The following is a 49,116-nucleotide window of genomic DNA, read 5'->3' as shown; positions in this document are numbered from 1 at the left end:
GCTAAGTGCGGAAGAGATAAGTGCTGAAAGCATCTAAGCACGAAACTTGCCAAGAGATGAGTTCTCCCAATCTTATAGATTGTAAGGGTTGTTTAAGACTAAGACGTAGATAGGCAGGGTGTGTAAGCGGTGTGAGCCGTTGAGCTAACCTGTACTAATTGCCCGAGAGGCTTAACTATACAACGCTCAAGTGTTTTTGGAAAAGAGTGTAAGAGAAGACTAGACAAACAAATCAAATAAGAAGACTCAATAGAACGAAAATCGAGTTCAGCTTGTGGCCAATGAAGAACATAGATAGAATTTAAAATAAACGTTATCAAAGAATTATCCTGGCGGCGATAGTGCGGTGGAACCACCTGACACCATACCGAACTCAGAAGTGAAACGCTGTAATGCCGATGGTAGTGTGGGGCATCCCCATGTGAGAGTAGGGCACCGCCAGGTTACTAAATATAAATTGAAAGAGAAGAACCCCGTGTCGAAAGATATGGGGTTTTTGTTTTTGGGATTTACTCATTATTTAATCAAATAAGAGTCTAATTTTAGTTTTAATATAACTACTATCTTCATATACGATTTTTTATAAGTTTGTTAAACTAATAAAAATTTATATTTTTCTAATTTAATGAATTATCAAGATCGCATTTCTAATATTTTCTCTGTTAATGGCGAATTAAGTCAAAGTATCAAAGGGTTTAGACCTCGAACTGAGCAGATTGAAATGGCTCATGCTGTTGGCGAGTCAATCCAAAATAAATCTTCCCTTGTTATTGAAGCTGGAACGGGTACAGGAAAGACCTTCGCATATCTAGCTCCAGCTTTAGTTTTTGGTAAAAAAACCATTATTTCTACAGGATCTAAAAATCTTCAAGATCAGCTTTTTAATCGAGATCTTCCTGCTATTAAAAAAGCCCTTAATTTCACGGGAAAAATTGCGTTGCTAAAAGGTCGAGCAAACTATCTTTGTTTAGAGCGTTTAGATCAAGTGATTGCTCAAGGTGTGCTTGGAGATAAGTCTGTTTTAGCTGAATTAAGCAAAGTACGTAAATGGAATAATAGTACTAAAACAGGCGATTTTACAGAATGTATTGAGCTTGCAGAAGATAGCCCTATTATTCCTCAACTGACGAGTATGGCGGAAAGTTGTTTAGGTACCGATTGCCCTAATTATTCAGAATGTTATGTAGCAAGTGCGCGTAAAAAAGCATTAAATGCTGATTTGGTTGTAGTTAATCACCACTTATTTTTTGCAGATATGGCTGTAAAAGAAAGTGGTTTTGGAGAACTCATTCCGAATGCTGAAGTGATTATTTTTGACGAAGCTCATCAGTTACCAGATATTGCGAGTCAATATTTTGGCCAATCTTTGACATCACGACAGCTTTTTGATTTGTGTAAGGATATTAATATTGTCTATCGCACAGAACTCAAGGATATGCAGCAGCTTGGCACAACATCTGATACCTTACTGAAGGTTGTACAAGATTTTCGTTTATTACTGGGTAATGGGAGTAATGTTCGAGGAAATTGGCGTGAGCTTTACACGCAAAGTGCGGTGAAAAAATCCTTTGAATTATTACAGGAGAAAATAGATTTTTTAGCTGAGGTAATTAAATTAGCACTTGGTCGTTCCCAAACTTTGGATAGTATTTTTGAGCGTGTTGAATCCATTAAGATTCAGCTCAAGCGTTTATCTGAAACAAATATTGTAGGTTATTGTTATTGGTATGAAGGAAATGGTCGCCAGTTTGGTTTACATATTACGCCATTGACAGTAGCCGATAAATTTGGTGCTCAGCTCGAAGCTAAAGAAGCCGCTTGGATATTCACATCTGCGACATTAGAAGTGGGGGGAACTTTTAATCATTTCTGCCAACGTTTAGGTATTGAAAATGCGACACAAAAAATTTTACCGAGTCCCTTTAATTATTCTGAACAGTCTTTGCTTTGTGTGCCTCGATATTTGCCGAATACCAATCAAGCGAATACGTTAAGCGCTTTAGGAGAAATGCTATTACCTGTGATCGAAGCAAATAAGGGGCGTTGCTTTGTTCTGTGTACCTCTTATTCAATGATGCGCGGCTTAGCAGAATACTTCCGTGAAAAAAGTAACCTTTCTATTCTATTACAAGGCGAAACCTCAAAAGGAAAATTACTCGAGCAATTTATAAAAGAAACGCATAGCGTTTTGGTGGCAACCTCTAGCTTTTGGGAAGGTGTAGATGTGCGCGGCGATGCACTTTCTTTAGTCATTATTGATAAACTTCCTTTTACTGCGCCAGATGAGCCTTTGTTAAAAGCACGTATTGAGGATTGCCGTTTACAAGGTGGAGATCCATTCAATGACATTCAAATTCCTGAAGCCGTGATTACCTTGAAACAAGGCGTTGGACGTTTAATTCGCGATGTTACAGATCGTGGTGTTGTGATTATTTGTGATAATCGATTAGTAATGCGCAATTATGGCGAAACATTTTTGAAAAGTTTACCTAACTCAAGTCGTACCCGTGATCTCAACAAAGTGATACAATTCTTACAAAATAAATAAACGAGAATAATAATGCAAAATTTAACTTTATTGGCGTTGGACACCTCTACTGAAGCCTGTTCAGTCGCCTTATTTCATCGTGGAGAGAAAACACATATTAATGAACTTGCTCAACGCACTCACACCAAACGAATTTTACCCATGATTGATGAAATTTTGGCAAATTCTGGTTTACGTTTAAACGAAGTTGATGCCCTTGCCTTTGGGCGTGGTCCGGGTAGTTTTACTGGCGTTCGTGTTGGTGCTGGGATTGCACAAGGTTTAGCGTTTGGTGCGGATTTGCCTGTCATTCCTATTTCAAATTTAACCGCAATGGCACAGGCGGCATTTGAATTACATCAAGCAGAAAATGTCGTTGCAGCGATTGATGCGAGAATGAACGAAGTTTATTTTTCTCAATTAGTGAGAGAAAAAGTGCGGTCTGATTTTGGAGAGTTTTTTCTATGGCGAGAAATCATTACTGAACAAGTTTGTTCCCCAGAACAAGCAATTAAACAGCTCCAAAATGATAATGCATTTAGAGTCGGGACCGGCTGGGCAGCATATTCTCAATTTACTGAAAAAAATCTAACGAGCTCAGATATAGCATTACCTAATGCATTATATATGCTGGAGCTCGCACGAGTAGAATACTTGCAAAAACGCATAATTTCAGCTTTAGAGATTGAACCGATTTATTTGCGAAACGAGGTTACTTGGAAAAAATTACTAGGACGTGAATAAGTTTAAATAACAGGAGGATAGAAAATGAAAGGCAAAATCACCTTATTTTTTACCGCACTTTGCTTGGGATTGACAGGCTGTATGGCACCACCGAAAGGGTTAGAAGAAGAGCGATTCTCTATTAATTCCTATCGCGAGATTTCCCCTCAGGATTTAACCTGTCATTGTAAAACGGTTCGACTTGGCGGGAAAATTGTTCAGGCGACTGTTTTACCAAGTAAAACAAAAATTGAAGTGTTAAGTTTACCGGTATCATCAATTTCAGGTAAACCATTCGTTGAATTTCAATCAGATGGCCGTTTTATTGTGTATTTCAACGGCTTTGTGGACCCTGAAAATTTAAAAGAACGTTATATTACTGTGGGCGGGCTATTAGCTGGAACAGAGAAAGGCAAGATCGAACAAGCTGATTATACTTATCCTGTTATTCAACCTGATAAATACCGTATTTGGACGCTCAGTACCACCTATGATTATCCGACAGATGATTGGGATGAAGACGATGATTGGGGATTTTTTAGATGGAGATATCGCCCTTGGTATGTTCAGCCTGAAATTCGCTATTATTTGAATTAAATGATAAAATCTTAAAGATTTTCCAACAAATTAGGATAAAAAATGGAAAAAATTTGGTTTCAAAATTATCCAGAAGGTTCTGAAAAATTTCTGGATACCTCAAAATATGAATCTATTTTGGATATGTTCGACAAAGCTGTGCGCGAACATCCAGATCGCCCCGCTTACATTAATATGGGGCAAGTACTTACTTTTCGTAAATTAGAAGAGCGCAGTCGTGCATTTGCCGCGTATTTGCAAAATGAATTTAAACTTCAACGTGGTGATCGTGTGGCATTAATGATGCCAAATTTATTGCAATATCCTATCGCACTTTTTGGTATTTTGCGTGCGGGCTTAATTGCAGTAAATGTGAATCCTCTTTATACACCGAGAGAATTAGAGCACCAGTTGCAAGATAGTGGTGCGGTAGCGATTGTCGTGGTATCAAATTTTGCTTCTACCTTGGAAAAAGTCGTTTTTAATACCAATGTCAAACACGTTATTCTTACCCGAATGGGCGATCAACTTTCATTTGGTAAACGTACTTTAGTCAATTTTGTCGTGAAATATGTGAAAAAACTCGTGCCGAAATATAAATTACCGCACGCAGTGACTTTTCGAGAAGTATTGAGTATTGGTAAATATCGACAATATGTTCGCCCTGAAATGGAACGCGAGGATTTAGCCTTTTTACAATATACCGGTGGCACAACAGGTGTAGCGAAAGGTGCAATGCTGACGCACGGAAATATTATAACCAATGTCTTCCAAGCAAAATGGATTGCAGAACCATTTATTGGTGATCATTCTCGCACTCGTTCTGCCATTTTAGCCTTGCCTCTTTACCACGTATTTGCCTTAACCGTAAACTGCTTATTATTTTTAGAGTTAGGTGTAACGGCGATCTTAATCACCAATCCGAGAGATATTGAGGGATTTGTGAAAGAGTTAAAAAAATACCGTTTTGAGGCGATTACTGGTGTAAATACCTTATTTAATGCCTTGTTAAATAATGAAAATTTCAAAGAAGTTGATTTTTCAGCTTTAAAACTTTCTGTAGGAGGCGGTATGGCTATTCAACAGTCTGTAGCAACACGTTGGCACGAATTGACGGGCTGTAACATCATTGAAGGTTATGGAATGACGGAATGTTCGCCATTGATCGCAGCTTGTCCAATTAATGTTGTGAAACATAATGGAACTATTGGTGTGCCGGTGCCAAATACTGATATAAAAATCATTAAAGATGATGGTTCAGATGCAAAAATTGGCGAACCTGGTGAATTATGGGTGAAAGGCGACCAAGTCATGCGAGGTTATTGGCAACGACCAGAAGCAACTAGCGAAGTTTTAAAAGATGGTTGGATGGCAACTGGCGATATTGTCATTATGGATGAATCATATAGCTTAAGCATTGTGGATCGTAAAAAAGATATGATTTTGGTTTCTGGCTTTAATGTCTATCCAAATGAAATTGAAGATGTTGTTATGCTGAATTACAAAGTGGAAGAGGCTGTGGCAATTGGTGTTCCTCATGAAGTTTCTGGTGAAACGATTAAAGTATTTGTGGTGAAAAAAGACGATAGTTTAACTCGCGATGAACTTCGCAACCATTGTCGCCAATATCTCACAGGCTATAAAGTACCAAAAGAAATTGAGTTCCGAGACGAACTGCCAAAAACCAATGTAGGTAAGATTTTACGTCGGGTTTTACGCGATGAAGAGATCGCAAAACGTTCAAAACATTAATGTCAAAATGGGATAGCAATATCCCATTTTTGTTCTTTTTAAATAAAAAATCACTATGATAAAAGAATGTCAAAATCCACCGCACTTTACGGTTATTACGGATAATACTGCGCTGTTGGAAATTTGCAATTTGGCTCAGATGAAAAGTGCAGTTGTCTTAGATACAGAATTTATGCGTGTTTCCACTTATTTTCCTAAGTTGGGATTAATCCAGCTTTATGATGGCGAGCGCGTCTCTTTAATTGATCCTTTAGCGATTACGGATTTTTCGCCTTTTGTTGCATTGTTATCCAATCCTAAAGTATTAAAAGTCTTACATTCTTGTAGTGAGGATTTATTGGTTTTCTTACAAGAATTTGATCAGCTTCCACGTCCAATGATTGATACACAAATTATGGCGCGATTTCTTGGGCTTGGCACATCAGCAGGCTTGGCAAAATTAGCACAACAATACTTAAATGTAGAAATCGATAAAGGTGCAACACGGACGAATTGGATAAAACGCCCCCTTTCTGATATTCAACTTCAGTATGCTGCAGGTGATGTTTGGTATTTGTTGCCGCTTTATCATATTCTTGAAAAAGAGTTAGCGAAAACACCTTGGGAACAAGCAGTAAGAAATGATTGCGAACTTGCTCTTTCTAAAACGCATAAATTAGAAGAACGAGATTCAGAAAAAGCTTATTTAGATATTCCAAATGCTTGGAAATTAAATCCATTAGAATTGTCTCGTTTAAGAATTTTGGCGCAGTGGCGACAAAACGTCGCAATAGAGCGTGATTTAGCACCTTCTTATATTGTGAAATCAGATAATCTTTGGAAAGTGGCAAAGAATAATCCACGTAATACATCTGAAATGTTAGAAATGGGATTAACTGAAAATGAAGTGCGTGTACGTGGTAAGAAGATTTTGCAATTACTTGCTCAAGCAAGACGTGTTTCTTCTAATGACTATCCAAAACCTATTGAACGTATTTCTGAAGATCCTCGTTATAAAAAAACAATTCGATTATTACAAGAAAAAGTGAATAGTTTAACGCCAGCAGGTTTAACCTCTGAAATTATTGCGAGCAAACGCACTTTGGAAGAATTGATTAAATGGGTTTGGAAATATGATTGTTCTCAAGACAAATTACCAGAGTTGCTGATTGGATGGCGCAAATCTATTGGTGAAAAGTTAGTTGATGTTATCAAGTTAACATAACAAATAACCGCACTTAAAAAGTGCGGTTATTTTTTTGTATGTTTTTATACGTTGAATCGGAAGTGCATTACATCGCCATCTTGTACGATATAATCTTTGCCTTCTAAACGCCATTTACCCGCTTCTTTTGCACCATTTTCACCGTTGAATTGGATAAAGTCTTCATAAGCAATAACTTCTGCTCGGATAAAGCCTTTTTCAAAGTCGGTGTGGATTACTGCTGCTGCTTTTGGTGCGGTTGCTCCGACTGAAACTGTCCAAGCTCGAACTTCTTTTATGCCCGCGGTAAAGTAAGTTTGAAGATTTAAAAGTGCGTAACCAGCACGAATTACGCGGTTCAATCCAGGTTCTTCAATGCCTAAATCTTGTAAAAACTCGACTTTCTCTTCATCATCAAGTTCCGCAATTTCAGATTCAATCGCCGCACATACTGGAACAACCACTGCACCTTCTTTTGCGGCAATTTCACGAACGCGATCTAAATATGGATTATTTTCAAAGCCATCTTCATTTACGTTTGCGATATACATTGTTGGTTTTAACGTTAAGAAGTTGTAACTCTTGATTGCTTGCAATTCTTCTTTGTCTAATCCAACAGAACGAATCATTCCAGCATTTTCAAGTACAGGGAGGATTTTTTCCATAACGGAAAGTTCAAATTTAGCCTCTTTGTCGCCGCCTTTGGCTCGTTTTTGTAAACGTTGGATCGCGCGTTCACAGCTGTCTAAGTCTGCTAAGGCTAATTCGGTATTGATGGTATCAATGTCATCTTGTGGGTCAATTTTTCCCGCAACGTGCACTATATCGTCATTTTCAAAGCAACGAACAACGTGTCCGATCGCATCGGTTTCACGAATATTAGCGAGGAATTTGTTACCTAAGCCTTCACCTTTACTTGCTCCCGCAACTAAGCCTGCGATGTCCACGAATTCCATCGTGGTAGGTAATACACGTTCAGGTTTAACGATTTCTGCCAATGCATCTAAACGCGGATCTGGCATTGGTACGACACCCGTATTTGGTTCGATAGTACAGAATGGATAGTTTGCGGCTTCAATACCTGCTTTAGTGAGCGCGTTAAAAAGAGTAGATTTGCCGACATTTGGCAATCCCACAATACCACATTTGAATCCCATAATTTTTCCTTATTTTGAGTAAAACGGTTGTAAAACTAACCGCACTTTTAAATTTTGAAACTGTTTAAACGGTTGGTCGCTTTGACCATTCCATCTTTGAAAATCATTTCTACACAATCAGTTGCTTCATCTAGCACTTTTTCAAGTGCATTACGATCTGCCGGTGATGGTTTATTTAAGACATAACCCGCCACTAAATCACGATGGCCAGGATGCCCAATGCCAATGCGTAAACGGTAGAAATTATTGTTATTGCCTAATTGAGCCACAATATCTTTTAAACCGTTATGTCCGCCGTGCCCGCCGCCTTGTTTGAGTTTTGCTGTGCCTGGTGGTAAATCTAATTCATCATGAATCACTAAAATTTCTTCAGGTTTAATACGGTAAAAACTTGCCAATGCCCCAACCGCTTTACCGCTTAAATTCATAAAAGTTGTCGGTACTAAAAGGCGAACTTCTTTTCCATTCACTAAAGTGCGGGCAGTTTTTCCGAAGAATTTACTTTCTGGATTTAGTAAAACGTTAAAACGACGTGCCAAGCGTTCAATAAGCCATTCGCCCGCATTGTGGCGTGTATCGGTATATTTATCGCCAGGATTGCCTAAACCAACAATGAGTTTTATTTCTGACATTTTTTATTTGATGATGTAAAAAGAGGATATAAAAAATAGTGGCGTATTGTAGCGAAAAAGCCTTAAATTCTCAATCTATAACGCTAAAACAAGCGGCTATAATTGAGTGACGTTATTGCTCGTGATTTATCATTAAAAGTCACCGCACTTTTCCGTTATAATGGTTAAAATTTTTTAACAAAGAAGTAAAAATGAATCAGATTAACATTGAAATCGCTTATGCTTTGCCAGAACGTTATTATTTGAAATCTTTTCAAGTTGATGAAGGAATTACCGTGCAAACTGCGATTACGCAATCAGGGATTTTAAGCCAATTTCCAGAGATTGATTTGAGCAAAAATAAAATTGGGATTTTCAGTCGTCCAATAAAATTGACTGATGTATTAAAAGAGGGCGATCGTATTGAAATTTATCGTCCATTACTTGCTGATCCGAAAGAAATTCGCCGTAAACGTGCAGCAGAGCAAGCTGCAGCCAAAGACAAAGAAAAAGGAGCTTAAAAATGACCGCACTTTCATCTGTTGATTTTTGTTTACCTGAACATATCACGCCAGAAATTTTTCTACGTGATTATTGGCAGAAAAAGCCACTTATGATTCGGAACGGTTTGCCTGAAATTGTTGGGCAGTTTGAGCCACAAGATATTATTGAGCTTGCACAAAATGAAGATGTCACCGCTCGTTTAGTGAAGACATTTTCTGATGATGATTGGAAAGTTTTTTTTAGTCCTTTAAGCGAAAAGGATTTCCAAAAATTGCCAGAAAAATGGTCGGTGTTGGTTCAAAATTTGGAGCAATGGTCGCCTGAATTAGGACAACTTTGGAACAAATTTGGCTTTATTCCTCAATGGCAACGTGACGATATTATGGTGTCTTACGCGCCGAAAGGAGGCTCAGTTGGTAAGCATTATGATGAGTATGATGTATTCTTGGTGCAAGGATATGGTCATCGCCGTTGGCAATTAGGTAAATGGTGTGATCCAAGTACCGAATTTAAACCCAATCAGCCAATCCGAATTTTTGATGATATGGGCGAATTGGTGATTGATGAAGTGATGAATCCGGGGGATATTCTCTATATTCCAGCCCGTATGGCGCATTATGGTGTGGCTGAAGATGATTGTTTAACCTTTTCGTTTGGCTTGCGTTATCCAAATTTAGGCAATTTGATTGATGGGATAAGCAAAGGTTTTTGTCATCAAGATCCTGATTTGAATTTAAGCGAGTTTGATTTACCGCTACGTTTAATCCAGTCTGAACAACGTACAGGTAAACTTGCGGATGAAAATATTCAAGCGATGAAACAGCTTTTATTAGATAAATTGGCTCATTCAGAAGCTTTTGATGCGTTGTTTAAGCAAGCCGTAGCAAGTGCGGTGAGTTCTCGTCGTTACGAGTTATTAGTCTCTGATGAAATATGTGATCCTGATGAAGTGCGGTCAATTTTAGAAGAGGATGGGGCATTCCTTTCTCAAGACAACAATTGTAAATTGCTTTATACCGAAAATCCGCTGCGGATTTATGCGAACGGTGAATGGTTAGATGAACTTAATGTAATTGAAACCGAAGTATTGAAACGTTTATCTGATGGTGAAAGTTTGGATTGGGCATTTCTATCTAATTTAGTGAATGAAACCGAAGATCCGGAAACTTCAATGGATTTATTGTTGGATTCCATTTGTAACTGGGTCGATGATGGTTGGGCGTTAATTGAATAATATGTCAGACAATATTTATTCCGTCTCTCAACTGAATTCTGCCGCGCGTCAGATGCTTGAGGGCAATTTTTCCCAAATTTGGCTAACGGGGGAAATTTCCAATTTTACGCAACCCGTGTCTGGGCATTGGTATTTAACGCTGAAAGATGAAAATGCACAGGTGCGTTGTGCGATGTTTCGCATGAAGAATTTGCGTGTTGCTTTTCGTCCGCAAAATGGGATGCAAGTGCTTGTGCGTGCCAATGTGAGTTTATATGAGCCTCGTGGTGATTATCAGCTTATTATTGATTCTATGCACCCAGCTGGCGAGGGCTTGTTGCAACAGCAATTTGAAGCGTTAAAAATGAAATTGGCTGCGGAAGGATTATTTGCTCAAAATCTTAAGAAAAATCTACCGCACTTTAGTAAAGCAGTTGGGATTATTACTTCTTCTACAGGTGCGGCATTGCAAGATATTTTGCATATTTTGGCACGCCGTGATCCAAGTTTAAAAGTCGTCATTTATCCCACTGCAGTACAAGGCAAAGAGGCGACCGCAGAAATTGTGCAAATGATTGAACTTGCTAATGCGCGACAAGAAGTAGATGTATTAATTGTGGGGCGTGGTGGAGGTTCATTAGAAGATCTTTGGTGCTTTAATGAAGAAGAAGTGGCGCGAGCGATTTTTCGTTCAGCCTTACCTATTATCAGTGCGGTGGGACACGAAACAGATGTGACGATTGCCGATTTTGTTGCAGATCTTCGTGCGCCGACACCTTCTGCTGCGGCTGAGTTAGTTAGTCGTAATCAAGATGAATTATTGCAACAACTTCGCCATCAACAGCAACGTTTAGATATGGCATTTGATCGTTTATTTACGCGAAAAAGCCAGCGTTTGAAACAGATAATCTTACGATTGCAAAATCAACATCCACAGAATCAGTTACGAGCTCAACAAGCGAAAAATGAACAGCTTACGCATCGCTTACAACTTGCTATGTTGCGTCAGTTTGAAAATACACAACAAAAATTCACCGCACTTTCTTCTCGTTTGAAACAAAATCCATTGCCATATCGAGTGCAATGTCACCAACAACGCTTAGAGCAGTTACAAGTGCGGTTAAATTTTTGCGTAAATCGCCAAGTGACGGAACGTCAAAATAAACTGGCAACGTTATGCGGAAAACTGGATGGCTTAAGCCCGTTGAAAGTCTTGGCAAGAGGTTATTCCATTGCGGAAAACCCGCAAGGTAAAGCCATTGTTAGCGTGAAAGATGTCAATCAAGGGGACTTCATTACAACTCAAGTGGCTGATGGAAAAATTGTGAGTAAGGTTTTGTAAGATGCTTATTTTGTAAAAATGGAGTAAAACATTATCTTACATACTTCTGAAAAAGAATACCGTGATTATTGATAAATTATCACGGTATTTTATTTTGTGACTCACTTCAAACTTTCAACAAAAAGTGGAAACCTTCTATTTTTTTTGTAGACTTTTAAGCGTATGATTTTGCGTGCAGTTTTGGAGAAAATAGATGTCAGAAATTCAACACTTTAGCCAACAAGATATAGAAATATTGGGTGAGCAAACTTTGTATGAAGGTTTTTTCACACTCAAACGAATTCAATTTAAACATAAGCTTTTTGCAGGTGGTGAAAGCGGTGTGGTAACGCGTGAATTACTTATTAAAGGTGCTGCCTCTGCCGTTATCGCTTATGATCCAAAAGAAGATTCTGTGATTTTAGTTGAGCAAGTTCGTATTGGCGCGGCTTATCATCCTGAATCTAATCGTTCGCCTTGGTTACTCGAATTAATTGCAGGCATGGTGGAAAAAGGTGAAAAGCCGGAAGAGGTTGCTTTGCGTGAGAGTGAAGAAGAAGCGGGAATTCAAGTAAAAAATTTAACGCATTGCTTAAGTGTATGGGATAGCCCAGGTGGAACAGTGGAGCGAATTCATTTATTTGTTGGTGAGGTTGATAGTTCACAAGCAAAAGGTATTCACGGTTTGGCTGAAGAAAATGAAGACATTCGAGTACACGTAGTAAAACGTGAACAGGCGTATCAATGGATGTGCGAGGGGAAAATTGATAATGGCATTGCGGTGATCGGGCTGCAGTGGCTTCAATTAAATTATGCTCAGTTACAACAAAGTTGGAAATGTAGTTAGGGGGCATTAATGAAAAATACGTTTGTTTATCAGACGGAAAAGCCTGTTATTAAATTATTACAAATTACGGATCCCCATTTATTTAAAGATGAAAGCGCTGAATTATTGGGGGTAAATACACAAGCAAGTTTTGCTCAAGTATTAAAGGAAATTCAGCAAGAAAATAACGAATTTGATGTGATTCTTGCTACAGGCGATCTTGTGCAGGATAGTAGTGATGAAGGTTACACTCGTTTTGTAGAAATGATGAAACCTTTCAATAAACCTGTGTTTTGGATTCCGGGAAATCACGATTTTCAGCCTAAAATGGCGGAATTTTTAAATCAGCCACCAATGAACGTGGCAAAACATCTTCTATTGGGCGAGAATTGGCAAGCCTTATTGTTGGATAGCCAAGTTTACGGTGTACCACATGGGCAACTAAGCCAGCATCAACTCGATTTATTAAAAGAAACCTTAGAAAAAAATCCTGAACGCTATACGTTGGTTGTGTTACACCATCATTTATTACCAACTAATTCCGCATGGCTTGATCAACATAACCTTCGTAATTCTCACGAATTGGCAGAAGTGCTTGCGCCTTTTAGTAATGTGAAAGCTATTTTATATGGGCATATTCATCAAGAAGTAAATAGTGAATGGAATGGTTATCAAGTGATGGCAACGCCAGCAACTTGTATTCAATTTAAACCTGATTGCCAGTATTTTTCTCTTGATACGTTACAGCCTGGTTGGCGTGAAATTGAGTTACATTCAGATGGTTCAATTCGTACCCAAGTGAAACGTATTCAGCAAGCAGAATTTTTGCCGAATATGCAAGAAGAAGGGTATTAATCAAACTAAAGTGCGGTGAAAATTCACCGCACTTTTTTCCAGTTAGAAATGGTACGCATCAGTAAATGTGTACCATTTTTTTATGATTTTATTACGCAATCACAACTTGTTCTGCATCGTCTTCAGTATGTTCAATGCGCCCGATTAACCATGCATTCTCACCCGCTTGTTTTAAGATTGCCAATGCGGTCTCGACTTGCTCCTGAGGAAGTGCAATTACCATGCCCACACCACAATTGAAGGTTCGGTACATTTCATATGTATCAATATTGCCTTTTTCTTGTAACCAATTAAACACGGAAGGCCATTCCCAGCTTTTTTCATCAATTACTGCTTTAGTGTTTTTAGGCAATACGCGCGGAATGTTTTCCCAGAACCCGCCACCTGTTAAATGCGCAATTGCATGTACATCGGCTTGCTTAATAAGTGCTAACACGGATTTGACATAGATTTTTGTTGGTGCAAGTACATGTTCGCTTAATGGTTTATTATCAAGCAGTTCTGTTGCAGGATTAACGCCCGAGACATCAATCACTTTACGAACTAAAGAATAACCGTTTGAATGTGGGCCACTGGAACCTAAGGCAATTAACGCATCGCCATTTTTTACACGGCTACCATCAATAATTTCAGATTTCTCTACAACACCTACACAGAATCCGGCTAAATCATAATCGCCTGCATGGTACATGCCTGGCATTTCTGCTGTTTCGCCCCCCACTAATGCACAACCCGATTGCACACAACCATCAGCAATTCCTTTTACAACGTCAGCAGCCACATCAACATCTAGTTTTCCTGTTGCATAATAATCTAAGAAAAACAGTGGTTCAGCACCTTGAACGACTAAATCATTGACACACATGGCGACTAAATCAATGCCAATGGTGTCATGTTTTTTTAAATCAATGGCTAAGCGTAATTTCGTGCCAACTCCATCGGTACCTGATACTAAAATAGGTTCTTTGTATTTGCTGGGTATCGCACATAAGGCGCCAAATCCACCTAATCCCCCGATAACTTCCGCGCGAGTGGTACGTTTCACTTCAGGTTTAATCCGTTCAACCAAGGCATTGCCGGCATTAATGTCAACTCCAGCATCTTTATAGCTTAATGATTGTTTGCTCACAGTGTTTTTCCTATATAGATAAGTATTGAAAAATAAATTGGCGTTCATTTTAACAGCTTAAGCAAACGTTTGCGATTTAAATTTTGAGATAAAAAAAGACCGCACTTTAGAAAAAGTGCGGTCAAATTTTTAATTGTTTTTAACGATTCGCCAGTTCAAAAATCATCGCTTCTGCTTGGCAACTAAAAGTGAAAGAGGCATTTAACTGAACACCGTTTTCAACCGCCACGATTTCGCTTTTAATTTCGCAAGGATCGCTTTCTGTATCGCGAGCTTTTTTCGTTAATCGTTCAAGCGCTGCATTTGCATCAGCTTCAGTGCTATAAAATTGATGTATTTCTACGGTACAGTCAGAGCCATCAATAATCGTGCCTACATCAACACAGCTGCAAGTTAAGGATTCTTCTGCTTTGCATTTTACTGTCATTTTCTTTTCCTTATATGAATATTTTTGCGCATTTTATCATTTTTCTGTTTGTCCATAAATGACAAAAATTGAACAAAATAGCCCATTAAATGCAAAAAGTTCCCGCTAACTGGTCGGAACTCTAATAAAAACAAGGAAATGAATTTGCACTCAATAGCATCGGGTTTTAAAATCGGCAAGATTTTTATTTATAACAAAGGTTTCCAAATGAAAAAATTTAATCAATCTGTTTTAGCAACTGCAATGTTATTGGCTGCAGGTGGCGCAAATGCGGCGGCTTTCCAATTGGCGGAAGTTTCTACTTCTGGGCTTGGTCGCGCGTATGCGGGTGAAGCGGCGATTGCAGATAATGCATCAGTAGTAGCAACTAACCCGGCTTTGATGAGTTTATTTAAAACTGCACAGTTTTCCACAGGTGGCGTTTATGTTGATTCTAGAATTAATATGAGTGGTGATGTAGCTACTTCTGTGAAACTTCTTCATGGAGCAAATAAGAAAGGTTCAGCTTCAGAGCGTAATGTTGTTCCCGGTGCTTTTGTGCCAAATCTTTATTTCGTTGCTCCAGTGAATGATAAATTAGCGGTGGGCGCAGGAATGAATGTAAATTTCGGTCTAAAAAGTGAATATGGCGATAGTTATGATGCTGGTGTATTTGGTGGAAAAACTGACTTGACTGCTATCAACTTAAATTTAAGTGGTGCTTATCGAGTAACAGAAGGCTTGAGCGTAGGTTTAGGGGTAAATGCGGTTTATGCTAAAGCCCAAATTGAACGGAATGCTGGTATTATTGCGGAGAGTGTTCAGACTGGAAAAAACGCACTCAAAGCAGTAAACCCACAAACAGTAATTCCTGACTATTTGACCTCTAGAGACAAATCTGTTGTGTCATTACAAGATAAAGCAGCTTGGGGGTTTGGCTGGAATGCAGGTGTAATGTATCAATTTAATGAAGGTAACCGAATTGGTTTAGCCTATCATTCTAAAGTGGACATTGATTTTACTGACCGCACTGCCACTAGTTTAGAAGCAGGGGTTATCGGGGCGGGGAAAAAAGGTAATTTAACCCTTAAATTGCCAGATTACTTAGAACTTTCTGGTTTCCATCAATTAACTGACAAATTTGCAGTGCATTATAGTTATAAATATACCCATTGGAGTCGTTTAACAAGATTATACGCTAGCTATGAAAATGGTAAAAAAGCTTTTGATAAAGAATTGCAATACAGTAATAACTCTCGTATTGCATTAGGGGCAAGTTATAATCTTGATGAAAAATTGACCTTACGTGCGGGTATTGCTTACGATCAAGCTGCATCTCGTCATCACCGTAGTGCTGCAATTCCAGATACCAATCGCACTTGGTATAGTTTAGGTGCAACCTATAAATTCACCCCGAATTTATCTGTTGATCTTGGCTATGCTTACTTAAAAGGTAAAAAAGTTCACTTTAAAGAAGTACAACAAGCTGCAGGTGGCTTGATAACAGAAACCGCAAATTATACTTCTCAAGCACACGCAAATCTTTACGGCTTAAACTTAAATTATAGTTTCTAATCCGTTAAAAAATTTAGCATAATAAAGCACACTTCCACACGAGGTGTGCTTTTCTTTTTATAAAACAAGGCGAAAAATGACCGCACTTTATTACACTTATTATCCTTCACCAGTCGGACGGCTTTTGATTTTATCTGATGGTGAAAGTATTACACATATTGATTTTGAAAAAGAGCAATATGCGCCTAATCCAAAATGGCACAAGCAAGATGAATTGCCTATTTTTCAAAAAGTGCGGTTGGCTTTTGAACGATATTTTAATGGGGAAGTTGAGCTCTTTGCAGATATTCCTTTAAAGCCAGAAGGCACAGCGTTTCAACAAGCCATTTGGCAAGCCTTGCGAGAAATTGATTATGGAGAACTTTCAACTTATGGAGAACTGGCGTTACGGATTAATAATCCTAAAGCTGTTCGTGCCGTGGGAGGCGCGGTAGGCAGTAATCCGATTAGTATTATTATTCCTTGTCACCGCATTTTAGGCAAAGATCGTACTTTAACTGGTTTTGGTGGTGGCTTAGAGGCAAAACGTTTTTTATTGCAGTTAGAGAAAATTCCCTATATTGATAAAGGCACTGAAAATACTAAGCCTCGCTTTTTTAAGAAATATCACGAATGATTCCACAAACCCTTGAACAATTGCTTTCCCAAGCGCAATCAATTGCAGGCTTAACTTTTGGAGAGTTAGCTAATGAACTGCATATTCCTGTCCCGATTGATTTAAAACGTGATAAAGGCTGGGTAGGCATGTTATTAGAGCGTGCTTTAGGCGCAACGGCAGGGAGTAAAGCTGAACAGGATTTTTCTCATTTAGGTGTTGAACTTAAAACGTTACCGATTAATGCCGAGGGGTATCCTCTTGAAACCACCTTTGTGAGCCTTGCCCCGTTGGTACAAAATTCAGGGGTTAAATGGGAAAATTCCCATGTTCGTCATAAACTTTCTTGTGTACTTTGGATGCCGATTGAAGGCAGCCGTCATATTCCATTACGTGAACGCCATATCGGCGCGCCAATTTTATGGAAGCCAACCGCTGAGCAAGAACGTCAATTAAAACAAGATTGGGAAGAATTGATGGATTTAATTGTACTTGGCAAATTGGATCAAATTACCGCTCGAATTGGGGAAGTGATGCAACTTCGCCCGAAGGGTGCAAATAGTCGTGCTGTGACAAAAGGGATAGGAAAAAATGGCGAAATTATAGATACCTTGCCTTTGGGTTTTTATCTAAGAAAAGAATTCACCGCTCAAATTTTGAAAGCGTTTTTAGATGTAAAGCCGCTTTAACTTGATTTTAAAACACGGAAAAAACCTACCGCACTTTTTAGCTCATTGCCATAAAAAATTAAAGGAATCCGATTTCGTTCCCAAGGTGGTACGCTTAATTCTTGCCAGATTTTTTTTATATCTTCTCTTGGTCGTTTCGGATGATGTTTAACTTTGCCCGAATAGCCAAAGCGGATAGAAATAGGCAAGTCCGTTTTGTCTAGTGTAATAGAGTAATCCTGCCAGTAGAAAATCAGATTATGTTCATTTTCTTGAACAGTGAGATTGCCTAAATCATCAGGTAAACTTAACGTGTTTTGTTCTAATTTTAGGCAGTATTTGGTTAGATCAGAAAACGGCTTAGTTAAATATAGACAATCCTGATAACGTCGAATGACTTTATTTACAAACTGAAATTGAGGATTTGCATCTTCCCTTGCTAAAACAACATCATTAATAAGTTGTGTAAGTTGACGTTTACTTGGCATTTCAAGTTGGTTTTCGGCAAGCCACATACGCAAAAGTGCGGTTTGTTTTGCAGGTGAATATTGGCGGAACTGACACAGTTTAAATTGGTTTTTAATTTGACAATGTTGTGCAAAAATTTCACTCAGTAAATCATTAATTAATTGTTGCTGTTCAAAACAATGTTGTGCGGAACGTTGCACGACTAAATCAAAATGAGCCCAGCGCTCACGTAATTTTGGCAAAATTTCATTGCGCAAGAAATTACGATCGTATCGGTTATCCTCATTACTTTCATCTGTAATCCAGTTGAGATTTTCTTTTTGCGCATAATCTTCTAACTGTGAGCGAGTAAAACCTAACAAAGGACGTAAAATTGGCATGCCGAATAATACACTTTGTTGTTGCATGGCGCCTAAGCCTTGTAGTCCACTACCACGTTTTAGGGCTAAGAAAAAGGTTTCAGTTTGATCGTTTAGATGATGCGCTGTAACCAGCATTTCTTGTGTTTGAAGATGTTTTTTTATGGCTTGATAGCGTGCTTCACGCGCCCCAGCCTCAATGCCATTGGTTTTATCTACTTGTACTCGCTCGATAATCAACGGAATTTGAAATTGATCGCATAAATCTTGGCAATGTTGAACCCAACTCTCTGCATTGGGGCTTAATCCATGATGAATGTGGATTGCTCGAGCTGATAAAGTCTGTAAGTGCGGTTGTTTTTGACAGAGTTTTGCAAATAAAGAAAGAAGTACAGTGGAATCTAAACCACCACTCAAGGCAATAAGAAATCCTTGAGCAGAGGTTTTTTTGAGTTGTTTTTCAATGTCTGAAAGTAAATCCATTAGGCAACTTTTTCAGCTTTATAGTTGCTGCTTGGATTGAGAATTTCAAAACGTGCGGCAATGGTTTGTAATTCGTAAGAACCCAGTTCAAAGGTGGTTTTCATTACGCCTGCTACTTCATTATTCATAGCTTCAAAGGCTTCTACATCAGATTTTCCATTGAGTAAATTTGCTAAGAATGTACCCGCGATTAAATCGCCCACGCCCACTGGTTCAAAGTTGAATTGATAAAGCGGACGGCTTAAATGCCAAACACCCTCTGGGGTTGCCATAATAATTTCAAATGTATCAGGATCGTTAATTTTACCTGCACTGCCTAAATGTTTAACAAGGACTTTCTTCACACCTTTTTCAATCAGCGCATTCACCGCTTTTAATACATCATCAAAGGTATTAATTGGGAATTCGGTTAGCTGACGCAATTCGTGTAAGTTTGGTGTCATAATATCTGCCACTTGAATGGCTTTTTCAATAAGCGCTTCGCGAACACCATTGGCAACCACGCAGATTTTTTTCGGATGTGGCATCACTGGGTCACATAAATAAAGTGCATTTGGATTACGCAGTTTGATTTGTTCTAAGGCAAAAAGAATTTGATCAACTTGTTCCGCAGAACCTAAATAACCAGATAACAAGGCATCACATTCTTGTAGTTTTTCAATGTTATTGAGTCCGGTCACAATTTCTCGGATTTGTTCTTGTGGGATTACCATGCCTGTCCATTTTCCATATTGGGTGTGATTAGAAAATTGAACGGTATTTAATGCCCATACATCGACGCCTAATAACTGCATTGGAAAAGTCGCAGATTTGTTACCCGCAAAACCATAGACCACGTGGGATTGGATTGAAAGTACGTTTTTCATTGTGTTTTCTCCTTTGTTGTATATTTAGATCAAAAAAGAGCGGCAAAAATCACCGCTCTTTTAGAATGTTAGTTAGCAATAACCGTAAGACATTAAACGTTCATAGCGTCTATTTAATAATTCTTCTTTGCTTAGCCCGTCAAGTTCTGATAAATCTTCTTTTAAGCGAAGTTTTAAGTTTTCAGCCATTTCTAGATAATTACGATGTGCGCCACCTAAAGGTTCTTGCACAATGCTATCGATAAGATTTAATTCTTTTAAACGGCTTGCGGTTAATCCCATTACTTCTGCTGCTGTTGATGCTTTTTCTGCACTTTTCCAAAGAATAGAAGCACAGCCTTCTGGAGAAATAACAGAATAAGTTGAATACTGTAACATATTCACTTTATCGCCCACACCAATAGCTAATGCACCGCCCGAACCGCCTTCACCGATAACGGTACAAATAACAGGAACGGTAAGTTGAGCCATTTCGCGTAAGTTGCGAGCGATAGCTTCCGCTTGACCGCGTTCTTCTGCGCCGATACCAGGATAAGCTCCTGGGGTATCAATAAATGTGATAATTGGCAATTTAAAGCGTTCAGCCATTTCCATTAAACGTAACGCTTTACGATAGCCTTCAGGTGCGGGCATACCAAAATTGCGTTGTACTTTTTCTTTTACGGAACGACCTTTTTGATGACCAATCACCATCACTGGGCGACCATCTAAGCGTGCAAGACCGCCGACGATCGCTTTATCATTAGCAAATGCGCGATCACCTGCAAGTTCTTCAAATTCAGTAAAAATATGTTCGATATAATCTAGTGTATAAGGGCGGTTTGGATGACGCGCCATACGTGAAACTTGCCAAGCATCGAGGTTAGCAAAGGTTTTTTTAGTGAGTTCATTGCTTTTCTTTTGTAAGCGTTTGATTTCATCAGTTAAATCAACTTTATCATCCGATGCTGCTCGTAATGCTTCAATTTTTGCTTCTAATTCTGCAATCGGCAATTCAAAATCTAAATATTCTTGGTTCATTTTGTTATCCTAAAAAGACCGTAAAAATTGACCGCACTTTATCAAGAATTAAACTGTGGCGCAAATGGTTTTCACTGGTTGGGCAAGCTTATAATCGCTCTTTTTTGAAGAGTGATAAGACAAATAAAAACGCTGAACAAATCACAACGGAAGGCCCTGCAGCGGTATCATAAAAGGCTGATAATATTAACCCACCTATAATCGATAACATACTTACTACAATCGCCCAGCCCACCATAGATTCTGGCGTTCTCGCAAAGCGGCGGGCGGTTGCCGCAGGGATTATTAATAAGGATGTGATAATTAATGCCCCGACAAATTTCATACTCAAGGCAATAGTCAATGCGGTTAATATCATCAAAATAAAACGCATTTTTTTGATATTAATGCCTTCAACTTGCGCGAGTTCTGGCGATACGGTGGTGGAAAGTAAGGATTGCCAAAAGTAAATTAATGTTGAAAGCACAATTATTACGCCAATCCCAATATAAATTAAATCGGTATAATTAATTGCGAGCAAATCCCCAAATAAGTAACTCATCAAATCTACCCGTACATTATGTAGTAATCCTACTGTCACAACCCCGAGAGATAAACAGCTGTGGGCGATAATGCCGAGTAAGGTATCAATAGAAAATTGCGTGTTGCTTTCTAACCACACCATTGCGATAGCAAGAATTAAGGTAAGCACCACAATCGCAATGTAAGGATTGACTTGTAAGAAAATACCTAACGCTACGCCGAGCAAGGCAGAGTGAGAAAGGGTGTCGCCAAAATAAGCCATTTTCCGCCACACCACAAATACGCCAAGTGGCGCAGTAATAAGCGAAAGCAAAATGCCTGTTAAAAGGGCAGGAAATAAAATTTCAAACATTATTTATCCTTATTTTGACAATGCACTGCTGATGAATTACAACCGCACACATCGCCGTGCAAGGTGTGATGATGATTGTGATGATGGGTATAAAATCCAACATTTTGTGCGATCTGATTTCCCCATAAACGCATAAATGTTGGATCATTTGACAGAACATCGGGCGTACCTGCACAACAAATATGTTGGTTAATACACAATACTTCTTTGCTGTCTGCCATCACAATGTGTAAATCGTGCGATACCATCAATACGGCACAATTTAATTTTTGTTGGGTTTGATGAATGAGCTGATAAAGCTCTGCTTGTCCAGTAATGTCTACGCCTTGAGTGGGTTCGTCTAGCACAAGTAAATTTGGTTTATTTAAAATTGCACGCGCCAATAATACGCGTTGCATTTCACCGCCAGACAGTTTTTGCATATTATTTTTGCGTAAATGTGAAATCGAAAGTTGCTCAAGTGCGGTAGATATTTCTTGTGTTTTAAGGCCTTTTTTTAGCGAAAGGAATCGCTCAACCGTAATAGGCAAACTATGATCCAAATGGATTTTCTGTGGAACATAGCCAATGCGAACATTTTTACTGTAAATGACTTCGCCAGAAGTGGGAGTTTGTAGTTTTAATAAGGTTTTTAATAACGTTGATTTTCCGCCACCATTTGGCCCCACAATAGTGATAATAGAATTCGGATAGATATTTAAATTAATATCTTGCAGAGCGGTTTTTTGTGCGAAAACCACATTGATATTTTTTAATTGAATGAGCGGTTGTAAGTTTTGCTCGTTGCGAATGGCTGTGATATTCATAAAATCGCCGTGTTTTCAACAATGGTTGGGGAAAATAACGCATTTTTATAGAATTCTCAAGATTTTCTACCCAATGTCGAATATTTAAGCATTTGAATAATGCTTTTTCCATAGGAATGAATTTTCTTTATAATCTGTAGTCTGAATGCTGAAAACTTTTTTATTTTAGGGATGCCAGTGCAACACGTAAAATTAGCTCGAGATAGACGAAAAAAACGCGCATATATAAAAGTAGGCGTGTTTTTTGTTGCTATTCTGCTTATTTTGACAGGCATTTTACTTACAATAAAAGACAAATCTGAAGAAAATCCCGTATTCTCTACCGCAGACAGTGGGGAATATCACGCATTAAATACATCGCCAAGTAAAACTCCAGTAAATTCTACCGCACTTCAACCTGACGAAAATGCCACCTCTTATGATGATGAGCTACAAGCAAAAGATGACGAAGTTGATGAAATAAAACCACCTACGGATGACTTCGATACTTTGCCTCAACACGCACAAGATGCGCTCAATGGCGTATTGGATGCTGCCGATCAAGCTATAAGAATCACTGATCAATTTAGCTATACGGTGACCGAAGGGGACACCTTAAAAGATGTTTTGGCTCAGTCTGGCTTGGATGATTTAACAGTACAACAGTTGCTCGCGCTAGATCCTGATTTAGCCCACTTAAAAGCGGGTCAGCAGTTTTATTGGATTTTAGATAAAAGTGACAACTTAGAATATTTGAATTGGCTGGTATCTGAAAAAGAAGAACGGGTTTATGAACGTGCTGAAGATGGGCAATTTAAACGCCAAGTTATTGAAAAGAAAAGTATTTGGAGAAAAGAAGTATTAAAAGGCGAAATTAATGGTTCTTTTTCGGCGAGTTTAAAAGCACAGGGTTTAGATAATCGCCAAATTAGCCAATTAACCACCGCTCTTCAATGGCAGGTAAGCATACAGAAATTGAAAAAAGGAACTCAATTTGCCATTTTAGTTTCTCGTGAATATTTAGGCGATAAACTCACTGGTCAGGGTAATGTTGAGGCGTTACGTATTTCATCTGGCGGTAAAAACTATTATGCAGTGCAAGCTGCAAATGGTCGTTATTACAATCAGCAAGGAGAAACCTTAGGCAAAGGTTTTGCTCGTTATCCATTGCAACGCCAAGCGCGCGTTTCTTCCCCTTTTAATCCAAATCGTCGTCACCCAGTAACAGGACGTGTTCGTCCACATAAAGGTGTGGATTTCTCTGTTTCTCAAGGTACACCGATTATCGCTCCAGCAGATGGCGTAGTTGAAAAAGTCGCATATCAGGCTGGCGGTGCTGGGCGTTATGTTGTATTGCGTCACGGGCGTGAATATCAGACTGTTTATATGCATTTGAGCAAACCCTTAGTAAAAGCAGGGCAAATAGTTAAAAAAGGCGAACGTATTGCGCTTTCTGGTAACACGGGCATTTCTACGGGGCCGCATTTACATTATGAATTTCATATTAACGGTCGGGCAGTTAATCCTCTTACCGTAAAATTACCGGGTACTAGCAGCGGTATGAGTTCAGCTGAACGTAAACAATTCCTTGTTCGTGCACGTGAAGCAGAGCGAATGCTAAAATTATAATCATATAAAGTGCGGTTAAATACGACCGCATTTTCATTCCCTAATGTGTAAAATAATATTTACACCTTGATGTAAAAAAACTATCATAATCCAATCTTATTTTCCCTACATTTCTGATATATGACCAGTTTCCAATTTAATCCACAAAATCCTTTCGATTGTTTTATTGTGCAAAGTGAATCCATGAAAAGTACAGTAGAAAATGCGAAACGTTTTGCTATGTTTGATGCGCCTTTGTTAATTCAAGGCGAAACAGGGACTGGAAAAGATTTGTTGGCAAAAGCCTGCCATTATCAGAGTTTACGTCGTGATAAAAAATTTATCGCAGTAAACTGTGCAGGTTTGCCTGATGAAGATGCGGAAAGTGAAATGTTTGGTAGAAAAGTTGGAGACAGTGAAACCATCGGTTTTTTTGAATACGCGAATGAGGGAACCGTATTGCTAGATGGCATCGCAGAACTTTCATTGGCTTTGCAGGCTAAATTATTGCGTTTTTTAACAGATGGATCTTTCCGTCGAGTGGGTGAAGAGAAGGAGCATCATGCAAACGTGCGAGTGATTTGCACATCACAGGTTTCACTCCATTTGCTTGTTGAGCAAGGTAAAGTTCGTGCTGATTTGTTTCATCGTTTAAATGTTCTCACTATTAATGTGCCACCATTACGTGATCGCATGGTAGATATTGAGCCGCTGGCACAAGGGTTTTTACAGGAAATCAGTGAAGAATTAAAAATTGCAAAACCAACTTTCGATAAAGATTTTCTTCTTTATTTGCAGAAATATGATTGGAAAGGGAATGTTCGTGAGCTTTATAACACTCTTTATCGTGCCTGCTCTCTGGTACAAGATAATCATTTAACTATCGAAAGTTTAAATCTTGCTCCGCCACAAAGTGCGGTGATTTCTTTGGATGAATTTGAAAATAAAACCTTAGATGAAATCATTGGTTCTTATGAGGCACAAGTCCTAAAATTATTTTATGCAGAATACCCAAGCACGAGAAAATTAGCTCAACGTTTAGGCGTTTCCCATACTGCGATTGCGAATAAATTGAAACAATATGGGATTGGAAAATAATTTTCTATAAATTAGGCATTGTCAGATTGTATTTTAATATCCGCTAACTTAGAAAATTGCTTACATAACTTTAACCACATAATTTTATCAATCTGTACGTCTAACAAGAATTCGCCTTGTTCAGAAATTTGTTCGTGACGTACACAATCAAGATGATAAAAAGTATGGCGAAGTTTGCCTTCGTGAGGTTGTAAAATTAAAGAAAGAGAAAGTATCTCGTTTTTTAACCGCACTTTAATGGCTTCAAACAATAAATGAATACCCAGATTATCTTGCGCGGAGAGGTAGACTGCAACAGGCTGATTTTCATTATTGTATTCGATATGCGGCGTAACATTTTCCAACAAATCAATTTTGTTATATACCAATAGAACAGGCACTTGTCCTGCACCAATTTCTTCTAGCACATCATTGACCGCATCGATATTTTCTTGTTTTCTCGAGTCAGCGGCATCGATGACATGGAGTAATAAGCTCGCTTCTACCGTTTCTTGTAAAGTCGATTTAAAGGCTGAAACCAGATCATGGGGAAGCTGTCGAACAAATCCTACTGTATCCGCTAAAATTGCTGTACCTACATCTTGAATCTGTAATTTTCGTAAAGTTGGATCTAATGTTGCAAAAAGCTGATCTGCGGCATAAACCTCTGCATTGGTTAAACGATTAAATAAGGTTGATTTCCCTGCATTGGTATAGCCAACAAGTGAAATCGTTGGAATGTCTGCTTTTTGGCGTGTTTGGCGATTTTGATTACGCTGTTTCTCCACTTTTGCCAAGCGATTTTGTAATTGAGAAATGCGCACTTTAATCAAGCGACGATCCGTTTCTAATTGAGTTTCACCTGGCCCACGTAATCCTACCACCCCTTTTTGTTGATCTAATCCTGTTTTGCGACGAACTAATCGAGTGGATAAGTGTTTTAGTTGCGCAAGCTCAACCTGTAATTTTCCCTCATGAGAACGCGCTCGTTGGGCGAAAATATCTAAAATGACGCCAGTGCGATCGACCACTCGACAATGACATAAACTTTCTAGGTTACGTGTTTGTGCTGGGGTTAATTGATGGTTAAAAAGCACAACATCCGCATTATGTGATTGCACTGCATCTGCAATTTCTTGAGCTTTTCCCTCACCTACAAAATATTTAGCTTGAGGAGTGCTACGGCTTGTAGTGATAGTATCTAATACATCTACATTGGCAGAATCAGCGAGTAGCAAAAACTCTTGTAGATCATCAGTGTTTTTATCTTGTGCAAAGAAAACGTGAACCACGATGGCGGTGTCACGCGTTTTTTCAGATTGTTGGGATGAAGAAAGTGCGGTTGAAATTTCCAGAGAATTTTCAACCGCACTTAATAAATATTGATTATCCATTGATGGAGCTGTGATTATTCTGTTTGAGTTTCCACGCTTTCAACGGCTTCAGTTGTTGCTACATGATGGCTGCTATTGTGATGAGAAACAGAGCGTGCAGGCACAACAGTTGAAATTGCGTGTTTATATACCATCTGGTTCACAGTGTTTTTTAATAAAATCACGAATTGATCGAATGATTCAATTTGACCTTGAAGTTTGATTCCGTTTACAAGGTAGATTGATACAGGAATGCGTTCGCGACGAAGCGCATTTAAATAAGGATCTTGTAAAGATTGTCCTTTTGCCATTTTGCTATCCTTTGTTGTCGTTATTATGAAATTTTGATGATAGAAACGAGTTGTCTCCGCGCGCAAGTGTAGCAATAAACACAAATGTTGTCTATTTGCTTTCCCGTAACTTTTGCAAAATTGCTTTCATTTTATGATCTAGTGGTGCATTGAAACGTAGTGTTTCACCATTTTTAGGATGCTCAAACCGAATTGAAAAGGCATGTAAGAACAAACGATTCAATCCCAATTCACTCATTTGTTTATCAAAATCTTTATCACCGTATTTATCATCCCATGCAATGGGATGTCCTGCATATTGTGTGTGTACACGAATTTGATGAGTTCTCCCCGTGACTGGTGAAGCCTTCACGAGCGTAGCATTTGTATAGCGTTCTTCAATGCTAAATCGGGTTTCAGATGGTTTGCCTTGCTCGCTGACACGCACAATGCGCTCTCCACTGGATAATTCATTTTTCAAAAGCGGTGCTTGAACAACTTTTACATGGGATTGCCATTGCCCACGTACTAACGCTAAATAATCTTTCTGAACAGTTTTGACGCGAAGTTGTTCATGCAAATTACGTAATGCTGAACGTTTTTTCGCAATTAACAAAATGCCTGATGTATCGCGATCCAAACGATGAACCAGTTCTAAAAAGCGTGCTTCTGGACGCAATGCCCGCAAGGCTTCAATCACACCAAAATTTAAACCACTCCCGCCATGCACAGCGATTCCTGAAGGTTTATTTAAAACAATTAAACAATCATCTTCAAACAAAATTTGATTTTCAAGCGCGGCGACTTTATTGAGATTTTTTGAAATCGACGCATCGTTTTTTTCAGCCACACGTACTGGTGGAATGCGAACAATATCACCTGTTTGCAACTTATACTCTGGCTTAATCCGGCCTTTATTTACCCGCACTTCGCCTTTACGCACAATACGATAAATTAAACTTTTAGGCACACCTTTGAGTTTTGCTAATAAATAATTATCGATACGTTGGCCGCTTTCATCTTCACTAATTGTCAGCATTTTTACTGATGAATTAATGATTTTTTCGTTTTGTTCTGTCATCTTTTTTCCTTTTGAAAATTGGCGAGAATCATATCACAAAGGCACTCTTAACGTAACTCCATGAACGTAATATTCACCTTGCTAATTAATCATTTTCTATGGATAATAGAGCGTCTTTTTGCGCCTAAGAATTTGCGTAAAAAAGGATAAGTTTTGTTGGTGAAAACTCAATGCGGCAATCGGCATAAGACATTGATAATCAACATTTTTCTTAAAATAAATTAGCCGCTTGCACGCGTGCGGAATATCGCGTTGTTTTATAAGGCAAACGTTTATGCTTAATAACGTTATCAATGCACCCAGCAACATACAGTCGTGAGATTGACTGGCGCGAGAAACACGAGGTCGATAACGAAGCAAAGTGCGGTTTATTTTGAGGTCTTTTAAAATATTTAATAAGAGAATTGACAATGAAAAGAATGTTAATTAATGCGACTCAAAAAGAAGAGTTGCGTGTAGCGCTTGTTGACGGACAGCGCTTATTTGACTTGGATATTGAAAGCCCAGGACATGAGCAAAAAAAAGCGAACATCTACAAAGGGAAAATTACTCGCGTTGAGCCAAGCTTAGAAGCGGCTTTTGTAGATTATGGTGCAGAACGTCATGGTTTTTTGCCATTAAAAGAAATTGCTCGTGAATATTTTCCCGATGATTATGTTTTCCAAGGTCGTCCGAATATTCGCGATATCTTGAGCGAAGGCCAAGAAGTTATCGTTCAAGTTAATAAAGAAGAACGCGGAAACAAAGGCGCAGCCTTAACCACTTTCGTTTCTCTTGCGGGGAGTTATTTGGTCATTATGCCAAATAATCCGCGTGCTGGTGGGATCTCTCGTCGTATCGAAGGGGATGAGCGCACTGAATTAAAAGAGGCATTAAGTTCATTAGATGTGCCTGAAGGCGTGGGGTTGATTGTTCGTACTGCTGGTGTGGGTAAATCTCCAGAAGAGTTGCAGTGGGACTTAAAAGTTTTACTTCACCATTGGGAAGCGATTAAACAAGCCTCTCAAAATCGTCCAGCACCGTTCTTGATTCATCAAGAAAGTGATGTAATTGTTCGTGCTATTCGTGATTATTTGCGCCGTGATATTGGTGAGATCCTTATTGATAGCCCGAAAGTGTTTGAAAAAGCAAAAGAGCATATCAAACTTGTTCGCCCTGATTTCATCAATCGCGTGAAACTTTATCAGGGCGAAGTACCTCTTTTCAGCCACTATCAGATCGAATCTCAAATCGAGTCAGCATTCCAACGTGAAGTGCGTTTACCTTCTGGTGGTTCAATCGTTATTGATGTAACTGAAGCTTTAACTGCTATTGATATTAACTCCGCGCGTTCTACTCGTGGTGGTGATATTGAAGAAACGGCATTAAATACTAACCTTGAAGCGGCAGATGAAATTGCGCGTCAATTACGTTTGCGTGACTTAGGTGGTTTAGTTGTTATCGATTTCATTGATATGACGCCAGTTCGTCACCAACGAGAAGTGGAAAATCGTATTCGTGATGCCGTTCGTCAAGATCGTGCTCGTATTCAAATTAGCCGCATTTCTCGTTTCGGTTTGTTAGAAATGTCACGTCAGCGTTTAAGTCCTTCATTAGGTGAGTCTTCACATCACATTTGTCCTCGTTGTCAAGGAACAGGTAAAGTGCGTGATAATGAATCTCTTTCCTTATCTATCTTGCGTTTAATCGAGGAAGAAGCGTTAAAAGAAAACACCAAGCAAGTGCATACGATTGTACCAGTACAAATTGCTTCTTATCTTCTTAACGAAAAACGTAAAGCAATAAGCAATATTGAAAAACGTCACAATGTAGATGTCATTGTTGCGCCAAATGAAGCAATGGAAACACCGCACTTTAGCGTTTTCCGCTTACGCGATGGCGAAGAAGTAAATGAATTAAGCTATAACTTAGCGAAAATTCACTGTGAGAAAGATGAAAGCACCGAGGAATCTCTTGTTTCTCGTAATGTGGAAACAACCGTTGTTGCTGAACAACCTGCAGTTGAAAGTGCGGCAGTGGCGCTTTCTATTTCTGAAGCAGCCCCGACTCCAGTTGAGCGTAAATCGAATGAACCGTCTTTGTTAGCGAAAATTATTGCGAAAATTAAAGGTTTATTTGCTTCTGAATCCGAAGAAAATAAACCAAAAAATAACCGCACTTCGCGCAATTCTAATCGTAATCAACGTCGTCCACAGGATCGCCGTACTTCTCGTCGAGCACGTTCTGAAAATAACGAAACGGAAAGAACCGAAGAGCAAGTTCGTAATATCCGCGAGCGTAATCAACGCCGTCCTCGCCGTAACTTAGTGGAAGAAAGTATCGCTGAAAGTGCGGTAAATTCTACACCGGTTTTTGAGGCTCAGGATGAAAAAACTGAGCAAGTGACTCAACGCCGTCAACGTCGTGATTTACGTAAACGCGTGCGCGTTGAAGATAATGAGATGGCTGTTGAAAATAACGAAAGCATTGTTGAACAAATGCCAGAAGTGGATGTCATCGAAGTTCAAACCGTTCAAGATGATGAAAAACCAGTTCGTCAAAACCAAGAACGTTCTGAACGTCAAGATCGTCAACGTCGCACTCCACGTCATTTACGTGCAGCGAATAATCAACGTCGTCGCCGTAATCAAGAGCCAAAATCGCCAATGCCATTATTTGCTGCAGTGGCTTCACCTGAATTGGCAAGTGGAAAAGCTTGGGTGGACTATTCAACAGTGAACATTCCGAAAGAAAATAATTTCTTATCTGTGGATGAATTGCTCGAGCAAGAGAAAACTAAAAAAGGTTTTATCACGCCAGCAATGGGGATTGTGGTTGAAGAAAAATCTCTTGAAGTAAAACCAGCATTAGATTTTATTACTCAGCCAGCTAATGAATCTGTACAGAAAAAAGTACAAGAATCTTTAGATCGTTTAAATTCTCATAAACCTCAAGAAACCGTTGAGTCTATTGAAGCAACGATTGCTGTAAATGAGCCTGAAACTGTAAATAAACCAGCCTTTGTTCGTACTTATGAGTTTAATGGACGTTTAGGTACTATTTCTTCAGTTAGTCATACAAAAGCAGAGATGACTTTGGCGAAAGCAAGTGATGAAATGCCAGAACCTTTCCCAATTACTGAATGGCAAGATTCTCGCTATTATTTTTACGGTAAAGGGGCAGCAGGGCATCATTGTGCGATTAGCCATGTATATTCTGAGCCTACCCGAGCAAAATCAGAGTAATCTAAAATAAAAAATTAGAATTGGCGTGATGTTTATTACGTCAATTCTTTTTATTTTTGGAGTGCAGTAAAAATAATCACTTGATAAAAACGAGATGATTTCTGCTTGACGGTCTTTCTCAAAAAACGTATTATGCGTGCGCATTAAATCACGGAGGAATGGTCGAGTGGTTGAAGGCACCGGTCTTGAAAACCGGCGAGGGTTTACGCCCTCCTAGGGTTCGAATCCCTATTCCTCCGCCATCAACTTTTCAAAGTTAACTAATTCGAGAGAATTAGTTTTTTTATTTCTCATCATCTATTTTCCGTGTTTTCACGGTTTTCCATTTCTTCTTTAAACACCAAATATTCTTCTAAAAGATCTATTGCCTCTTGGCATTTTTGCTGGCGTTTTTTATAGCTTTCCGCAAGTTGCGTATAACGTATTTTCTCATCATTATTTTTTTCTGCTTGCGCTAAATCTTTATGTTGTTGATAAAGCTTATTCAAGCGTTCTAATGCTTCATAGTATTTTTCCAACCGTTCTCTTGGCGGTAATTTATGAATGCTATGTTGAGATTTTTGAATGGTTTGTTTCGTTGTTGTTTGGGGAGCTGTTAGGTGAGTATTCTTGCGAGTTAGGGCTTCTGAAAGAACGTAACATTGGGCGAGTAAACGCTCTGCTAGAAAATTATAGTGATTAAGATCGTTAGATTCTAATGCCTTTATTCTATCTAGCGTTTGATTAATTTCCTTTAGATAAAAGGCAACAGTTTGTCCGTTTTCACTAAATAAAGTGCGGTCAAATTTGGCGAAGATTTTTTCTTCTTGTGGCAAGTTGCTCTGATAAAGTTGTTGAACTTTTTGATCTAAGCGTTGGATAAGTTGTTGAACAGTCATAAAAAATCCCCCAATTCGGGGGATTATAATCGTTAAAGGTACATTGCTGCAATCCAGCCAAACGCTAATAATGGAATATTGTAGTGTAGGAAGGTAGGTACAACAGAGTCCCAAATGTGGTCGTGTTTACCATCCATATTTAAACCTGATGTTGGACCTAAAGTGGAGTCAGATGCAGGGGAGCCAGCGTCTCCTAATGCAGCCGCAACACCAACGATTGAAACAGTGGCTAATGGAGAGAAACCAAAAGATAAACAAAGTGGCACGTAGATAGAAGCAATGATTGGTACAGTTGAGAATGATGAACCAATTCCCATTGTAATCAACAATCCGACCAGTAACATTAAGAATGCGGCCAAACCTTTACTTTGAATCGCGCCATTACTTAAGCTTTGAACTAAATCTGTTACGCCCGTTGTGGCATTAATCACATTAGCGAAACCGGATGCCGCAATCATAACAAATCCAATCATAGCCATTAAACGTAAACCTTGTTGGAAGATATCGTTACTTTCTTTCAGTTTGAAAATGCCACATAGCGCGAAAATAATTAAGCCAATTAAACCACCAATGATCGTTGAACTTGTGACTAATTGTGTCGCGAAGGTCGCGACAATGGCGATTAAACTTGCAGTAATTTGTGTTGGTTTTATGTTTGCGATGTGTGCTTCAATTTCTTTTGTGGTTGGCTCTTGAATAGTTACATCATATTCTCTTGGTTTGCGATAAGTGATGAATATTGCGGTGAGCAACCCTAAAATCATACCAATTACAGGCAATAACATCGCGAGGGATACTTGAGCCACATTTGTTTGTAAACCTAGAGCAGCCCCAGCTTGATTGATATTTTTTACCAAAATACTTTCGATAAAGATTTTGCCAAAGCCGACAGGAAGTAACATATAAGTTGCGGTTAAGCCAAATGTAAGTACGCAGGTTACAGCGCGACGGTCTATTTTTAGACGATTAAAAATAGAAAGTAACGGCGGCACGACAATCGGAATAAAAGCAATGTGTACAGGAAGTAAGTTCTGTGAAGAAATGGCGAATAATACCAATACACCAAAAATTAAATATTTAAACCAGGTTAAATTGCTGGAACTTGGTGTTTTATTCATTTTAGTGATGATCTTATAGGCAATTAAATCGGTAATACCTGATTTAGAAATCGCAATCGCGAATGCACCAAGCATTGCGTAGTTCATCGCGACTTCTGCGCCGCCACCTAAACCTCCAGTGAAGGTTTCAATTGTTTTGCTTAAACCTAGACCGCCACAGACTCCAGCAGTGAGTGCGGCAATAACTAACGCAATAATCACGTTAATACGTAGCAAACTTAGTGCGAGTAAAACGATAATCGAAATAACAACGGGATTTGTTAACATTGTATTTTTCCTTGTGAATTATTAAATGGTGAATACTTTACTTTAAAATTTTTGATTGTCGAATAAATAATGATGATGTCGTTGCATTGATGACTCCTGTGTTGTAATAAAACAAAACCCCTCGAAAGTTGCCTTCCGAGGGGTAAGATTTTTATTATCCTGTCAGCTCGGAAGAAATCTTCCAAGCACACCAAAAACCTGAAAGATTATTCAGTTGAATGGTGATGATGGTGACGACGGATAATGTTCATTTTTTATCTCCAAATAAGAATTGCTTTTAAACTACTGGAAAAATAAAACTATTGCAACCACTTTTTTATTTTTCTTAAAGTGCGGTCTCTTTTTCAGTTGTTTTTTCCTGTTCTAGTTCAGAAGCAATATGTGGGAAGCCACCTAAATCTTTTAAATGATTGACCATATAACAGAATAATTCCGCCGTGCGTTCGGTGTCGTATAACGCAGAGTGCGCTTGCTTCCCATCAAACGGGATTTTAGCGGCAAGACAGGCCTTAACGAGAACAGTCTGACCAAACATTAAGCCTGCTAAACTTGCCGTGTCAAACATGCCAAAAGGGTGGAAGGGATTACGCTTTACACCGGTACGTTCAGCGGCAGCCATCACAAAACTTTGGTCAAAAGCTGCATTGTGCGCCACAATGATAGAACGTTGGCAATCTGCATCTTTTTGTCCTCGACGTACCATTTGAAATAATCCCGTGATTGCATCGAGTTCAGACACCGCACCACGTAATGGATTGTGAATATCAATGCCATTAAATTTCAAGGATTCTGGATTAATATTTGCGCCTTCAAAAGGCTCGATATGAAAATGGCATTTCTGATCAGGATGCAAATAACCGTTTTCATCCATTTTTAATGTGATGGCAGCCAGTTCGAGTAATGCATCTTTTTTTGCATCAAAACCTGCTGTTTCAACATCAATAATGACGGGGAAATAGCCACGAAAGCGATTTTTTAATTGGTTGTGATAAGGGATTTCTTGAGAATCGGACATAATCTATCTCTTAAAAATAAAATAACGTAGGAATCCCTACGTTATTAAAAATACAATAAAAATGGACCGCACTTTAGTTGCCTAAACCAGATTTAGTGCTTTTATTTTCGATAAATTCAATTTTATAGCCATCTGGATCTTCAACAAAAGCAATGACGGTTGAGCCACCTTTAACTGGCCCTGCTTCGCGAGTAACGTTACCACCGCTTGCACGAACGGCTTCACAAGTCGCATAAATATCATCCACGCCGATAGCGATATGTCCATATGCAGTGCCATGTTCATATTTATCTACGCCCCAGTTGTATGTTAATTCAATTTCTGCTGCACTTTCGCCATCTTCGTAACCTAAAAAAGCCAGCGTATATTTGTATTCTGGGTTTTCACTGGTGCGTAATAAACGCATACCTAAAACATCTTGATAAAATTTGATTGAACGATCTAAATCGCCCACGCGTAACATAGTGTGTAAAATTCGCATTGGTTTAATCCTTTTTTAGTTGAGTTGAGCGAATTATGTCATAAGTAAAATAAAAAATCAGAATTATCTATTTTGTCCAATCTTGCCACTGAAGATCTGTAATACGCTGAAACTCTTTTACATTATGTGTTATAAGAACAGCATTTAAACTCAAAGCGTGGCAAGCAATCCATAGGTCATTATTTCCGATAGGTCGCCCTTGTTTTTTGAGTGTATTTGCCCATTTGCCATAATGTAAACAGATTTGTTTATTGGGATATAGTACATTCACTCGTTCAGTAAGTAATTCTATTGCTCGTATTGATTGCTCATAATTTTGACTACCAAACGCGCCTTTAATAAGTTCAGCATAAGTAATAAAGCTCATAACTAAGCGATCATTAGGCAATAATTGTGATACTCGTTCGGCAACAATTTTGGGGCGATTTTTCATTAAATAAATAATGATATTGGTGTCTAACATATAAATCATAAATTTTCTCGCTCCTGAGGCGGTAAATCATCACGCGCTTCAAGTGCTTGAATAAAGGTCTCATCAAATCCTTCAAATAACGCAAGAAAATCATCTGTTTTTTTAGAAACTGGGCGTAATACCACATCCCCATTTTCCTTTCGGAAAATTTCTACGGTATCGACGTCAAAACGAAAGTCCATCGGGATCCGAACAGCTTGGCTGTTACCACTTTGAAACACTTTAGCAAGCATATTTACCCTCTTGTATATACTATATGTTTAATAAGTATATACTAATCATTTCGATTGCTGTATGCAAGCAAGAAGATAAAATTACTGTTGTTTTATTTAATCGCAATCATCGAGCCAAAATTAAAGCATTGGAACCACAGTTCCACTTGAGAAAATCCAACATTTTTTAACCGCACTTTGTGTGTCTCGATAGAATCTGTACGCATCACATTTTCAAGTGCGGTGCGTTTTTGGCTAACTTCAAGTTCACTATAGCCGTTGGCACGTTTGAATTGGTGATGCAAATCAATAAGCAAATTATCAACGTTGGTATCTTCAAAACGGAATTTTTCCGATAACACGAGTACGCCATTGGGGTTTAAACCTTCATAGATTTTTGTAAGCAATGCGATGCGATCTTCAGGCGGTAAAAATTGTAAGGTGAAGTTGAGAATGACCATTGAGGCATTTTTAATTTCAACGTGACGAATATCGTCACAGAGAATTTCTACAGGTACCTCACTATGATATGCCGCAATATGTTGGCGACAACGTTCAACCATAGGTTGAGAATTATCGATACCAATAATTTTTACGTTGGGTTGATGAATATTTCGACGAGCTGAAAGTGTGGCAGCACCTCGTGAGCAACCAAGATCATAAACGTTACTATCAGCCGTGACGAAACGTTCTGCCAGCATACCGATTGCAGTAATAATGTTGGAATAGCCAGGTACGGAGCGTTGAATCATATCTGGAAAAACTTCAGCAACGTTTTCATCGAAGGTAAAATCGCCGAGTTTTTCAATTGGAGTAGAAAAAATAGTATCTTTCATGGTTTACCTTGTGTGGAGTATGTGTGCTTTTCACTTTTCCACACCCTACGAATTAGAAAATATTTAAAAAGTGCGGTCATTTTAAGGAAAGTTTTCAAGAGGTCAAATAAATTTCCGTTTAAGATTTAAAAGACTCGCCTTTTTCCGTATAGCTAAAAATAAGATATTTAATACAGAAAAATAAATGAGATATTTTTCAATAGGCACAAATGTTATTTATAGTATTGTTCAAAAAATGTGAAAATACTACATTATCCATTTTATTTCTGTTAGAATTAATTCTCTTTAATAATTTTCATTGATATTAAGGAGAAAATTTTATGAAAATATTGAAAGCAAGCAAGCAAGCAAGCAAGCAAGCAAGCAAGCAAGCAAGCAAGCAAGCAAGCAAGCAAGCAAGAATTTTAACCTAAATACATTCAGTTTATTAGTTTTTTCTGTATTTTTTAGTCCATCTATTTTTGCCAATACCTCAATACTTGAAGAACAAGCAAATATTAAAATCGACTTTATTTTAAAAGATGCAGAAGACAGAACTTCTCACGTTTGGAGAGGACCTTGTAGTATTGATGTCGCTTGTTCTGGACAGTTTGATTTTCTTTCTGGATCTGCTGATCGTCCTGTTGAATTAGGTAATGATACTGAATTTACATTTTCAGATAAACTTACAAAGGGTATGACTAGTTATTATTCAAGCGGTAAAACGGACTCGACATCATCTGATTCTAGTTATACTACTTTGAATATTGATGGAAAAAATTATAATGCACTTATTCTTGCCGTCGATAATATGCCCATAGTAAAAAAATATATTACAACTGAATATAGCGACGATTTAAAAGAGGCAGTTAAAAAGCAATTAAAATCACTGTATGATAAGCGACCAGAATTATTAAATAAACAGAAAGATTTAGTCAAAGAAGATTGGCGTAAGAAACTAAAGGTAATGTATCCTAATTTAGAAAATGAAAAAATAGAACAAGTTCTTCAAAAATTGGACTTAACTATTGAAAAAGGATTGCTAGAAGCACCTATTAAAAATATTACAGAAGAACAGATTAAAGATATTTTCAACAAAACACTACAGGTCAATATTACTAATAATTCCCACGTTGCTGGTCAAGTCTTAGAACTTACCAAAATGACGCTAAATGATTCCCTGTGGGAACCTCGCCGCCATTCTGATATTCATACCCTTGAAACGTCTAATAATGCAAGAATCCGTTTAAATACAAAAGACGAAACATTAACAGTCCATAATGATTATGCTGGCGGTGCACATTTTTTATTTAAACAAGATCTTCATCATATCACTCAGCCTTCTTTAATTTTTGACAAAAATGTAACAGGAGAATCTAAAGTGGTGCTAGAGCAAGAATTAGGGAAAATTAACGAATTAAAAGGGAAAAAATTAATTGAAGTTAAAGGCACTGCAGACGCAACTGCTTTCAGTTTTGACCGTGAATATAAAAAAGGATTGTATAAATTATTACTTAATCATTGTGAGAATGGCTTTTGTTTTGATGTGCAAAAATTAGCTATTCCTGTTGCAACATTAGCACTTTATAGCCAACAAGCACAAATGGCAAATACGTTATTTGCTTTGCAATTAAGTGATAGAAATAGCGATATTTTTAACCGCACTTTAGCACATAAAAGTGTCTGGGTTCGTGCAATTGATGGATATTCTAACCAAAATGTACAAGGTAATGCGACACCTGCGGAAAGTCATCAAAAAGGTGTGCAAATTGGTGGCGATTTGTTTGAATGGCAAAATCCGAACAATCAACTTTCATTTGGTCTTATGGTGGGGCAAGCAAAACAGCGCAGTAAACTTTATCGCGCAAACACAAGTATTACTGGCGATATGAAAGGTTATGCAATGGGAGCTTATGCAACTTGGCAACAACTTCAAGACAAGCAAACAGGTGCTTACATTGATAGCTGGTTGCAATATCAACATTTCCGCCACCATCTTAATGATGAAAATAGTTCTGAACGTTATAAAACTAAAGGTTGGACAGCGTCTTTAGAAGTGGGCTATAACGCGCTTTTGGCGGAATATTTTACGAAAAAAGGTAATCGTGTAGGTTTTTATTTACAACCTCAAGTACAATTAATTCGATTCGGTGTTGATGGACATTTTATAGATAGTAATGATACTAATGTTACTTTATTAGGAACCCATCAATGGCAAAGTCGTGTTGGTGTTCAAGCTAAACTGCCTGTTACTTTTACCAATGACATAACACTTCAACCTTTTGTAACATTTAATGTGATTCATCAAGCTAAAAACTTTGGTGTAGAAATGGATGGTGAGCGCCGTGTAGTGGATAATAAAACAACACTAGAAGGTCAAATTGGTGTAGCAGTGAAAGTGAAATCCCATCTCACTTTACAAGCGTCATTTAATCGCCAAACAGGTAAAAATCGACAAGCTCGACAAGGTGCTTTGAATTTACAATGGGCGTTTTAGATTAAATAACATAAAAAGAAAACCTCGCAGACATTATCTGTGAGGTTTTTTATTAGATCTTGTTAATAAGCAAATAAATTTCCGTTTAAGATTTAAAAGACGCGCCTTTTTCCGTATAATTCTGCAGTGTTTTTCCATTTTTATAGAGAGTTAAGGAATTGAATATGATGCGTACACATTATTGCGGTGCATTAAACCGCAACCATATTGGACAAGAAGTAACATTAAGCGGTTGGGTTCATCGTCGTCGTGATTTAGGTGGATTAATTTTTATTGATATGCGTGATCGTGATGGCATTGTGCAAGTTTGTTTTGATCCGAAATATCAAGATGCATTGACAGCGGCTGCGGGGTTACGTAACGAATTCTGTATCCAAATTAAAGGTGAAGTGATTGCGCGTCCTGAAAACCAAATTAATAAAAATATGGCAACGGGCGAAGTGGAAGTGTTAGCGAAAGAATTGCATGTTTACAATGCGTCTGATGTGTTACCTCTCGACTTTAATCAAAACAATACTGAAGAACAACGTTTAAAATATCGTTATTTAGATTTACGTCGCCCTGAAATGGCTCAACGTTTGAAAACCCGTGCAAAAATCACCAGCTTTGTACGTCGTTTCATGGATGGCAATGGTTTCCTTGATATTGAAACCCCTATGCTAACCAAAGCAACACCAGAAGGTGCGCGTGACTATTTAGTGCCAAGCCGTGTGCACAAAGGCAAATTCTATGCATTGCCGCAATCACCACAGCTTTTCAAACAGCTTCTAATGATGTCTGGTTTTGATCGTTATTATCAAATTGTGAAATGTTTCCGTGATGAAGATTTACGTGCGGACCGTCAGCCTGAATTTACCCAAATCGATGTGGAAACCTCTTTCTTAACTGCGCCAGAAGTACGTGAAATTATGGAACGTATGGTGCACGGCTTATGGCTTGATACCATTGGTGTAGATTTAGGTAAGTTCCCAGTGATGACTTGGCAAGAAGCAATGCGTCGTTTCGGTTCTGATAAACCAGATTTACGTAATCCATTAGAAATGGTAGATGTAGAAGATATCGTAAAAGACGTTGATTTTAAAGTATTTCAAGCCCCAGCGAATGATCCAAATGGTCGCGTGGCTGTAATTCGTGTACCAAATGGTACTGAAATCACTCGTAAACAAATTGATGAATATACACAATTTGTTGGTATTTACGGTGCAAAAGGTTTAGCTTGGGCGAAAGTAAATGACATTAATGCTGGCCTTGAAGGCGTACAAAGTCCGATTGCGAAATTCTTAAATGAAGAGGTATGGAAAGCGTTAGCTGAACGTGTGAAAGCTCAAACTGGCGATATCTTATTCTTCGGTGCAGACAAATGGCAAACCACCACTGATGCAATGGGCGCATTGCGTTTGAAATTAGGCCGTGATCTTGGCTTAACTCGTTTAGATGAGTGGCAACCACTTTGGGTGATCGATTTCCCAATGTTTGAACGTGATGAAGAGGGTAATCTTGCAGCAATGCACCATCCATTCACTTCACCAAAAGATTTTAGTCCAGAGCAATTAGAAGCTGATCCGACAAGTGCGGTAGCAAATGCTTATGATATGGTGATCAATGGCTATGAAGTGGGTGGTGGTTCTGTCCGTATTTTTGATCCGAAAATGCAACAAACCGTCTTCCGCATTCTTGGTATCAATGAACAAGAACAACGCGAGAAATTCGGTTTCTTATTAGATGCGTTAAAATTCGGTACACCGCCACACGCAGGTTTAGCATTCGGTTTAGACCGTTTAACCATGCTTTTAACGGGCACTGAAAATATCCGCGATGTGATTGCATTCCCGAAAACAACAGCCGCAGCTTGTTTAATGACAGAGGCACCAAGTTTTGCGAATCCACAGGCGTTAGGTGAGTTGAGTATTGCAGTGGTGAAATCTGAGTAGTGTACCTATATTTAAGAATAAAATAAGTGCGGCCAATTTTGGCCGCATTTTTGTGTTAGAGAGAATATATGAATATTGAATATAAAATTAGAAATATTTCTACGGCAATTCTAGTTATTGCAAGCGCAATTTTTATTAATCTTATTTATTCACAAATGGCAGGGCTAGGTTCTTCTGTATGGAGAGTTTATGGTTACTATTCTGTAACAGACTTTATTTTTCCGGTATGTCTGTTTATTTCTGCTTTTTCTATAAGGAATGGGCATAGTTGGGGAAAATGGTTATATGCTGGGTATGCCATGACAGGAATCTTTTTTAGCATTGGGGTTAGTTTAGAGCATAATCTAATGCAGTATACTTTTATGCGACCAGAAATGTTATCTTCAGTTGTATTCGTTATACTTTTCATTTTTTTCTTAATTTCGATTAAAGTTCTTTTTTCAAAAGAAGCTAGTCGTTTTTTGGGTGATAAAAGTCTTAATGTTAATGAAATTGGTAAAAGACCCTTGTTGCTAACAATAGCTTCTATTTGTAGTTTTATTTTGGCTATTTATTGGGGAGCCAGTGTTTTAAGCGAACATTACATTATTGACGGATTTTTCTTTTTAAGACCCTTTTCTTTTTTCTTTGGTGTTTTTAGTTCTTATGTCTTAATGTTAGTGCTTTCCATTGGTCTTTTCTTAGGAAAAAAATGGGCTAGAACATTATATGTGGTTAGAGGAATAGCATTCTTTTTTGTAGTATTAATAAATTTTTTAGAATTAACATTAAATAATCCATTTAATGAGATTCAAGAGCAATTCTATTTGGTTCTATCCCATCTTATGGTGCTTTGCATATATTTATATGTGTTGTATAACAAGAAAAGTAATGAGTATTTTCATTAAATACTAAATCCACAATATCGTATTACAAGAATATGTGTAGCTTCCTAAAATTCTATTTTAGGGATTTTTGAAAAAGAAAGTGCGGTCAAAAACTCAACTGATTTTGACCGCACTTTCTTTTTATTGAAAAAATTTTATTCACTTAAATACATTACTTTTTTGGTATGAATATGATGTGGTTTTATTTTTTTTGAAGTTATATCCTGAAATTTCAAAATAATTAGATTTTTACTCTTTTATCCTTCTTTAAATGGAACTTTATCTACTTTATTCAAGGATAAAATTCTATTATAAATAAGGCCTTTTCAGTTTATGGTCAATTTATAAGAGAACATTTTATGCGTGAAGTTTCAACTCCAGTAGAAAAATCAACATGGGCGAGTAAATTCTCTGCCTTAGGCCCTGGCATCGTGATGGCATCGGCAGCTGTTGGTGGGTCGCATATTATTGCATCTACCCAAGCTGGTGCGATCTATGGTTGGGAATTAGTGAGCATTGTGATTCTTGCTAACTTATTTAAATATCCTTTCTTCCGTTTCGGTGTTCAATATACCCTAGATACCGGTAATACGTTGTTAGAAGGTTACCGTCAAAAAGGGAAATTCTATCTTTGGTTATTCTTAGCTTTAAACATTTTTGCGACAGTGATTAATACTGCGGCAGTGGGATTATTAACGGCAGCAATTTTAACCTTCATTACGCCAATTCCTCTACCAATGCCAGTATTAAGCTCATTAGTGATTCTTGTGACAACCGGTATTTTATTGTTAGGGAAGTACCGTTTATTAGATAGTTTATCGAAAATCATCATGATTGCTTTAACGGTAACAACCGTGAGCGCTGTCGTGATTGCTTTTATGCGTAATGGTATCAATGGCGTAGCCGCACCTGATTTTGTACCTCCTTCTCCATGGGAATTAAGTAAATTGGCCTTTTTGGTGGCGTTAATGGGGTGGATGCCGGCGCCGATTGAGATTTCTGCTATTAATTCCATGTGGGTGGTAGCAAAACGTCGCTTGACCAAAGTGTCTTATCAAGACGGTTTATTTGACTTTAACGTGGGTTACATTGGTACAGCCATTTTAGCTGTCGTTTTCTTAGCGCTTGGTGCATTGGTGCAATATGGTTCTCCTGAAACCGTAGAGATGGTTGGCGGAAAATATATCGCACAACTTATCAATATGTATGCAAGTACTATCGGTGAATGGTCTCGCTTATTAATTGCAGTCATTGCGTTCATGTGTATGTTTGGTACAACAATTACAGTAATTGATGGTTACTCTCGTACCAATGTTGAATCTTTGCGTATCTTATTCGGTAAACAAGAAAGCTCTGTGAGAATTCTTAATATCGGTATGATTTTTGCGGCGTTATCTGGTTTAGCGATTATTTTCTACTTTAATAATGCAGTAGGCCCAATGCTGAAATTCGCGATGATTGCTTCATTTGTTTCTGCACCAATCTTTGCTTGGTTGAATTTATCTCTGACTAAGCACGCGAAACACAGTGTAAAAGGCGGCTTATTGTGGTTATCTCTTATCGGTTTATTCTACTTAACAGCCTTTGCAGGGTTATTTATAGCTCAACAAGCTGGCTGGTTAAACTAAAATAATTAAGATAATTACCGCACTTTAGTTTTAAAGTGCGGTAATTTTTTTGAAAGTTTTTAGTAGAAAAGGTATGATGCTGCTCATTCTCAATTATGTAGATGACGAGCTTGAAATATAAAAATAATCAATCTGTTCTCGTTGTAATTTACGCTAAAGATACAAACCGAGTTTTAATGCTCCAACGCCAAGATGATCCTGATTTTTGGCAGTCTGTTACGGGCACTATTGAAAGTGGTGAAACACCAAAAAAAACAGCAATTCGTGAGCTTTGGGAAGAAGTGCGGTTAGAAATTTCAGAAAATTCCACCGGACTTTTTGATTGCAAAGAGAGCATAGAATTTGAAATTTTTCCATATTTCCGATATAAATACGCACCGAATGTGACGCATTGCCGTGAGCATTGGTTTTTATTGGCAATGGAGCAAGAATTCGAACCAATATTAAGTGAGCATTTGGCATATCAATGGGTTTCTCCTGAAAAAGCAATCCAAATGACAAAATCTTCCAATAATGCGGAAGCAATTAGAAAATATATTCTTAAAGATAAATAGAAGGAAAACAACATGGCAGGCCATAGTAAGTGGGCTAATATTAAACACCGCAAAGCAGCACAAGATGCACAACGCGGTAAAATTTTTACTAAATTAATTCGTGAGCTTGTTACTGCAGCTAAAATTGGTGGTGGCGATGTGAGTGCTAATCCGCGTTTACGTGCAGCAGTAGATAAAGCACTTAGCAACAATATGACGCGCGATACTATCAACCGCGCTATTGATCGTGGTGTAGGCGGTGGCGATGATACCAATATGGAAACCAAAATCTATGAAGGTTATGGCCCAGGCGGTACAGCGGTTATGGTGGAGTGTTTGAGTGATAATGCAAACCGCACCATTTCACAGGTTCGCCCAAGTTTTACCAAATGTGGTGGTAACTTGGGAACAGAAGGTTCTGTTGGTTATTTATTTAGCAAAAAAGGTTTAATTTTAATTGAACAAGCAGATGAAGATGCATTAACTGAAGCGGCTATCGAAGCGGGTGCTGATGATATTCAACCACAAGATGATGGTTCATTTGAAATCTATACTGCTTGGGAAGATTTAGGTTCAGTGCGTGATGGCATTGAAGCGGCTGGCTTTAAAGTTCAAGAAGCTGAAGTAACGATGATTCCATCAACAACGGTTGATCTTGATATTGAAACTGCACCAAAATTACTTCGTTTAATTGATATGTTGGAAGATTGTGATGATGTACAAAACGTATATCACAATGGTGAAATTAGTGACGAAGTGGCATCTCAACTTTAATAATGCAATAAATGGGTAATGTAATTACCCATTTTTTATAGAAATTATGAGCATTATTTTAGGTATTGACCCAGGTTCTCGCGTAACGGGTTATGGTGTGATTCGCCAAACAGGGAGACATTTAGAATATCTCGGCAGTGGCGCAATTCGTACTCAAGTTGAAGATTTACCAACCCGTTTGAAACGCATTTATGCTGGAATAACTGAAATCATCACGCAGTTTCAACCTGATATGTTTGCAATTGAGCAAGTATTTATGGCGAAGAATGCAGATTCGGCTTTGAAACTCGGGCAGGCACGTGGTACGGCGATTGTTGCTGCGGTAAATCATGATTTACCTGTTTTTGAATATGCCGCACGTTTAGTAAAACAAACGGTTGTGGGTATTGGTTCTGCAGATAAGGTGCAAGTGCAAGAAATGGTGACTCGTATTTTGAAGTTGTCAGATAAACCTCAAGCTGATGCAGCGGATGCGTTGGCTATCGCAATTACGCACGCTCATTCTATTCAACATTCTTTACATATTGCCAATTCTGTTAAAATGACAGAAACGCAAGAAAAAATGACCGCACTTTTAAAGACCAGATATAGCCGAGGACGCTTTAGATTAAAAATTTAACTGGATGTTCGTCCAGTTTTATTTTATTCTATGCGTTAAGTTTTTTATCATTCGGAAGAATTATGATCGGTCGCTTACAAGGCATTCTTTTAGAAAAACAACCTCCAGAAATTTTACTTAATGTTCAAGGTGTAGGCTATGAATTGCTTTTGCCTATGACGAGTTTCTATGATTTACCAGAAATTGGTCAAGAAACTACTTTATTCACCCATCTTGTTGTTCGGGAAGATGCTCATTTACTTTTTGGATTTGCCCAGAAAACAGACCGCACTTTATTTCGTGAATTAATTAAAACAAATGGGGTGGGGCCTAAATTAGCCTTAGCGATTTTATCCGCCATGTCGGTCGAACAATTTGCTTATGCGATAGAGAGAGAAGAGCTATCTAAACTCACTAAAATTCCAGGAGTTGGCAAAAAAACAGCTGAACGTTTGTTAGTAGAGCTCAAAGGTAAATTTAAGGGCGTAAAACAAAGCGATTTCTTTGTAGAAAGTACTCATATTCCGTCAGTTCCATCCATTGAATCCCACTCAGAAAATTCATCTGATGAAGCTATTTCAGCCTTGATTGCTTTAGGTTATAAACCTTCAGAAGCAGAAAAAATGGTGAAACGAGTTGCTAAGCCAGAATTAACCAGTGAACAAGTTATTCGCGAAGCTTTAAAAGCCGCACTGTAGGTGAGACATGATTGAAGCAGATAGAATTATTAGCGGGCAAGCTAAGCTTGATGAAGATGTTATTGACCGTGCTATTCGTCCGAAATTATTAGCGGATTATGTTGGGCAGCCGCAAGTGCGCGAGCAGATGGATATTTTCATCAAGGCAGCCAAACTACGTCAAGATGCCTTAGATCATTTATTGATTTTTGGCCCTCCTGGCTTGGGAAAAACCACGCTTGCTAATATTGTGGCAAATGAAATGGGCGTGAATATTCGTACGACATCTGGGCCAGTATTAGAAAAAGCGGGAGATTTAGCCGCAATGCTAACCAATCTTGAACCGCATGATGTGTTATTTATTGATGAAATTCATCGACTTTCCCCTGCTATTGAAGAAGTTCTTTATCCAGCAATGGAAGACTATCAATTGAATATTATGATTGGTGAGGGGCCTGCTGCTCGTTCTATTAAATTAGATTTGCCACCTTTTACTTTGGTTGGCGCGACGACTAGAGCGGGATCTTTAACTTCGCCATTGCGTGATCGTTTTGGAATCGTTCAACGCTTAGAGTTTTATTCAGTGGAAGATTTAACCTCTATCGTGGCACGAAGTGCAGGCTGTTTAAATCTTGAATTAGAAAAAGAAGCCGCTTTTGAAGTGGCGCGCCGTTCACGTGGTACACCGCGTATTGCTAACCGTTTATTACGCCGTGTGCGTGATTATGCAGATGTACGTAATGGTGGCATCATTTCTGTAGATGTGGCAAAACAAGCACTTTCAATGCTGGATGTAGATGATGCCGGATTTGATTATTTAGATAGAAAATTATTGTCTGCAGTTATTGAGCGTTTTGATGGTGGGCCTGTGGGGCTAGATAATCTTGCCGCTGCGATCGGCGAAGAACGCGATACTATTGAGGATGTTTTAGAGCCTTATTTGATTCAACAGGGGTTTCTACAAAGAACGCCGCGTGGTCGTATTGCAACATCGCAAACTTATCGCCATTTCGGTCTGCAGAAATTATCAGACTAGGTAAATTTAATCACTAAAAAAGCCTTATTGTACTCAATAAGGCTTTTTTAATTACTCACTATAACTTTTCAAATTACTTAATTTTGCTAAACCCACTTCACAACTTTTTAACTGCGTCGCTAATTCCATTTGAAGAATTTGTTGTTTGCTTTGGTTTAACTTATTTTTAATTTTTCCTACCTGTGTATGTGTGCCAGGTTGTTTTTCTGCTTGCGCAATCAAATTCTCTGCTTCTTTAAATAGTTGTTCGCATTGTTGTGGCAGAATATTTGATGCAAAAGTAGAGGTTGATACAGCAGAGAAAAGTGCGGTTAAAATAAGGAATGTTTTTTTCATTTTAAGTCCTTGTTTCTCTTTATTATGAAATCTAAAAATTAAACTAGGCGGGAAAATAGCAAAATATACTTAGTATGTCTAGCTTTTGGAGTCATTTATTGTTGTAAATTGTGATAAGGATCACGTGTAACGTATATTTTTGTACAAAAAATAGCAAAATTGATTTATATCAATTAAATTATTTTTAATAAATAATAGGTATTTTATATCTTATGTCAAAAATGTGATCTAGATATCGTTTTTACTGTTTTTTATCCTTGTATTTAGTAGTAGAATACCCGCCAGTTTGGCTTATCTCTATAATAATTGGTGTTTTTTAACTATTTGAGAATGATTATGTAGATAAACCAATTTAAACTTAACTAATTGGAGTTGAGTGATTAGGGATTATTTAAGGCTTTGCCTTTTTAATCATCATTGGAACTAATGTTGTTTATACAGAGGAGTTGAGAATGTTGGACGTTGTTGATCTTTCTCGCTTGCAGTTTGCTTTAACTGCGTTGTATCACTTCATTTTCGTGCCGCTGACATTAGGTTTGTCATTCGTCCTTGTGATTATGGAAACCATTTATGTGGCGACAGGCAAAGAAGTTTATAAAGATATGACAAGATTCTGGGGTAAGTTATTTGGTATTAACTTCGCCCTTGGGGTGACCACAGGTATCATTATGGAATTCCAATTCGGTACTAACTGGTCTTATTATTCTCATTATGTAGGTGATATTTTTGGTGCGCCATTAGCGATTGAAGCGTTACTAGCCTTTTTCTTAGAATCAACTTTTGTGGGGTTATTCTTCTTTGGTTGGGATCGTTTAACTAAAGGTAAACACTTACTTGCTACATATTGTGTAGCTTTCGGTTCGAACTTATCTGCAATGTGGATTTTAGTTGCTAATGGTTGGATGCAGTCTCCAGCTGGCTCAGAATTTAATTTTGAGACAGTACGTATGGAAATGACCAGCTTCTTAGATCTTTGGTTAAATCCAGTTGCGCAAAGTAAATTCTTACACACATTAACAGCAGGTTATACAACCGGTGCAATGTTTGTATTAGGTATCAGCGCATTCTATTTATTAAAAGGTCGCGATATTGGTTTTGCTAAACGTTCATTCTCTGTCGCGGCAACATTTGGTTTTATTGCTGCATCAGCTGTATTAATTATGGGTGATGAATCAGGTTATGACATCGGTAAAGCACAACCTGTGAAATTGGCTGCAATGGAAGCTGAGTTTGATACTCATGCAGCTCCAGCACCATTCCATCCAGTCGCAATCCCTAATTCGACAGAAATGAAAAATGATTTTGCGATTGAAATTCCTTATCTTGGTGGTTTAATTGCTACTCGCTCTGTAGATAAAGAAATTACTGGCTTGAAAGATCTTCAATTATTAAATGAAAATCGTGTACGTAACGGTATTCATGCTTATGAATTGTTTACTCAATTAAAGGCTGAGAAAAAAGCAAATGGCCAAGTAAATGAAGAAACAAAAGCACAATTTAATGAAGTTAAAAAAGATCTTGGTTTCGGTTTATTGTTAAAACGCTACACAAATAATATTGTTGATGCGACTGAGGAACAAATTAAACAAGCTGCGCGTGATACTATTCCAAATGTAGGTCCTAACTTCTGGGCTTTCCGTGGTATGTTAGCGGCTGGTGGTTTAATTATCTTATTAGCTTTCGGTGCATTTGTTCAGAATTTACGTAACAAAGTGACTTCTTCTCGCTTATTACTTAAAGCATTGCTTTGGAGTATTCCATTGCCATTCTTAGCGATTGAATTTGGTTGGTTCTTAGCTGAATTTGGTCGTCAACCATGGGCAATTTATGAAGTTTTACCTGTTGGGGTATCG

The 49,116-nt window shown here is 38.2% G+C and carries 46 protein-coding genes, 1 tRNA gene, 2 rRNA genes and 1 other annotated feature (1 of these 50 running past the window's edge); of the genes, 29 read left to right on the top strand and 20 right to left on the bottom strand.

Translation table 11 applies throughout. The features are described 5' to 3' along the window. The 7 genes from DV415_RS07725 to rnd form a co-directional block, all read left to right on the top strand. Positions 1 to 179: ribosomal RNA gene (locus DV415_RS07725) — 23S ribosomal RNA — on the top strand; the annotation flags it as partial. A 149-nt stretch (positions 180 to 328) separates the two neighbouring features. After that, positions 329 to 444 (top strand): 5S ribosomal RNA (gene rrf, locus DV415_RS07720). 181 nt (positions 445 to 625) lie between these two features. Beyond that, a complete protein-coding gene (locus DV415_RS07715) occupies positions 626 to 2,548 on the top strand; it encodes a DNA repair helicase YoaA (RefSeq protein ID WP_118790829.1) in 1,923 nt (640 codons plus the stop codon). A 12-nt stretch (positions 2,549 to 2,560) separates the two neighbouring features. After that, positions 2,561 to 3,271 (top strand): tRNA (adenosine(37)-N6)-threonylcarbamoyltransferase complex dimerization subunit type 1 TsaB, encoded by a 711-nt coding sequence (gene tsaB / locus DV415_RS07710; protein WP_118790828.1) that lies wholly within the window; start codon positions 2,561 to 2,563, stop codon positions 3,269 to 3,271. 24 nt (positions 3,272 to 3,295) lie between these two features. Further along, positions 3,296 to 3,847 (top strand): Slp family lipoprotein, encoded by a 552-nt coding sequence (locus DV415_RS07705; protein ID WP_118790827.1) that lies wholly within the window; start codon positions 3,296 to 3,298, stop codon positions 3,845 to 3,847. Positions 3,848 to 3,889: 42 nt separating this feature from the next. Then, positions 3,890 to 5,578, top strand: coding sequence for a long-chain-fatty-acid--CoA ligase FadD (gene fadD, locus DV415_RS07700; RefSeq protein ID WP_118790826.1), 1,689 nt, complete (start codon positions 3,890 to 3,892; stop codon positions 5,576 to 5,578). A 55-nt stretch (positions 5,579 to 5,633) separates the two neighbouring features. Further along, positions 5,634 to 6,782, top strand: a complete 1,149-nt coding sequence (gene rnd, locus DV415_RS07695; protein WP_118790825.1) for a ribonuclease D — start codon at positions 5,634 to 5,636, stop codon at positions 6,780 to 6,782. A 44-nt stretch (positions 6,783 to 6,826) separates the two neighbouring features. Here the strand turns inward: rnd and ychF are convergent, their stop codons facing one another. After that, on the bottom strand, positions 6,827 to 7,918 hold the full coding sequence (ychF, locus tag DV415_RS07690) for a redox-regulated ATPase YchF (RefSeq protein WP_118790824.1): 1,092 nt from the start codon (positions 7,916 to 7,918) through the stop codon (positions 6,827 to 6,829). 47 nt (positions 7,919 to 7,965) lie between these two features. Continuing rightward, complete coding sequence (gene pth / locus DV415_RS07685; protein ID WP_118790823.1) at positions 7,966 to 8,550, bottom strand: aminoacyl-tRNA hydrolase; 585 nt, start codon at positions 8,548 to 8,550, stop codon at positions 7,966 to 7,968. Positions 8,551 to 8,741: 191 nt separating this feature from the next. On the opposite strand from pth, the gene DV415_RS07680 reads away from it, so the two are divergent. The 5 genes from DV415_RS07680 to cpdA all read left to right on the top strand — a co-directional run bounded on the left by DV415_RS07680 (position 8,742) and on the right by cpdA (position 13,248). Next, the gene (locus DV415_RS07680; RefSeq protein WP_118790822.1) at positions 8,742 to 9,050 is read left to right on the top strand and encodes an RnfH family protein; all 309 of its coding nucleotides are present in this window, start codon (positions 8,742 to 8,744) and stop codon (positions 9,048 to 9,050) included. Positions 9,051 to 9,052: 2 nt separating this feature from the next. Next, the gene (locus DV415_RS07675) at positions 9,053 to 10,267 is read left to right on the top strand and encodes a ribosomal protein uL16 3-hydroxylase (RefSeq protein WP_118790821.1); all 1,215 of its coding nucleotides are present in this window, start codon (positions 9,053 to 9,055) and stop codon (positions 10,265 to 10,267) included. Between the two features lies 1 nt (position 10,268). Beyond that, the gene (gene xseA, locus DV415_RS07670; protein WP_118790820.1) at positions 10,269 to 11,588 is read left to right on the top strand and encodes an exodeoxyribonuclease VII large subunit; all 1,320 of its coding nucleotides are present in this window, start codon (positions 10,269 to 10,271) and stop codon (positions 11,586 to 11,588) included. Between the two features lie 193 nt (positions 11,589 to 11,781). Further along, positions 11,782 to 12,414: an ADP-ribose diphosphatase gene (gene nudF / locus DV415_RS07665; RefSeq protein ID WP_118790819.1), complete on the top strand. Its 633-nt coding sequence runs from the start codon at positions 11,782 to 11,784 to the stop codon at positions 12,412 to 12,414. A 9-nt stretch (positions 12,415 to 12,423) separates the two neighbouring features. Then, the gene (gene cpdA / locus DV415_RS07660; RefSeq protein ID WP_118790818.1) at positions 12,424 to 13,248 is read left to right on the top strand and encodes a 3',5'-cyclic-AMP phosphodiesterase; all 825 of its coding nucleotides are present in this window, start codon (positions 12,424 to 12,426) and stop codon (positions 13,246 to 13,248) included. 91 nt (positions 13,249 to 13,339) lie between these two features. Here cpdA and purM read toward each other — a convergent pair whose 3' ends face one another. Then, complete coding sequence (gene purM, locus DV415_RS07655) at positions 13,340 to 14,377, bottom strand: phosphoribosylformylglycinamidine cyclo-ligase (RefSeq protein WP_118790817.1); 1,038 nt, start codon at positions 14,375 to 14,377, stop codon at positions 13,340 to 13,342. 139 nt (positions 14,378 to 14,516) lie between these two features. Next, the gene (locus tag DV415_RS07650; protein ID WP_118790816.1) at positions 14,517 to 14,804 is read right to left on the bottom strand and encodes a YfcZ/YiiS family protein; all 288 of its coding nucleotides are present in this window, start codon (positions 14,802 to 14,804) and stop codon (positions 14,517 to 14,519) included. 207 nt (positions 14,805 to 15,011) lie between these two features. On the opposite strand from DV415_RS07650, the gene DV415_RS07645 reads away from it, so the two are divergent. The 3 genes from DV415_RS07645 (at position 15,012) to mutH (ending at position 17,642) form a co-directional block, all read left to right on the top strand. Continuing rightward, positions 15,012 to 16,358, top strand: a complete 1,347-nt coding sequence (locus tag DV415_RS07645) for a porin (protein ID WP_118790833.1) — start codon at positions 15,012 to 15,014, stop codon at positions 16,356 to 16,358. Between the two features lie 76 nt (positions 16,359 to 16,434). Continuing rightward, positions 16,435 to 16,974 carry a methylated-DNA--[protein]-cysteine S-methyltransferase gene (locus tag DV415_RS07640; RefSeq protein ID WP_192879110.1) on the top strand — a complete coding sequence of 180 codons (540 nt, stop codon included), beginning with the start codon at positions 16,435 to 16,437 and terminating at the stop codon, positions 16,972 to 16,974. Then, a complete protein-coding gene (gene mutH / locus DV415_RS07635) occupies positions 16,971 to 17,642 on the top strand; it encodes a DNA mismatch repair endonuclease MutH (RefSeq protein ID WP_118790814.1) in 672 nt (223 codons plus the stop codon). The genes DV415_RS07640 and mutH overlap by 4 nt, the downstream gene beginning before the upstream one ends. On the opposite strand, the gene tilS is transcribed toward mutH, so the two are convergent. From tilS to znuC, 5 genes are all read right to left on the bottom strand, one after another. Beyond that, complete coding sequence (gene tilS, locus DV415_RS07630; protein WP_118776313.1) at positions 17,639 to 18,931, bottom strand: tRNA lysidine(34) synthetase TilS; 1,293 nt, start codon at positions 18,929 to 18,931, stop codon at positions 17,639 to 17,641. The genes mutH and tilS overlap by 4 nt on opposite strands. Beyond that, the gene (gene pdxY, locus DV415_RS07625) at positions 18,931 to 19,797 is read right to left on the bottom strand and encodes a pyridoxal kinase (protein WP_118776312.1); all 867 of its coding nucleotides are present in this window, start codon (positions 19,795 to 19,797) and stop codon (positions 18,931 to 18,933) included. The genes tilS and pdxY overlap by 1 nt, the downstream gene beginning before the upstream one ends. Positions 19,798 to 19,869: 72 nt before the next feature. Next, a complete protein-coding gene (gene accA / locus DV415_RS07620) occupies positions 19,870 to 20,817 on the bottom strand; it encodes an acetyl-CoA carboxylase carboxyl transferase subunit alpha (protein ID WP_118776311.1) in 948 nt (315 codons plus the stop codon). 88 nt (positions 20,818 to 20,905) lie between these two features. Then, complete coding sequence (gene znuB, locus DV415_RS07615; protein ID WP_118776310.1) at positions 20,906 to 21,691, bottom strand: zinc ABC transporter permease subunit ZnuB; 786 nt, start codon at positions 21,689 to 21,691, stop codon at positions 20,906 to 20,908. Then, the gene (gene znuC, locus DV415_RS07610) at positions 21,691 to 22,497 is read right to left on the bottom strand and encodes a zinc ABC transporter ATP-binding protein ZnuC (RefSeq protein ID WP_118790813.1); all 807 of its coding nucleotides are present in this window, start codon (positions 22,495 to 22,497) and stop codon (positions 21,691 to 21,693) included. Before znuC ends, znuB begins: the two co-directional genes overlap by 1 nt. A gap of 177 nt (positions 22,498 to 22,674) precedes the next feature. Here znuC and mepM point away from each other — a divergent pair, with 177 nt between their 5' ends. Both mepM and DV415_RS07600 read left to right on the top strand, forming a co-directional pair. Continuing rightward, the gene (mepM, locus tag DV415_RS07605; protein WP_479682616.1) at positions 22,675 to 24,105 is read left to right on the top strand and encodes a murein DD-endopeptidase MepM; all 1,431 of its coding nucleotides are present in this window, start codon (positions 22,675 to 22,677) and stop codon (positions 24,103 to 24,105) included. Between the two features lie 120 nt (positions 24,106 to 24,225). Then, positions 24,226 to 25,182, top strand: coding sequence for a sigma 54-interacting transcriptional regulator (locus tag DV415_RS07600; protein WP_118790811.1), 957 nt, complete (start codon positions 24,226 to 24,228; stop codon positions 25,180 to 25,182). 11 nt (positions 25,183 to 25,193) lie between these two features. Here the strand turns inward: DV415_RS07600 and hflX are convergent, their stop codons facing one another. The 3 genes from hflX to rluC form a co-directional block, all read right to left on the bottom strand. Beyond that, complete coding sequence (gene hflX / locus DV415_RS07595; RefSeq protein ID WP_118790810.1) at positions 25,194 to 26,555, bottom strand: ribosome rescue GTPase HflX; 1,362 nt, start codon at positions 26,553 to 26,555, stop codon at positions 25,194 to 25,196. 14 nt (positions 26,556 to 26,569) lie between these two features. After that, a complete protein-coding gene (gene hfq, locus DV415_RS07590) occupies positions 26,570 to 26,845 on the bottom strand; it encodes an RNA chaperone Hfq (RefSeq protein ID WP_005628557.1) in 276 nt (91 codons plus the stop codon). A 91-nt stretch (positions 26,846 to 26,936) separates the two neighbouring features. After that, positions 26,937 to 27,905, bottom strand: a complete 969-nt coding sequence (rluC, locus tag DV415_RS07585) for a 23S rRNA pseudouridine(955/2504/2580) synthase RluC (RefSeq protein WP_118790809.1) — start codon at positions 27,903 to 27,905, stop codon at positions 26,937 to 26,939. Between the two features lie 410 nt (positions 27,906 to 28,315). On the opposite strand from rluC, the gene rne reads away from it, so the two are divergent. Both rne and DV415_RS07575 read left to right on the top strand, forming a co-directional pair. After that, complete coding sequence (gene rne, locus DV415_RS07580; RefSeq protein ID WP_118790808.1) at positions 28,316 to 31,129, top strand: ribonuclease E; 2,814 nt, start codon at positions 28,316 to 28,318, stop codon at positions 31,127 to 31,129. Positions 31,130 to 31,281: 152 nt separating this feature from the next. Continuing rightward, positions 31,282 to 31,371: transfer RNA gene (locus tag DV415_RS07575), tRNA-Ser, on the top strand. A 51-nt stretch (positions 31,372 to 31,422) separates the two neighbouring features. Here DV415_RS07575 and priC read toward each other — a convergent pair. The 7 genes from priC to cmoA form a co-directional block, all read right to left on the bottom strand. Beyond that, complete coding sequence (priC, locus tag DV415_RS07570) at positions 31,423 to 32,007, bottom strand: primosomal replication protein PriC (protein ID WP_118790807.1); 585 nt, start codon at positions 32,005 to 32,007, stop codon at positions 31,423 to 31,425. Between the two features lie 32 nt (positions 32,008 to 32,039). Beyond that, the gene (locus DV415_RS07565; RefSeq protein ID WP_118790806.1) at positions 32,040 to 33,392 is read right to left on the bottom strand and encodes a Na+/H+ antiporter family protein; all 1,353 of its coding nucleotides are present in this window, start codon (positions 33,390 to 33,392) and stop codon (positions 32,040 to 32,042) included. Positions 33,393 to 33,501: 109 nt separating this feature from the next. After that, positions 33,502 to 33,623, bottom strand: a sequence feature (His leader region). 94 nt (positions 33,624 to 33,717) lie between these two features. Then, positions 33,718 to 34,407, bottom strand: coding sequence for a ribonuclease T (rnt, locus tag DV415_RS07560; protein ID WP_114891609.1), 690 nt, complete (start codon positions 34,405 to 34,407; stop codon positions 33,718 to 33,720). Between the two features lie 73 nt (positions 34,408 to 34,480). Continuing rightward, a complete protein-coding gene (gene gloA / locus DV415_RS07555; protein ID WP_005628548.1) occupies positions 34,481 to 34,888 on the bottom strand; it encodes a lactoylglutathione lyase in 408 nt (135 codons plus the stop codon). 67 nt (positions 34,889 to 34,955) lie between these two features. Further along, positions 34,956 to 35,360 carry a type II toxin-antitoxin system VapC family toxin gene (locus DV415_RS07550; protein WP_105888649.1) on the bottom strand — a complete coding sequence of 135 codons (405 nt, stop codon included), beginning with the start codon at positions 35,358 to 35,360 and terminating at the stop codon, positions 34,956 to 34,958. Further along, entirely contained in the window at positions 35,357 to 35,593 is a 237-nt protein-coding gene (locus DV415_RS07545; protein WP_005656316.1) for an antitoxin, read from the bottom strand. Before DV415_RS07545 ends, DV415_RS07550 begins: the two co-directional genes overlap by 4 nt. Positions 35,594 to 35,685: 92 nt before the next feature. Beyond that, a complete protein-coding gene (cmoA, locus tag DV415_RS07540; RefSeq protein WP_118790805.1) occupies positions 35,686 to 36,408 on the bottom strand; it encodes a carboxy-S-adenosyl-L-methionine synthase CmoA in 723 nt (240 codons plus the stop codon). Positions 36,409 to 37,084: 676 nt separating this feature from the next. On the opposite strand from cmoA, the gene DV415_RS07535 reads away from it, so the two are divergent. From DV415_RS07535 to ruvB, 9 genes are all read left to right on the top strand, one after another. Beyond that, complete coding sequence (locus DV415_RS07535) at positions 37,085 to 38,884, top strand: autotransporter outer membrane beta-barrel domain-containing protein (protein WP_118791645.1); 1,800 nt, start codon at positions 37,085 to 37,087, stop codon at positions 38,882 to 38,884. Between the two features lie 164 nt (positions 38,885 to 39,048). Continuing rightward, entirely contained in the window at positions 39,049 to 40,815 is a 1,767-nt protein-coding gene (gene aspS / locus DV415_RS07530; RefSeq protein ID WP_118790804.1) for an aspartate--tRNA ligase, read from the top strand. Between the two features lie 68 nt (positions 40,816 to 40,883). Then, complete coding sequence (locus DV415_RS07525) at positions 40,884 to 41,702, top strand: hypothetical protein (protein WP_118790803.1); 819 nt, start codon at positions 40,884 to 40,886, stop codon at positions 41,700 to 41,702. Positions 41,703 to 42,040: 338 nt separating this feature from the next. Next, complete coding sequence (locus DV415_RS07520; RefSeq protein ID WP_114909409.1) at positions 42,041 to 43,309, top strand: NRAMP family divalent metal transporter; 1,269 nt, start codon at positions 42,041 to 42,043, stop codon at positions 43,307 to 43,309. A 101-nt stretch (positions 43,310 to 43,410) separates the two neighbouring features. Beyond that, the gene (gene nudB, locus DV415_RS07515; protein WP_114909408.1) at positions 43,411 to 43,863 is read left to right on the top strand and encodes a dihydroneopterin triphosphate diphosphatase; all 453 of its coding nucleotides are present in this window, start codon (positions 43,411 to 43,413) and stop codon (positions 43,861 to 43,863) included. Between the two features lie 12 nt (positions 43,864 to 43,875). Continuing rightward, positions 43,876 to 44,616: a YebC/PmpR family DNA-binding transcriptional regulator gene (locus DV415_RS07510; protein WP_005637404.1), complete on the top strand. Its 741-nt coding sequence runs from the start codon at positions 43,876 to 43,878 to the stop codon at positions 44,614 to 44,616. 46 nt (positions 44,617 to 44,662) lie between these two features. Continuing rightward, on the top strand, positions 44,663 to 45,235 hold the full coding sequence (ruvC, locus tag DV415_RS07505; protein ID WP_114909407.1) for a crossover junction endodeoxyribonuclease RuvC: 573 nt from the start codon (positions 44,663 to 44,665) through the stop codon (positions 45,233 to 45,235). A gap of 62 nt (positions 45,236 to 45,297) precedes the next feature. Further along, the gene (ruvA, locus tag DV415_RS07500; RefSeq protein WP_114909406.1) at positions 45,298 to 45,912 is read left to right on the top strand and encodes a Holliday junction branch migration protein RuvA; all 615 of its coding nucleotides are present in this window, start codon (positions 45,298 to 45,300) and stop codon (positions 45,910 to 45,912) included. Positions 45,913 to 45,919: 7 nt separating this feature from the next. Then, on the top strand, positions 45,920 to 46,927 hold the full coding sequence (gene ruvB, locus DV415_RS07495) for a Holliday junction branch migration DNA helicase RuvB (protein ID WP_118794470.1): 1,008 nt from the start codon (positions 45,920 to 45,922) through the stop codon (positions 46,925 to 46,927). Between the two features lie 51 nt (positions 46,928 to 46,978). Here the strand turns inward: ruvB and DV415_RS07490 are convergent, their stop codons facing one another. Further along, positions 46,979 to 47,263, bottom strand: coding sequence for a DUF5339 domain-containing protein (locus DV415_RS07490; RefSeq protein WP_118776293.1), 285 nt, complete (start codon positions 47,261 to 47,263; stop codon positions 46,979 to 46,981). A 452-nt stretch (positions 47,264 to 47,715) separates the two neighbouring features. Here DV415_RS07490 and DV415_RS07485 point away from each other — a divergent pair, with 452 nt between their 5' ends. Then, positions 47,716 to 49,116 carry the 5' portion of a cytochrome ubiquinol oxidase subunit I gene (locus DV415_RS07485; RefSeq protein ID WP_114909404.1) on the top strand. Its footprint extends 165 nt past the window's final position, so 1,401 of the gene's 1,566 nt are visible here — the first part of the coding sequence; the start codon lies at positions 47,716 to 47,718; the stop codon falls past the right edge of the window.

The organism is Haemophilus haemolyticus (assembly GCF_003490595.1).
GTDB classification, from domain to species: Bacteria; Pseudomonadota; Gammaproteobacteria; order Enterobacterales; family Pasteurellaceae; genus Haemophilus; species Haemophilus haemolyticus_L.
This window is presented reverse-complemented; position numbering and strand designations above follow the sequence as displayed.

What these genes read in the sequence shown, in the direction of transcription:
- DV415_RS07715 (WP_118790829.1), top strand. Translation starts at nt 626, where the DNA reads ATGAATTATCAAGATCGCATTTCTAATATTTTCTCTGTTAATGGCGAA.
- tsaB (WP_118790828.1), top strand. Translation starts at nt 2,561, where the DNA reads ATGCAAAATTTAACTTTATTGGCGTTGGACACCTCTACTGAAGCCTGT.
- DV415_RS07705 (WP_118790827.1), top strand. Translation starts at nt 3,296, where the DNA reads ATGAAAGGCAAAATCACCTTATTTTTTACCGCACTTTGCTTGGGATTG.
- fadD (WP_118790826.1), top strand. Translation starts at nt 3,890, where the DNA reads ATGGAAAAAATTTGGTTTCAAAATTATCCAGAAGGTTCTGAAAAATTT.
- rnd (WP_118790825.1), top strand. Translation starts at nt 5,634, where the DNA reads ATGATAAAAGAATGTCAAAATCCACCGCACTTTACGGTTATTACGGAT.
- ychF (WP_118790824.1), bottom strand. Translation starts at nt 7,918, where the DNA reads ATGGGATTCAAATGTGGTATTGTGGGATTGCCAAATGTCGGCAAATCT.
- pth (WP_118790823.1), bottom strand. Translation starts at nt 8,550, where the DNA reads ATGTCAGAAATAAAACTCATTGTTGGTTTAGGCAATCCTGGCGATAAA.
- DV415_RS07680 (WP_118790822.1), top strand. Translation starts at nt 8,742, where the DNA reads ATGAATCAGATTAACATTGAAATCGCTTATGCTTTGCCAGAACGTTAT.
- DV415_RS07675 (WP_118790821.1), top strand. Translation starts at nt 9,053, where the DNA reads ATGACCGCACTTTCATCTGTTGATTTTTGTTTACCTGAACATATCACG.
- xseA (WP_118790820.1), top strand. Translation starts at nt 10,269, where the DNA reads ATGTCAGACAATATTTATTCCGTCTCTCAACTGAATTCTGCCGCGCGT.
- nudF (WP_118790819.1), top strand. Translation starts at nt 11,782, where the DNA reads ATGTCAGAAATTCAACACTTTAGCCAACAAGATATAGAAATATTGGGT.
- cpdA (WP_118790818.1), top strand. Translation starts at nt 12,424, where the DNA reads ATGAAAAATACGTTTGTTTATCAGACGGAAAAGCCTGTTATTAAATTA.
- DV415_RS07650 (WP_118790816.1), bottom strand. Translation starts at nt 14,804, where the DNA reads ATGACAGTAAAATGCAAAGCAGAAGAATCCTTAACTTGCAGCTGTGTT.
- DV415_RS07645 (WP_118790833.1), top strand. Translation starts at nt 15,012, where the DNA reads ATGAAAAAATTTAATCAATCTGTTTTAGCAACTGCAATGTTATTGGCT.
- DV415_RS07640 (WP_192879110.1), top strand. Translation starts at nt 16,435, where the DNA reads ATGACCGCACTTTATTACACTTATTATCCTTCACCAGTCGGACGGCTT.
- mutH (WP_118790814.1), top strand. Translation starts at nt 16,971, where the DNA reads ATGATTCCACAAACCCTTGAACAATTGCTTTCCCAAGCGCAATCAATT.
- tilS (WP_118776313.1), bottom strand. Translation starts at nt 18,931, where the DNA reads ATGGATTTACTTTCAGACATTGAAAAACAACTCAAAAAAACCTCTGCT.
- pdxY (WP_118776312.1), bottom strand. Translation starts at nt 19,797, where the DNA reads ATGAAAAACGTACTTTCAATCCAATCCCACGTGGTCTATGGTTTTGCG.
- accA (WP_118776311.1), bottom strand. Translation starts at nt 20,817, where the DNA reads ATGAACCAAGAATATTTAGATTTTGAATTGCCGATTGCAGAATTAGAA.
- znuB (WP_118776310.1), bottom strand. Translation starts at nt 21,691, where the DNA reads ATGTTTGAAATTTTATTTCCTGCCCTTTTAACAGGCATTTTGCTTTCG.
- znuC (WP_118790813.1), bottom strand. Translation starts at nt 22,497, where the DNA reads ATGAATATCACAGCCATTCGCAACGAGCAAAACTTACAACCGCTCATT.
- DV415_RS07600 (WP_118790811.1), top strand. Translation starts at nt 24,226, where the DNA reads ATGACCAGTTTCCAATTTAATCCACAAAATCCTTTCGATTGTTTTATT.
- hflX (WP_118790810.1), bottom strand. Translation starts at nt 26,555, where the DNA reads ATGGATAATCAATATTTATTAAGTGCGGTTGAAAATTCTCTGGAAATT.
- hfq (WP_005628557.1), bottom strand. Translation starts at nt 26,845, where the DNA reads ATGGCAAAAGGACAATCTTTACAAGATCCTTATTTAAATGCGCTTCGT.
- rluC (WP_118790809.1), bottom strand. Translation starts at nt 27,905, where the DNA reads ATGACAGAACAAAACGAAAAAATCATTAATTCATCAGTAAAAATGCTG.
- rne (WP_118790808.1), top strand. Translation starts at nt 28,316, where the DNA reads ATGAAAAGAATGTTAATTAATGCGACTCAAAAAGAAGAGTTGCGTGTA.
- priC (WP_118790807.1), bottom strand. Translation starts at nt 32,007, where the DNA reads ATGACTGTTCAACAACTTATCCAACGCTTAGATCAAAAAGTTCAACAA.
- DV415_RS07565 (WP_118790806.1), bottom strand. Translation starts at nt 33,392, where the DNA reads ATGTTAACAAATCCCGTTGTTATTTCGATTATCGTTTTACTCGCACTA.
- rnt (WP_114891609.1), bottom strand. Translation starts at nt 34,407, where the DNA reads ATGTCCGATTCTCAAGAAATCCCTTATCACAACCAATTAAAAAATCGC.
- gloA (WP_005628548.1), bottom strand. Translation starts at nt 34,888, where the DNA reads ATGCGAATTTTACACACTATGTTACGCGTGGGCGATTTAGATCGTTCA.
- DV415_RS07550 (WP_105888649.1), bottom strand. Translation starts at nt 35,360, where the DNA reads ATGATTTATATGTTAGACACCAATATCATTATTTATTTAATGAAAAAT.
- DV415_RS07545 (WP_005656316.1), bottom strand. Translation starts at nt 35,593, where the DNA reads ATGCTTGCTAAAGTGTTTCAAAGTGGTAACAGCCAAGCTGTTCGGATC.
- cmoA (WP_118790805.1), bottom strand. Translation starts at nt 36,408, where the DNA reads ATGAAAGATACTATTTTTTCTACTCCAATTGAAAAACTCGGCGATTTT.
- DV415_RS07535 (WP_118791645.1), top strand. Translation starts at nt 37,085, where the DNA reads ATGACTAGTTATTATTCAAGCGGTAAAACGGACTCGACATCATCTGAT.
- aspS (WP_118790804.1), top strand. Translation starts at nt 39,049, where the DNA reads ATGATGCGTACACATTATTGCGGTGCATTAAACCGCAACCATATTGGA.
- DV415_RS07525 (WP_118790803.1), top strand. Translation starts at nt 40,884, where the DNA reads ATGAATATTGAATATAAAATTAGAAATATTTCTACGGCAATTCTAGTT.
- DV415_RS07520 (WP_114909409.1), top strand. Translation starts at nt 42,041, where the DNA reads ATGCGTGAAGTTTCAACTCCAGTAGAAAAATCAACATGGGCGAGTAAA.
- nudB (WP_114909408.1), top strand. Translation starts at nt 43,411, where the DNA reads ATGACGAGCTTGAAATATAAAAATAATCAATCTGTTCTCGTTGTAATT.
- DV415_RS07510 (WP_005637404.1), top strand. Translation starts at nt 43,876, where the DNA reads ATGGCAGGCCATAGTAAGTGGGCTAATATTAAACACCGCAAAGCAGCA.
- ruvC (WP_114909407.1), top strand. Translation starts at nt 44,663, where the DNA reads ATGAGCATTATTTTAGGTATTGACCCAGGTTCTCGCGTAACGGGTTAT.
- ruvA (WP_114909406.1), top strand. Translation starts at nt 45,298, where the DNA reads ATGATCGGTCGCTTACAAGGCATTCTTTTAGAAAAACAACCTCCAGAA.
- ruvB (WP_118794470.1), top strand. Translation starts at nt 45,920, where the DNA reads ATGATTGAAGCAGATAGAATTATTAGCGGGCAAGCTAAGCTTGATGAA.
- DV415_RS07490 (WP_118776293.1), bottom strand. Translation starts at nt 47,263, where the DNA reads ATGAAAAAAACATTCCTTATTTTAACCGCACTTTTCTCTGCTGTATCA.